The following is a 56555-nucleotide window of genomic DNA, read 5'->3' on the forward strand; positions in this document are numbered from 1 at the left end:
GCGGATACTTGAGATCACGCAAGCGTCGGTGCTTGCGAAGGGCTTTGCCGCCACCTCGATCGAGGAGGTCATCGCCGAGGCGGGGATCACCAAGAGTGGCTTCTTCTACCACTTTCGCGACAAGAACGAATTAGCGCGCGAGATGCTGCGCCGCTATGTGGCGGAGAACGACGGCGTCTTCGATGAGATCTTCGGTCGCGCTGCCGAACTGACGGATGATCCCCTGCAGCGATTCCTGCTCGGGTTGAAGCTTCTGGCGGAGCTCAGCCGCGACCTGCCGGGCGGCCATCCCGGCTGCCTCGTCGCGTCCATCTGCTACCGGGAGCGCTTGTTCGATCCGCAGGTCCTTGAGCTCAACACCAGTTCCGTCCTCAGGTGGAATGCTCGGTTTCTTGGCTACATCGAGGACATTGCTGCCGTCTATCCCCCGCGGGAGCCGATCGCACTAGAGGACCTCGCCAGAGCGCTCACCTGCATCTTCGACGGTGCCATCATCATGGCGAAGGCACTGAAGGATCCGGGACAATTGGAGCGGCAGGTCCTGGCTTACAGGACCCTCGTGAAGACCCTGTTCAGCCGCTGATAATGCCGCTCCGTTGTCGCTAGTGGTTGTGCCTTGGCGGCGACTTCGCGGCTATCTGACGGAAGTCCGCTGCCCCTTCCAGCACTGCACCATCCGACAGCTGCGTCACAGACTTGCGGTAGATCCGCTGCCAAGGCGTCGCATCCGGCGGGACGGCTGGGATGCCGTCCGCGCGGCGTCGTTCGACTTCCTCAGGCTCGACCAGCATGTCGCAGCGGCCTTCGTTAAGGTCGATGCGGATGGTGTCGCCACTGCGAAGCCATGCGAGACCGCCACCGGCTGCACTTTCGGGCGAGGCGTTGAGGATGGAAGGGCTGTCGGCCGTTCCGGACTGGCGACCGTCACCGATGGTGGGCAGGCTCGTAATGCCGCGCTTCAAGAGGTGATCCGGCGGCTGCATGTTCACGACTTCGGCGGAGCCTGGCCAGCCGAGCGGTCCAGCGCCGCGGATGACGAGGATCGTGTTCTCGTCGATCCCCAACTCGGGATCGTTGATCCGGTGGTGGTAATCTTCCGATCCGTCAAAGACGACAGCTTTTCCTTCGAAAATCCGTTCGCGGCCTGGCTCCTGGAGGTAGCGCTCCCGGAAGCCTTCGGAGATGACACTCGTTTTCATGATGGCGAAGTCGAAGAGGTTGCCCTTCAGCACGAGGAAGCCGGCTTTTTCCTTCAGCGGCTGGTCGAACGGGAAGATCACGTCCCGGTCCTTGGCCTCTCGCCCCTCAAGGTTCTCGGCCATCGACTTGCCGGTGACGGTGCGACAGTCGCCATCAAGCTTGCCCGCCTGTAGCAGTTCCCACATGATCGCTGGCGTGCCGCCGGCGCGGTGGTAGCGCTCGCCGAGATATTGCCCGGCAGGCTGCACATTGGCGAGCAGCGGAATGTCGAAACCATGAACCCGCCAGTCATCCGGAGAAAGCTCCACGCCTGCATGCTTGGCCATGGCCGCAAGGTGAGGCTGGGCATTGGTCGAGCCGCCGATCGCGGAGTTGACGCGGATGGCGTTGAGGAAGGACGCGCGCGTCAGGATGTCGGATGGTTTCAGATCCTCCCAGACGAGTTCTACCGCACGCTTGCCCGTGCGGTAGGCCATCTGGCCACGCTCGCGATAGGCCGCGGGGATTGCGCCGCAGCCGGTCAGCGACATCCCGAGAGCTTCAGCCAGCGCGTTCATGGTGGAGGCTGTGCCCATGGTGTTGCAGTGGCCGACCGACGGGGCGGAATCCAGCGCGGCCTGCATGAACTCTTCGCGGTCGATCTCACCGGCAGCAAACTTGCGGCGCATGCGCCAGATGACTGTGCCGGAGCCGACGAGGTCACCGTCATGCCAGCCGTCGAGCATGGGGCCGCCGGAAAGGACGATCGCCGGAATGTCGACCGTCGATGCCGCCATCAAGGCAGAAGGGGTGGTCTTGTCGCAGCCGGTCGTCAGCACCACGCCATCGAGAGGATAGCCGTAAAGGACTTCAACAAGGCTGAGATAGGCGAGATTGCGGTCGAGCGCTGCGGTCGGACGCTTGCAGTTCTCGAAGATCGGGTGGGTGGGGAATTCGATCGGAATGCCGCCGGCGTCCCGGATGCCATCGCGCACGCGCTTGACGAGCTCGACGTGGACCCGATTGCAAGGGGTCAGGTCGCTGCCGCTCTGGGCGATCCCGATGATCGGCTTTCCCGAACGCAGTTCCTCGGGCGTGACGCCGTAGTTCATGAAGCGCTCGAGGTAGAGCGCGGTCATGTCGATGTGGTCCGGGTTGTCGAACCAATCCTGCGACCGCAACCGGCGCTGCTTGCCCAAGTCCTTGCTCATGCTCATCCCTGATCCTTGTTGTTGAGCGCCTCCAGGTGCAGAAGGAGGCCGCTGTGGTCCTTCTCGGCCCCACCGCCTTGCACGAAGTCGCTAAATTCCTGGCGAACCTCTGCGGTGAGCGGCAGCGTCAGCGAAAGGTCTGCCGCCATGGCCATCACCGCATCGAGATCCTTCAGCTGGTTGGCGGAAGCACCGCCGGGCACGAAGTTGCGCTCGATCATCCTGGCGCCGTGAAGCTCAAGGATGCGGCTTTCGGCAAAGCCGCCACGGACGGCATCGCGGAAAGCGGCCCGCGATGCGCCACCCGCCTCGACCAGGATCATGGCTTCGGCGACGGCACCTATGGTCACGGCGACGATCTGCTGGTTGGCGAGCTTGCAGATCTGGCCGGCGCCGCTCGGGCCGACATGAGTTACGCGTCCTAGGGCAGCAAACACATCCTCAAGTGCTTCGACATCGGAAGCATCGCCGCCGGCCATGATCGCAAGCGTTCCAGCGGCAGCGCCTGCCGTTCCGCCGGAGACCGGCGCGTCCAGATTGCGGATGCCGTGATCGGCAAGCCTCTGTGCATTCTCACGAGCAATGGGTGGCGCGATCGAGCTGCAGTCGACCAGGATCGCTCCTTGTACCATGGCATCGGCGACGCCCTGCGCAAAGAGCATATCGGCGACTGCGGCGCCATTGGTGAGCATGGTGAAGACAACGTCGGCGCCGGATACGGCTTCTGCCGCAGTCGATGCCTGCCTCGCACCATCAGCGACAAGCGGCGCCGCCTTGGTCGAATTGCGGTTCCAGACCGTGACCGGGAAGCCGGCCTTCAGCAGGCAGCGCACCATCGGTGCGCCCATCAGGCCAGTTCCGAGAAAGGCGATCTGCTTCTTGCCGTCGGTGCTCATGCGATTTTTCCTCCAAGCTCGTCCTCGATATGGACGCGGATGATTTCATCGAACGATTTTTCGGCGGTAAATCCAAGCTCGGTGGCGCGCTTCGCCTCGAAGCCCGGAGCCCAGCCGGCAACCATCTTCATGATCATCTCGTCCGGCTCCCTGCGGATCAGCGCGACGGCCTTGTCGCCGGCCACGCGGCGCAGCGCTTCGATCTGCTCGCCGACGGTGGCGCTTAGACCGGGCATCGAGAGGTTGCGGCGCGGCCCGACCTTTTCCAGGTCCATCGTGGCACCGTGGATGAGGAAGCCAACTGCCGAACGTGGCGAGGCATGCCAGTGGCGGACATCTTCCGATACGGGCAGAACCGCTTCTTGCCCGACCAGCGGCTCGCGTAGGATGTTGGAGAAGAAGCCCGAAGCGGCCTTGTTGGGCTTGCCGGGTCGAATGCAGATCGTCGGCAGCCGAATACCAATGCCGTCGAAGAAGCCACGGCGGGTGTAGTCGGAGAGCAGAAGTTCGCAGATGGCTTTCTGCGTCCCGTAGCTCGTCAGCGGCGTCAGGTGGAAATCGTCGGGGATCGGGAAGGGTAGGGGTGCGCCCACCACGGCGATAGAGGATGTGAACACGACGCGTGGCTTGTAGCCGTCCTCGTTGTGGGCAAGGCGGATTGCGTCAAAGAGATAGCGCGTGCCGTCGAGATTGATCCGGTAGCCCTTGTCGAAGTCCAGTTCGGCCTCGCCGGAAACGATGGCGGCAAGATGGAAGATGACGTCCGGGCGCGACGCCACCAGCTTCTCGGCTTCGCCGGGCGCAGAAAGATCGCCTTCCCGCGCGTCAACAACTCCCGTAAACCCTGCGGGAGCATCCGGCTTGACGACATCGACGAGCGTCATCTTGTTGATGGCTTTTCCGCCGAGGCCTCCGTCTGCCACCAGCTTCTGAGTGAGCTTGCGGCCGACCATGCCGGCCGCGCCGATGACGAGAATATGCATGAGAAATCTTCCTCCACTCTCTGCGCAGCCTCGCGTGAAGAGGCGAAACCGCGACGAAAATCCATCTTGTAAGGTTGTCTGATAACTTTATATGGTCGGATTGGAAACAGTTATTTCAGTGCCACGAGAGAAAGCCTGCAGGGCTTTGCTCCTCAGGACTGGCACAGGGGGAAAGGCCTTCGTATGACAGCCGAAACTACCGCATCCGTTGCAGAATGGCGTGAGGCGCTCCGGGAGCATCTCGGCTCAGATCTGGTGCTTACAGAGCGCGACCAGATGGTTGCCTACTGCCGTGACTGGCACGGCGATGTGACAACGGATGCGGTTGCGGTCCTGCGGCCGCGTTCGACGGAGCAAGTTGCCGCAGCAGTGAAACTTTGTCGCAATCTGGGGCTTGCGATCGTGCCGCAGGGAGGGAACACCGGTCTTGTTCTAGGGGCCATTCCGGATGCTGGTCAGGGACAGGTGGTCCTCAGCCTGGAGCGAATGAACAGGATCAGGCAGATCGATGCGGATGATTTCTCCGCAGTGGTGGAAGCCGGCTGCATCCTCTCGGAATTGAAGGATGCGATCGCGGACAAAGGCATGTTCTTCCCTCTGGCGCTTGGAGCGCAGGGTACCTGCCGGATCGGCGGAAACGTCTCCACCAACGCCGGCGGCATCAACGTCCTGCGCTATGGTATGACCCGCGAGTTGATCTTTGGCCTGGAGGTCGTGCTGCCGGACGGGAGTATTTTCGACGGGCTGTCAACGCTGCGTAAGGACAATCGCGGCATCGACTTGAAGCAGCTCTTCATCGGCGCAGAGGGTACGCTCGGCATCATCACCGCGATCTCGGTCAAGCTGACGCCTTATCCCGATCAGGTGGCGACGGCGCTTCTTGGTCTTGCTTCCCTCGATGATGCAATCAAGCTTTTCCGTCGCGCGCGGCGTGACTGCTGCGACCTGATGTCGGCGTTCGAGTTCATGCCGCCGCTTGCCTTCACTCTGGCAAAAGAAGCGATGCCGGACCTGCCGATCCCGATTGCTGCAGACTATCCGGCTTATGTTCTGATGGAAATCTCCGGTTCGGGTCTCGTCGACATCGATGATCTGATGGGACGGTTCCTCGAAGCGGTCATGGAAGAGGGGATCGTGCTGGACGGCACGATTGCTGCGTCCCAAACCCAAGCCCGCAACCTGTGGCTCATTCGCGAAGGGATGAATGAAGGCCAGGCCAAGCGCGGGATGCACCTGCGGACGGATGTCTCCGTCAAGCTTTCGCAACTCGCGGCCTTTGTCGCTGATGCTGAAAAGGCGGTCGAGGATGCCGTCCCCGGCGTCGTCTGCGTCTCCTACGGACATGTCGGCGATGGAAACGTGCATCTCAACGTCTTGCCCGCCGCACATGCGACGCCTGACGAGCGGGTCGAGCAGATCTACAAGGCCAAAGGCGCCATTAATGCGGTGCTGGACGAGTATCAGGGTAGCATCAGCGCGGAACATGGCATTGGCCGGCTGAAGCGCGGCGACTTCGAGGTGCGGTTGTCGCCGGTGCGTCGCCAGCTGCTGACAGCGATCAAGCACGCGATCGATCCCGACCTGGTGATGAACCCCGGCTGCCAATTGAATTTTTCCGTGAACTCATAGACATGGTAGTTCAAGCCGAGGGAGGGCGGACGGATTGGTAGTTGCTGATTTCAATCAGATCAGGCGAAGCGAACACTTGCCGACGCGGATCGCTGGCCAGATCGGTCGTGAAATCCTCGAGGGGCGAATCGCGCCGGGGGAGAAGCTTCCAACGGAGCACTTGCTGGCAAAAACCTTCGGCGTCAGCCGGTCGGTGGTGCGGGAGGCCATCGCCCAGCTGCGCAACGAAGGCTTGGTAGAGACGCGGCAAGGCGTCGGTGCTTTTGCGACCGAGTTCGAGCGCCGACAGTCCCTGCGGATTGAGCAAGGTGATCCAGGCGATCGAATGGTCTTTCAAAACCTCTACCAACTTCGCATCCCGCTGGAGATCGAGGCTGCGGGGTTGGCGGCCGTTCACCATACCGACGAGGATCTTGCCCGGTTGGACGAGGCTCTCGAGCAGATGACGGGTGCGGAAAGATGGACCGAGCACGGTATCGTCGCCGATCTGGCCTTCCATCGCGCGGTCGCAACGGCCACTCAAAATGAGTACTTTCCCTTGTTCATTGGCTTCATCTCCGAACGCATCAGCCTGGCCATCCAGGCAGCGCGCGCGAAGGCCGTGCTCGAGGAAATCGTCGAGGTCACGATCGCAGAGCATGTCGGTATCAGGGATGCGATCCTCAGCCGCGAGTCGGGTGCGGCGCGGCAGGCAATGCGATACCATCTGACGCAAGCTGCCGCACGACTGGATCTGACGCTCGAAGCCGACTAGGCAAATTGCTGCCAGAAAGATTCACGGAGTTTTTCCCACAACGGGACGCGGTGGCTAGACACAAGGCGACCGTCATACTAGAAAAGCGCACTTTTGTTGTCAGACATCCTGACAATCAGGGCGATTTTCGCCCGCCAAGGAGGAAATTGGTGAATTTTGAGAAGGTGTTGAGCGCGCAGGCCATCCTGCCGCAAGACGGAGGTGACGCACTTCTCGTCGGTCGCGTCTGGTCAAAGGCTGCTGGAGGTCCCTGCCCGGTTCTTCTGAGTCAAGGCCAGTTGCTGGATTTGTCTTCGCTATCTCCGACACTTTCCGGACTTCTGGAGAAAGAGGATCTCGTCGCGGCGCTGCGTGCAGTGGACGGCTTCGCAGATCTCGGCTCTTTGGATGAATTCTTGAGCGGCGCAGCGGGTGAACTGCTGGCGCCTGCCGATCTCCAGGCGATCAAGGCCGCAGGCGTGACTTTCGCAGACAGCATGCTCGAACGGGTAATCGAGGAACAGGCCAAGGGCGATCCGCTGCGGGCGCAGGAAATTCGTGGCCGCCTCGCGCCGGTTCTCGGCGGCAACCTCAAGGGCCTGGTCGCGGGTTCGGAGAAGGCTGCGGAAGTCAAGAAGCTGCTGCAGGAGTTGGGGCTGTGGTCCCAGTATCTCGAAGTTGGCATCGGCCCCGATGCGGAGATCTTTACGAAGGCGCAGCCGATGTCGTCCGTCGGTTGTGGCGCGTCGATCGGTATCCATCCGAAGTCCGACTGGAATAATCCTGAGCCGGAAGTCGTTCTTGCTGTCACCTCGAAAGGCACGATCGTCGGCGCGACGCTCGGCAACGATGTTAACCTGCGTGATTTCGAGGGACGTTCGGCACTCTTGCTAAGCAAGGCGAAGGACAATAACGCATCCTGCTCTATCGGGCCGTTTATCCGCCTCTTCGATGGGGCCTTTACGCTGGACGACGTCAAGAAGGCCGAGATCGCTCTGGAGGTGGAAGGCGCCGACGGGTTCACCATGACGGGCGTCAGCCCGATGGCTGCCATCAGTCGCACGCCGGAAGATCTTGTTTCGCAGTTGCTGAACGACAACCACCAGTATCCGGACGGAGTGCTTTTCTTCCTCGGCACGATGTTTGCGCCGGTGAAGGATCGCCGCGGCACCGGACTGGGCTTCACTCATGAGATCGGAGATTGCGTCGAGATATCGACGCCCCGGCTCGGGCGGCTTATAAACCGGGTCGAGCACAGCGACCGTTGCCCGAAATGGACGTTCGGCATCGGCGCGCTGATGAATAACCTCGCGCAGCGCGGGCTGCTGTAGGCGAGCCGGGAGGAGCCAATGCAAAGAGCAATCGATCTCTTTTATAAATTCTTGGAGTTCCTGCTGATCCTGCTGCTTGCCGGCATGGCGATCATGGTCTTCCTCAATGTCGTCCTTCGATACGGCTTCAACTCGGGGATCAATGTATCGGACGAGCTGTCGCGATACTTCTTCGTGTGGTTGACCTTCATTGGTGCGGTCGTCACCTTCCGCGAGCATTCTCACGTGGGTGTGGAGACGCTGGTCATGCTGTTCGGCCGTAAGGGCCGGATCATTTGCATGATCATCTCGAACATCATCATCATCGGCGTCTCGGCGATCTTCTTCTGGGGGACCTGGAAGCAGGCGCCGATCAACGCGACGATGAATGCGCCCGTCACCCAGATGTCGATGATCTGGGTCTATGGCATCGGCTTCTTTACCGGTGCCGGCGTTGTGATCATCGCGCTCGAAAGGTTGTTCCGGCTTCTGACCGGCCGCATAACGGAAGAAGAGATCGCTGCATTCGCCGGCGAAAACATGTCGATTGATCACCTGGCGGAACGCACCTAATGACCCTTCTCGTCTTCATCGCTTCGCTCCTCGGCGCCATGGCGATCGGTGTCCCGGTTGCCTTCTCGCTGATGTTCTGTGGCGTCGTGCTCATGTGGTACATGGGCATGTTCAATACCCAGATCATCGCGCAGAACATGATCGCGGGTGCGGATACCTTTACCCTGCTGGCCATCCCGTTCTTCATCCTCGCGGGTGAGTTGATGAATGCTGGTGGTCTTTCCAAGCGCATCATCGACTTCGCGATCGCCTGCGTCGGACATATCCGCGGCGGTCTTGGCATCGTAGCCATCCTGGCGGCTGTCATCATGGCCAGCATCTCCGGTTCCGCAGCGGCCGATACGGCTGCTCTCGCTGCGATCCTCATCCCGATGATGGCGAAGGCAGGCTATAACGTCCCGCGTTCGGCGGGTCTGATCGCTGCCGGCGGTGTCATCGCACCCGTGATCCCGCCGTCGATGGCCTTCATCGTCTTCGGCGTTTCCGCAAACGTATCGATCACGCAATTGTTCATGGCCGGCATCGTCCCGGGACTGCTCATGGGCCTTGCCCTCGTCGGCACCTGGCTGATCGTCGTCCGCAAGGACGATGTCCAGGCGCTGCCGCGCGCGCCGATGAAAGAGCGCGTCCGGATGACCACTCGTGCGTTGTGGGCGCTCGGAATGCCAGTGATCATCCTGGGAGGCATCAAGGCGGGTGTCGTCACCCCGACTGAGGCTGCCGTGGTCGCTGCCGCATATGCGCTGTTCGTCGGCATGGTCATCTATCGCGAACTCAAGCCGCGCGACCTGCCGGGCGTCATCCTGCAGGCGGCGAAGACGACGGCTGTGATCATGTTCCTGGTCTGCGCGGCGCTGGTTTCTGCGTGGCTCATCACTGCGGCCAATATTCCGGCGGAAATCACAGGTTACATTTCTCCGCTGATCGATCGTCCGATGTTGCTGATGTTCGTCATCATGCTGGTGGTTCTCGTGGTCGGCACGGCGCTCGATCTGACGCCTACCATCCTGATCCTGACACCGGTTCTGATGCCGATCATCAAGCAAGCGGGGATCGACCCGGTCTATTTCGGTGTTCTGTTCATCATGAACACCTGCATTGGTCTCCTGACCCCACCGGTTGGCGTCGTGCTGAACGTCGTCAGCGGCGTCGGTCGGGTGCCTCTTGGGAAAGTCACCATTGGTGTGGCGCCGTTCCTGCTTACGCAGGTTCTCGTGCTCTTCCTTCTGGTGCTCTTCCCGGACATCGTCATCGTGCCTGCACGTTGGCTCTACTAATCCGCAACCCTCAGCCAACATCCAAGGGAGGATATTATGAGGAAATTGCTTCTTGCCACGACCGCCATCGCTTTCGGCCTCTCGGCCGCAGCTCCGGCATTCGCGCAATTCAACGAACGCAACATCCGCGTTTCGAACGGCATCAACGAAGACCACCCGGTCGGCAACGGCATTAAGGCCATGCAGGCCTGCCTCGACGAGAAGTCGGGCGGCAAGCTGAAGCTGACGGCATTCTGGGGTGGCGCACTCGGCGGTGACCTTCAGGCAACCCAGGCGCTCCGTTCGGGCGTCCAGGAAGCCGTCGTCACTTCGTCTTCGCCGCTCGTCGGCATCATCCCGGCACTCGGCGTGTTCGACCTGCCGTTCCTGTTCGCCAATGCTGAAGAGGCCTACAAGGTCCTCGACGGCGAGTTCGGCGACATGATGAACAAGAAGCTGGAAGAAGCCGGTCTGGTCAACCTGGCCTACTGGGAAAACGGCTTCCGTAACCTGTCGAACTCCGTTCGCCCGGTCACGAAGTGGGAAGACTTCGAAGGGATGAAGGTTCGCGTCATGCAGAACAACATCTTCCTCGACACCTTCCAGAACCTCGGCGCCAACGCTACTCCGATGGCTTTCGGCGAAGTGTTCTCGGCTCTTGAAACCAAGGCGATCGACGCGCAGGAAAACCCCTACGTCACGATCGACACGTCGAAGTTCTACGAAGTCCAGAACTACGTGACAGAGACGAACCACGCTTACACGCCGTTCCTCTTCCTCTTCTCCAAGCCGATCTTCGACAGCTACACGCCCGAAGAGCAGGCTGCACTGCGCGAATGTGCAGTCGTCGGTCGTGACGAAGAGCGCCGTGTGATCCAGGACCTCAACAAGAAGTCGCTGGAAAAGATCAAGGAAGCCGGCATCGAAGTGAACGTGCTTTCTCCGGAAGAGCAGAAGCGCATCCGCGAGAAGTCGATGGTGGTTTACGAAAAGCACAAGAATGAGATCGGCGCCGACGTTGTCGACGGCATTCTCGCTGAGCTCGAAGAGATCCGTAATTAATCGTCCGAACAGCGGCTGCAGTCTTGTTTCTGCAGCCTCTTCTCGAGAAGGCCCGTGGGTTCGCTCCACGGGCCTTCTCTTTTGGCCACGGCAGTGACGTCGTGTCAGGCGCCGTTCAGGGGGACGACGCTGCATGACGGGCGGAAGCTTCCCATGAGAAAAGCCGCCCCGGTCGGAGCGGCCTTCGCTAGAAAATGCACTTTGCGCTTGGAGTCTTGTCAGGGAACTTCGATGGGACGATCCTGCTGACGCTTCTTCAGCGTCTGCTCGCGAACAAAGATGAAGAGACCGGAAGCGACGATCAAGCCTGCGCCGATCATCATGCTCATCCGCGGCAGGTCGCCGAAGAACAGCCAGCCGAAGATAACTGCATACAGCAGCAATGTGTACTGAAGCGGGGCGACGGTCGCGGCATCCGACATCTTCAGCGCCCTGTTGACCAGCATGTGAGCGGCCATGGCAACCACGCCGAGTAAGGCGAGGAGAAACAAGTCGCGGCCTGATGCGATGGGCGACCAGTCGAAAGGTGCAAATACAAGGCCTGCCAGCGCGGCAGCCGTTGTCTGGAAAAACACCAGCGTGCTGTCCGGCGTTCCTCGCAGGAAACGCCCGGAGATCATCATGAAGGCGAAGGCGGCGCTGCCGATGATGGAGATGATCGCGGGTGCCGTGAACATGGCGCTTGACGGCTCCAGGGTGATGACGACGCCGACGAAGCCGATGGCGATCGCCGTCCACCGGCGCCAGCCGACGCTTTCGCCCAGCAGGAAAGGAGAAGCGGCCGCGACGTAAATAGGTGCGGCGAGCCAGAAGGTCATGACGTCTGCTAGCGGCAGGTACATGACCGCATAGTAGAAGCAGAACACCTCCGCGGTGGAGAAGATCACGCGGGCAAGCTGCATGCCCTTCCGCTCCGCTCCGAAGATCGGGGTTCTGCCCGCCTTGCAGAGGAGCGGTGACAGGATGATCAGTGCGGCGATGCTGCGCAGCAGGATCACCTGTCCCAGCCCGTAGGAGGACACCAGCCATTTTCCCATGGCATCGTTGAGCGCAAACATGAGCATGCCGAGCAGCATGACCAGCGGTCCAGCGGCAGACGAAGCACCGAAGCCGCCGGCGGCCATAGCAAACTTAGACATCATTCCTCCCAGGAAATAGACCTCCGTCAGATGCTCCTGGCGTCCGAGAATCGCCGGCTGACGGTGAAATTCTTCTCTAGCTCCGGATGCAGCTCCATGCCAAGGCCAGCGCCCGGCGGCACGGTGATCATCCCGTTCTTTACTTCCGGCAACGCCGTCACAAGATCACGGTACCAGGTGTTGTAGAAGGCCCGCACGCTTTCCTGTACCAAGGCGTTTGGTGCGTTGAGCGAGAGATGCGTCGAGGCGCAGAGGACGACTGGACCAGTGCAATCATGCGGCGCGACAGGCAGGTGCCACGTCTCCGCCATGGACGCGATCTTTCGTGCTTCAGAAAGCCCGCCGCACCAGGAGATGTCGAGCATGACGATGCCGGCCGCTCCCGTTTCCAGGTAGTCACGGAAGCCCCAACGGGTTGCAAGGGTCTCCGATGCGGAGATCGGGGCAGGGGAGACTTCGGCATAGCGCTTCAAGCTGGAAAGGCTGTCCATCTTGATCGGATCTTCGTGCCAGAAGGTGTTGTAGGGCTCGAGCGCCTTGGCGATCTGCATGGCGGGCAGCAACTGCCACATCGAGTGGAACTCGACCATGATGTCCATCTTGTCGCCGACCGCCTTGCGGATCTTCTCAAAGGGATCGAGGGCAAGCTTCAGGTCCGGCATGGAGATGTACTGACCGCGGGTCTTTTCCGCCGCAGAATCAAACGGCCAGATCTTCATGGCGGTAATGCCATCTGCCAGCAGAGATTCCGCAAGCTCGTCCGCCCGATGGAGGAAGCCGTTTAGGTCGTCATAGGCGCTGCCTCCGGTCAGCCCATAGTTTGCGGTGGTCTGGCCGGTGTTCTTCTTGATGTATTCCGTGCCCGCGCAGGTGTTGTAGGTGCGGATTTCCTTGCGGCTGAAACCGCCAAGAAGCTGGGCGATCGGTTGGTTCGTCACCTTGCCGAAGATGTCCCACAACGCGATGTCGAAGGCGGAATTGCCTCTGACTTCGGCGCCTGACGAGCGAAAGCCGATATATCCGACGAGTTCGTTGGCCAGAAGATCGATCTGCAAAGGGTCGCGCCCAATTATGCGAGGAGCGACATACTCGTGAATATAGCTCTCGACCGTTTCGGCACCGAAGAAGGTCTCGCCGAGTCCGGTGATGCCCTCGTCGGTATGGACGAGAACCCACAGCAGATTACTACGCTCGGCAACCCGAACGGTTTCCAGTTTTGCGATCTTCATTGAATTCCTCATGGGTCAGATTATGCCTGCCGCGACGAGCGCTTTCAGGCTGCTGTCGAAGTGGCGCTCCATCATCGCCGCAGCAGATTGGGGGTTTCCGGCAGCAATCGCCTCCGCAAGTTCGAGATGCAGGGCGTTCATCGCCTGCCGCTCGGCGTCGCTCGACCGGCTTCTCCAGCCGATCGGCCAGGTCTCGCGGGTCACGTTCTGAAAGGCGCCGAGGATCAGGGCAAAGAGCGGATTGCGGGATGCCCGTGCGACGGCGAGATGAAAGGCGATGTCATGCTCCATCACCTTGTCGGGGACCAGGAGATCTTGGGCCATGGCGGTTGCGTGGGCAATAATCTGTATTGCTTCCGCATCCGTCCGCCGAAGCGCCGCCAGCGCCGCTGTGCGCACCTCAATGGTTCGGCGTGCATCGTAGATTTGCTGGATGTCGATCTGATCGATCATAACGCCGTGGTCGATCATCAGGCAAAGGGCCTCGTCGTCCAGCTTGGCTACCGTCGGACGCTTGCCTGCACCGAGCTCTAACAGACTGAGTGCCGCAAGTGAGCGCAGGGCTTCCCGCACCACCGTCCGCGACACCTGCAATTGGCTCGATAGAACCGTCTCCGCTGGCAGGCGGTCACCCGGCTTCAGATCCTGCTCTCGTATGAGGCGCGCGATGGCTGCGACAGCATGGCCGACGTAATCCGATGACTTAGCAAATGCTGCATTCATATCCTATCGCCTTCCGCAAACCTGTCCTACAGGTCTAGGAAAGGCGGCGCGCTGATACAAGTGGTTTTGCGGATTGGCTAACGGCCGACGGCCACGTCGTAGGCCGCCAATGTTGTCTTTGCCCGTTCAGCCACTTCGGCTGAATTCATGCCAGGCTTGTAGAGGCTGGATCCGAGGCCGAAGGCCGTGATGCCAGCGTTGACGTAGTCCGCGAAATTGGTTTCCGAAACGCCGCCGACCGCAGCGATTACCAGTTCCTTCGGCAGAACAGCGCGGATGGCATTGATGCCGGACGGGCCGAGCACGCTTGCCGGGAAGAACTTGAGCCCGGTCGCGCCAGCACGGGCGGCGGCCAGCGCTTCCGTTGGGGTAAAGACCCCCGGGAGCGTTACCATGCCCCGCGATACCGCTGCGGCAATCACGGCCGGTTCCACGTTGGGGCTCACCATGAGCCGGCCTCCGGCCGACGCCAAGCGATCCACGTCTTCAACTGTGAGCACCGTACCTGCGCCAAGCAGGCAGCCGTTGGGCGCCATCTTGGCGGCGATCTCGATCGAGCGGAAAGGGTCGGGCGAGTTCAGCGGGATTTCGATTGCGGTGAACCCGGCTTCAATAAGGCCGCCAACCACGCTCTCCGTTTCTTCCGGTCGAACGCCGCGCAAAATTGCCACAAGGGGGTAATGCATGTCGGGAAAGAGAATGCGGTTCATAAGTTACCTTTACGGCTGGATGGACAGAATGCGATGGGCGGCAGCGGCGAGCCCCTCACGCACAGCCTCATCGGCGTCGATTGTTTCATAGGGAAGCTGCAGGATCGAGAAGGCCGCTTCGTAAAGGCTGAGCAGCCGCCCAGCCGCAACGAGAGTTGTCTTCGGCCGGTCTGCCGATGAAGTCAGCGCCCCTGCCAGTTCGAGGCCGATCAGAGTGCCCGACAGGCGGGCGGCCGCTTCAGCGGGCGCCAGGTTCTGCAGAAGAGCAGCAGATCTCACCGTAAAAAGGAGAGTGGAGACCCGCTGCGGCGCGCCGAAAGCGGCCTTCAAGGCCTTGGCATATTCTGGCTGATCCGCATCAAATGATGGGGATCCGGCAAGGGAATGCGAAAGGACCGACTGTTTCGAAAGAAGGTCGAAAAGCTCACCCGTCATGAAGGTGCTGAATTCTGTGACGGTTCCGTCAGTGGCCGCCACCCATTTCGAGTGGGTTCCTGGCATGCAAACGACGTGCTTGCCGCTGGCATCGTACCGTAGAGCGCCGAGAAGCTGAGTTTCCTCGCCGCGCATCACGTCTGGTGCCTCTTGCCGGCGTTGCGCGAAGCCTGGGAGAATCCAGATCTCGCGCTCAACGGACGGAATGCGCGTGGCAGCGGAAAGGACGGCAGGTAAGGGGGCCGGGGCGTCAACATAGCCCGCTTCCACCCATCCTTGCCGAGCGCCTGCCATTCCGCAGATGATAACCGGGAGGCCAACCGGCGCTTCGAGTGCCTCCAGGTGCGATTCAAGAATCTGCGAAAAACCGACTTTTGCCGCCGTTGTCATGCCTTCGCCACTGCGCCGCTCGGCGATCACCCGATCGTCGGCGGTCATGAGCCAGATCCGGAAGCTGCTCGTCCCCCAGTCAACCGCGGCGTAGGCAGGTTTGTTCAAAGCAATCCTCCATCGATGATCATGGTTTGGGCGGTCATGCCGGCGGATGCCGCCGAGGCGAGGAACAGGCATGGCCCAACGAGGTCAGCAGGCACCAATGGTCGCTTCAGGCACTGACGAGCAACCGTGGATGCGATAGCCTCCTCCGTCAGCCAAAGGCGCTTTTGACGCTCCGTCACTATCATGCCAGGCAGAATGGCGTTGACGCGGATGCCTTCGCCTCCGAGGCGTCCAGCAAGGCTCTTGGTCAGCCCGACGATACCAGCCTTGGCTGCGGCATAGGAGGGGAGATCGCCCATGTTGAGCAGGTAGGCAATCGACGAGAAGTTGACGATGGCGCCACTGCCGGCTTGTTGCAAATGCGGCAATGCCGCCTGGCAGCAGAAGAAGACCTGCTTGAGGTTCACCGATTGAGCCTCGTCCCAGTAGGCTTCGCTGACGGTTGCGAGATCGTGGCGGTCGTCCCAGGCGGCGTTGTTCACCAGGACGGATAGCTCTCCAACCGCACGCCCTGCCTCATCGACCGCAGCCCTTGTTTCAGCGACCTGTCGCAAGTCGGCGCCTACATAGGTGACCGGATGGCGGGAGGTATTCGTGAGCTTGTCTGCCAGCAGTGGGCCGTTGTAGCGATCGATGTCGATGAAGGCCACGCGAGCACCCTGGGCTGCGAAGGCTGCCGTCAGTGCAGCGCCAATCCCGGTTGCGCCGCCGGTGATCAAGACGCCCTTGTCGGCCAGGTCTGGGTGATGGACGACGCGATGATCCAGGAGCTTCCCTTTCGGCGATCGGCTATGAACTTGCCCGACGTTCTAAGCAGGCGAGAGCACAAAGACAAGCGACCCGGCATGCGACGCAAGCCGGGTCTGAGGGGGCTGAAAGACTATACGCTAGGCAGCGTTTCGCCGGCGCATTGTCGGAGCCTGTTGCTCCGTGCCGCCGGTGCGGAAGCGGGCAATAAGAGACGCCAAGCGCCCGCTGATCTGCGAAAGGCTCTGGGCCGAGGCGTTGGTTTCCTCCATCAGTGCTGTATTCTGCTGCATGATCTGGTCCATGCTGCGGACCGCGGAGTTGATCTCGTCGATACCGGAAGCCTGCTCCTGCGCTGATTGCGTGATTGAAGTTGATGTTTTCGCTTATCGAACTAACGCGACGGCCGATTGTCGCCAGCGATTCACCGGTCCGGTTTACGAGATCGACGCCGCGGCGAACGTCGGCAGACGAGCGGTCGATGAGCCCCTTGATCTCCTTCGCAGCGGCGGCCGAGCGCTGCGCCAGTTCGCGCACCTCCTGGGCAACGACGGCGAAACCCTTGCCCTGTTCTCCAGCGCGGGCAGCCTCTACGCCCGCATTCAGTGCGAGGAGGTTTGTCTGGAACGCGATCTCATCAATGACCCCGATGATCTGCGTCATCTTCTGCGAGGAATTCTCAATGGCTCCCATGGCTGCGATCGCTTGCTCTACGACCTGGCCCGACTTCTCCGTTTCCTTGGCTGACTCCTGAACAACGTTCTGAACTTCCCGGGCGCGGTGCGCGGATTGGCTGGAGATCGTGGTGATCTGCTCGAGAGCGGCGGCGCTTTCCTCCAAGGCAGAAGCTTGATGCTCCGTCCGCTTTGCCATGTTGTCGGCTGCCGAGGCGATACCGTCTACCTCTGCACGAACCTGAGAGACCGACTGATGAATTTCGGCCATCGCAGCTTCAAGTGCCTGAACCGACGAGTTGAAGTTCTGCTTCAGCCCATCGAAGCTGGGCGCCAGCTTCTGGTGGAGTTCCGAGGTCAGGTCGCCACCGGCGAGATCGCTGAGGGCGTTTTCGAGAGCTGCAAGGGCAGCATTCTGCCCGGCCTGCTCGCTCTGCCGCTGTGCCTCGACGCGAGTGCGCTCTTCAGCCAGTGATTCAAGATAGACCGAAATGGCGTAATCCATGTCCACCAACGCGGCCTTGACTACAGCGGTCACATCCTGTGTCAGTTTCTCGGCTTTGCGACCGTGCAGGATGCCTTTCAGTTCTTCCTTGATGATGGCTCGGACAATGCCGTCTAGGATCATGGCATAGCCGCCAATATACCAGCGGGGCTCCAGACCAATTCGTGCGTGAACGCGGCCGACAGTCGTCACGCCATCGACGTAGTCGTCCTGATACTTGCCAGAGGCGATGATTTCCCAATGGGAGACCTGCCGGCCTTTTGCATGGGCTATGTGTGCCTGGTTGGAGAAGAACTTCGAGGTATGTGGTGACGGGAGGCCTTGTTGTAAAAAACATCCAGCGCGGCGTCGATCGATTCAGCAATAACGGGTTGAAGAGCGGCAAGGCGTCTCCTTTGTTCCGCATCCAGACCTACGAAATCCAGTCGGTCGCGCAGGTCGGATCTTTTCATCTGGTCGTTCATGGGAGCTCCTGGAGGCGCCGGTCGAGGCGGCGAATGCATGTTTTGCCCAAGAACTAGCGGTCGGTGATTAGTCACGCATTAGCACTGACTTTAGTTTAAGCCGTGCATAAACTAGCCGCCGCCGTTAGCCTCTGCGCAAGCATTTTCCAGCACGCGAGCAGTTCAGATGGTTTCCAGCGATGCCAGCCAAGCCGATCTCTCCGGCTTAGCACTTTGTGAAGGTCATGGCGGGAGACTGAGCACACCAGTTTGATTCGTCCGACCAGTGAGTTCTTATGACGCTCGTTCAGTTTCCCCATCACCGCCGCATCGCCGACATCAGACGCTGTGCACTCGCATTGCGTGACCTAAACGGCAAAGAAGCCAATCAATTCTGGCGCCATGAAATGGCAAGCTTCGCTGCCGCTCTTCAGCGGATCGGAGCAGATGAACAGGAGATCGGGCGACAGGCTCGGCTGTTCATGGACTCGGTTCAGATCGAGTTGCAGTCCTTTTACGCCAGCGAGTCGACAGGCTAACGGGTTGCAGTTCGCGCGTACAATTGGCTGACGCTGCAAGTTCAACCGGGTAGTTGTCGCTGGTATCTCTGGTGTGCAACCTCCAGCCTAACAGGCTGATCGTTCTTTTCGATATATGTCGTGCAACCACGTTCAAAGCCTTGGGAGCTCAATAGAGGCATCCAGAAGGCTGCCGCTTCGGCAGTTGGCGATCGCATGCTCAGCAATGTTACCTGTCAATCGGGACTGCCCATAGGCGGGGTTCCTAGCGTTACGGTCTCGTCGAGCGGGCGCTTCTCCTCATCACTGTTGAAGCGTTCCGAGGCCTGCTCGTTCACCTCCTCGACCGATCCACCGTCGAGTTCCTGGCGCGCCCGGTGCCAATGCGCCATGTGGTCGCCTTCCCGCCTGCCTTCGCTCTCCCAGATCTCATAGGCACGCTTGCGGATACGCTCATCTCGTTCATCCATCTTCTGCATCTCCGTTTAGGGCAAGCGCCTTAGGGGCGCCGCGGAAGGGTCTCAGTCACGGTCAAGGGTAACGTTGGGCGGTATCCGGCCTGAATGATGCGTTGGATTACTGTCATCCCCTGCCGCAGCCGGTTCTTCCGGAGCCTGTGCCGCGGGCCCCGTCCTCGCAGGTGGCTTTGTGTTGATGTTCGACGCCGTCTCGGGTGCCCGATCAGGCATGAGCTGCCGCTCGACGTCGACTGCCGGCGGTTCCGTCGGGTTGGAATTGCCAAACCCGGCACGGCTGCTGAGTTCGGAGTTTTTTGCGTCTGCCATGTCCGTTCCTCGTCTGGTCTGTTTTTTTGACCGAACCGAGAGCGGCGAAGAACGTTCCGGCAGGCAATGGACCGCAAGGAGATCCTGGCTTTGACCGTTGGCGGCTACGCGATGCCGCGGCGGCCCCCAGTCCCATGGCCGCAACCGCAGCAAGGGCAAGAAGCACGGGTTTGCCGTAGTGGCCCCCGTGGCCAAAGCCTCCATCGATGCCGCCCGGTGGATCTGCGGGATGAAAGACGTTTCCATCGCTTCTCGGCACCCGCGAGGCACGCCTGAAGTACGAGTTCATCAGAAGAGCCAGCATCCTCGCTGACAGATTGGGAGCTAGTAGGTGTGCCAACCTGGTGGCTGGGGTGACGACGCCAACCATGGTTGACGGCTTGGGTTCCTTGGCCACTCGCACGATCGCATCAGCGACCGTCCGTGGATCAAGGAGGGGTGGCGGCGCTGAAATCTCACGGCCGACATAGTTTGCACCATGGCGAAGTCCGGGCGTATCCACGAAGGCTGGATAGATATCGCAGACATGAATCCCAGGCGCATCGGCAAGCTCGGCACGAAGCGCTTCCGAGAAACCCCGCAGGCCGAACTTGCTCGCGCTGTAGGCGGCGGCAAAAGGCGCGGCGGCAAAACCGCCGAGCGATATCATGTTGATAAAGACGCCGTCCCCCTGCTGGAGGAAGACAGGTACAACCGCATGAGCTTCATTCACGTGGCCAATCAGATTGGCGCGAATGATCTTTTCATGAAGGTCCATCGGTGTTTCGTGGAACCTACCAACGGCACCTACGCCGACATTGCTCACCCACACGTCGATATGACCGAGGTTTTTCGCTTCACCAACAAGCCTCGTCACGGCCTCGTAATCGGTCACGTCGGTCGGGACGATAAAGACCTTCGTGCGCAAGGCCCTGCAGGCTTTCGCAACCGACTGCAGAGCCTCGGCATCCCGCGCGGCCAGCACAAGCCGCGCCCCTTGGCGGGCGAAGGCGTGGGCGGCAGCCTCGCCGATGCCGCTCGACGCTCCAGCAATAACAACGAGTGCATTCTTGAGATTGCTGGGCATGTCTGGCTCCAACTAGATGGGGCTGATGCTGGGAAGAAAGAGGATCACCTGAGCGCGCTCCTCGTCGCCGAGCCGTTCGATATGATCCTGCCAGAAACGTTCGGCCTCATCAGGCTCATCGTCCCACTGGCGGACGTTGACAATGTTGTCGTCGACCTTGGACTTTCGGGTTCCGCCCAGCCGGAGATATTCCTCCGCGAGTCTTCGAGGTTCGGTCATCTCGTCCTCCTGGCGGAGCCGATAGTGCTTCGACCACGCCGCTTGCATCAGCTCTTGTTGCCTGGTTCGTGATATCGGGTATCGAACGTGTCGTTGCCGCAGTTGGGGCAGAGGGGAATCTTGTCGCCCTTGGTCACGTGCGTCTGCTGGTGACAGTTCTCGTAGCGGAAGTCGCCGGTCTCACGCGCGGTCTCGCCTGCTTTGGCAGCCATGAGAAAGCCTCCTGTTCATGCTTTTCCAGCTGCCGAACCACGACCGTTCACCAAGGTTGCAGGCGCCGGTAACTTTATCAGCAGCCGGCACCTCGCGGCAAAGTCACGCCACCTCGTAGGTTCCGGTCAGCGAGGCTTCTGCAAGGCAATGCTTGCGAGCCTCGTTCCACATCGGCTCGATGCCGGCGACGTCAGGAATGGCCAGGCTCGGGACGTCCAGTGCCGCAAGGCGGAAGTGGTAGTGGTGGACCCCATGACCCTGCGGTGGCTGGGGACCATCATACCTGCCGTTGCCGAAGTCGTTTCTGGAAAAACGAGGAGCGCCCCCTGGAGCGGTGTCGGCGCTTTCCGGCAGTCCCTCCCAACTGGCGGCGATATTGAATGCTCCGCAGTGCCGGAATGTGCCGCTTGGCGCGTCCGGGTCTTCGACGATCAGAACGAAGCTTCTCGTGCCCGCCGGTGCGCCGGCCCATTTCAGGGGAGGCATCAGGTTTTCTCCCAGCCGCGTGTGCTTGTCGGGCAACCGTTCGCCTTCTGCGAAAGCCGGGCTTATCAGCGTCATCGCCATTTCAACCTCCTCTTCGGTGATCCGTGCTTGCCCGCACCGAACACTATCTGGATGGCTCGGTTCCCAAGAACTATGGTTGCTTGGAGGCGCGGGCGGGGGCGCCCTGCCTCTCTTCGGTGAAGATGCCCCAGGCGGAGATGAACAGGGCGGCGACCAGGGGCCCCAGAACGAACCCGTTGATGCCGATAAGCGATATGCCGCCGATCGTCGAAATCAGGACGATGTAATCGGGGAGTTTCACTTCCTTGCCAACCAAAGGCGGGCGCAGGAGGTTGTCGACCAGGCCGATTCCGAACGCCCCGATCATCACGAGGATCACCGCCTTGATCCAGTAACCGGCCAGGGCGAGATAGATGGCGGTCGGCACCCATACCAGGGCGGCTCCAACGGCGGGCAGAAGCGAAAGGAAGCTCATCACCACACCCCATAGAAGGGCGGGCTGGACACCGAGCGCCCAGAAGGTGACGCCGCCGATCGCACCCTGGATGATGGCGATGATGACGTTGCCGCGGACGGTCGCACGGACAACGGAGGTGAACTTGGCGGTGAACTTGCTCGTATGTCCGTCGCTCAACGGCATCGAGCGCCTGATGGTGCGCGCGAGCGCGCGACCGTCACGAAACAGGAAGAACAGCAGGTAGAGCATGATCCCGAAGGCAATGATGAACTGGACCGTGTTCTGACCGACGGTGAGGGCGCGACCAGCGAAGAAGCTGCCACCGCGCATCAGCACGCTTGAGATGCGTTCCTGCATCTCCGCAAAACCATCGAGCTCCAGTGTCTCCAGACGCTCTTGAACAAAAAGCGGAAGCGACTGCTGGGCTTGGGTGAGCAATTGGCGCAGGTCGATCTCGCCGCTGTTGATCCGCTGGTAGAGCTCGTTTCCTTGTTGAACGAGTGAGGCCAGAATGATCAAGCCCGGCACGATGACCAGGCAGAGGCAGATCAGGACGGATAAGGCGGCGGCCGCATTGTACCGCCCACTCAGCGCGCGTTCAATCCGCATATGCAGCGGGTAGAAGATGATCGCGAAGACAAGTGCCCAGAAGATCGCGGAATAAAACGGCAAGATGACCGCTATGAAGGCGAGCGTGACAAGCACCAGGAGAACATAGAAGCCGACCCGCTCGGTACCCATTCCAACTCCATCCGCTCCAAAGCCGCCGGAACAAGCCCCGAAGATATCTGTTCGATCCCTGTCAGAAATCAAGCTTTCAAAGCGAAATTCAACCTCGGCCGGAAGGGGCACGGGCCGCGCTGGCCATAGGCTGTGCGCTCTGTCTTTACCGCAGGGCTGCTATCCATGTGGAGGATATCAACGGTGTCCATCGTCACCGGCGAGCGCCGCCATCAAACGAAAGAAGGGAAATGTGGGTGGAAGCTCTTTGCGAGCCTCCGGCGCAACAACTGGCAAAAAAATGTCAGGGTCGCCTTGCAATCCGCCGGTTCGCCGTTGTCGCCTATGTTTCGGCTCGGGCAGTGGGACTGCCGGAGGCATCCTGGGCGGTCTTTTCTGCCTTGTTCGTGGTCCACTCGAACATTGGCGGTACGGTGCATAACGCGACCAGCGCCTGCTGGGCGGGGCCATAGGCCTTGCTCTTGGTCTTGCGGCAGTCAGTCTGTTCGGTCGGGACCCATGGGCCACGGTTGTGGCGCTCGTTGCGGGAACAAGCTGTATGACGCTGATATCGAGCATGAGCGCCTGCCTGAGCTATGGTCTGCTGGCCGTGACAATGCTGATCCTGGCGCCGGGAAGTGAACCTTATGAAGGGGCGTTGCTGAAGGCCGTGGAGATCGGCGTTGGCTGCTTGAGTGGCGTCGCCGTCACAGCGCTCCTGTTCCCCAGGCGGGCGCATCGGGAGGCGGATCATCATCTGGCGAAAGTTGCCAGATCCTGTGCCCCAATCCTCGAGGAATCGCTGAAGTCGATCGAAACGCAGGAGCTGAAGGACTTGCAGAGTGCCCATGACCATGTGGAGCAGCAGTTGCAGCTTGCGCGCGCCTCCTCGCTTCAGTCTCGGCCTCACTTGCGCTCGCCGTCCAATGTCCATCGACTGCGCGACGAGCTTCGCAGGAAGCTCGAACGGCTTTGGTATACCTTGGCCCTCGTCGATCGGCTGAGGGATGCTTTTGCCTCGTCGCCCCCTCCACCGGAGGTGAAGCAGGCAAGCGAGGCAGCACGGCGAGCGATGACCGAAAGGCTGAATCGCATCGCAGATTTGCTTGAAGGCCAGCAGGTGAAGAAGAAGAATTTGGCGGAGCGAGATCGGGTAGAGCCGGGTGTGAGCGGCAGACGGAACGACTCGGGATCGTTCCTTTTCAGCTTCGCCTGCGGCGAGATCGAAGCAGCCATCGACGATGTGGTCGAGACGGGCCCAGGATCTTCCACGACCGATGATCGGTCAGTGAGTTTAGCCAAGATGACGAAGTCACCTCCGGCGAGGCAGTCGCTCAAGTGGAAGAGCCGCCTTGGCAAGGCGGCTCTTTAAATTGAGAGGAGGGTGGCGCTCAAGCTGCCTTCATCGCGCTTGGCAGGGGGATCTCGACTTCGATCTCGAGCACCGAAACATGCTCATCGCGATCCATGGTCACCTGAACGCGATCGGCATCGACCTGAACATGCTTGGCGATCACTGCGAGGATCTCCTCACGCAAGACGGCGACCAGGTCCGAGCCCGCGGATGCGCGTTCGTGAGCGAGAAGGACCTGCAGCCGCTCACGCGCCAGAGGTGCGGATGTTTTTTTACGAAAAAGGCTGAAGATGCTCATGCGGCCTTCCTTCCGAAGATTTTGCCCAGGAAGCCTCGCTTGTCACCAGGGATGGTGATCGGCAGCGTCTCCCCGGCCAAGCGGCGGGCTGCGTCAAAATAGGCCATGGCCGGAGCGCTGCGCGCATCCGCCAGGGTAACGGGGGCGCCCACGTTAGATGCCTTGAGAACATCCATGCTCTCGGGGATGATGCCGATAAGCGGAATGGACAGGATCTCGAGGACGTCGTCGACCTTCAGCATGTCGCCGCGTTCGGCGCGGTTCGCATCGTAACGGGTGAGGAGGAGGTGCTTTTCCATCCGCTCGCCACGCTCGGCCTTCAGCGTCTTTGCGTCGAGCAGGCCAATGATGCGATCGGAGTCGCGAACGGAAGAGACTTCCGGATTGGTGACGACAACCGCCATGTCGGCATGACGCATGGCAAGCGTGGCGCCCCGTTCGATGCCGGCCGGGCTGTCGCAGATGATCCAGTCGAAGTATTTCTTCAACTCGTTGATGATGCGCTCGACGCCCTCAGCCGTCAGGTGATCCTTGTCGCGGGTCTGCGACGCAGGCAGGAGGAAGAGCGTCTCCAGGCGCTTGTCGCGGATCAGGGCCTGGGGCAACTTGGCGTCGCCCTGGATGACGTTGACCATGTCGTAGACGACGCGTCGTTCTGCGCCCATCACGAGGTCGAGGTTGCGCAGCCCGACGTCGAAGTCGACGACGACGACCTTTTCATTCCTCTGCGCAAGCGCTGCACCCAATGCAGCCGTCGACGTGGTCTTGCCGACGCCGCCCTTGCCGGAGGTGACTACAATGACCTTCCCCATACTGCTCTCCTGTTTACGCTGGCCGCCCCGGCTCAGCTGAGTGTTTCTGCCATGATAACGTCGCCTTCGAGCCAAAGCTGGACAGGTTGTCCGCGAAGGCTGGGCGCCATGTCCTCGGCCATCTGGTAGATGCCGTCGATTGCCAGCAGCTCCGCCTCAAGTTTGCGGCAGAAGATGCGGGCCGATGAATTGCCAACGGAACCCGCCATCACTCGTCCGCGGAGCGCGCCGTAGATGTGCACGGAACCGCCTGCAATGATCTCCGCGCCGGATGCGACCGAACCCACCACCGTCACGTCACCTTCCGGGAAGATGACGGACTGCCCCGATCTCACCGGCTCATGGATAACGATCGACTGCGTTTGTCCCCGTGGTTCCTTGGTCGCTGGCTTCGCGGGTTGGACCGGCTCCGCCGCCGCCGATTCAGCCGAAGGTTGCTCGAAGTCGGCAACTGGGCGCCCGCCTTTCAGGAGCGGCGGCATACCGGGGCCGAGCATCGATGGGCGCGCGCCCTCAATACCCATGATGCTGACATTGCGCTGCCCAAGCCCAGAGATCAGCTCCGTCAGCTGTGTGCGGTCGATTGCCAGATCGGTGACATCGAGCACGACAGGACGACCCAGGAAGAACCCTGCCGAGCGAGCGGCAAGATCGTCCAGTCGAAGCAGCCACTCGTCGAGGGGCAGATCAGGGGAAAGGACGACTGCCAGGAAGGAGCGGCCTTTGATGCGGATCGAGCGGGAATCGGTTAGCACTTTGGTCATCTTGGTGAATAATGTGTGACCAATGTGTACCGGCGATATGGTTAACAAATAGTTAACGCGACTGCCGGAGATTAAGAATCACCAGCCTCACCCCGCCGTTTCAGCCTGTGCCCCAGGTGAGCGCGACCCGCTGCGGTTACGTTCGCTTATCCTGGACGACAGGCGATCTCCAGAGCCGGATCAGCTGGATGCAGATCCGCCCACTGTGCACCCGTGATCGCGCCGTCTTCCGCCACCGAAATGTCGTTGCCGAGGAGGTCGGCGCGTCGGGCGTTGTTGCAGTCGAAGACGACCTTCACCCGAGCCGAAGGCTGCCACCGGGCCGCAAGAAGCAGGTCGACCATCACCTGCCCGGGCTGACCTGGATGGCGCTGCGCCGTCCTCAGATCGACTGCGGTGAAGCGGTTGACCACAGGGGCGTAATAGGTCCACGGACGCCACGCTGCGCGGTCTTCATTCGTCCAGGCGACCTCGACACCATCAGGCATTGCGAACTCGGCCCGCGAAAACCAGCTGTATTCGCTCCAGAGCGCATATGAGAGCATGCCGAGGCCCGCCGCAGCAGGAATGATCCACTTCGGCAAGCTGCCGCGGCTTAACCAGCGAACCGCCATCGCCACCCCGGCGATCGCAAGACCGGCTACGACAGCAGCGATCAGTTCGAACAGCATCTAGGGGGTCCTCTCAAGATCTGGCCGCGCGACCGTTGGCCAACGCAGATTGCATGGTTCGCACGACGACGAAAGCGTCACGAAGGTGAGACCGCTCGAAATCACCAAGGTCATACGGGCCGAGATAATTATCTGGACGATTAGCCGCCTTCACCTGCGCCGCTTGGTTTCGCAGCCGCAGCTCGGCGATCAGGTCATAGGCTGCGATCAAGTCCCGAGCGCCGCTTTCGGAGATGACCGCCGCTTCCTCCGCCGTCAGAAGCCGAGCACGGGTGTTAACCGCCGTCAGGCGCCCCATCAAGGCGTAGACGCGGCCGACGTCCACCACGGGAACGACCCCGTTGTGCTTCATATCGATCTGGTTGCGACGATCGCCCGCGCGCATCGTGGCGAAGCCGCGGAGCAACCCAAGTGGCGGGGCATGCTTCAGGGAGTTGCCGATCATATGCGCGACGAAGATGGAGTTCTGGCTTGCGTGCTCCAGTGTCTCCGCCTGAAGTTCTTCGAACAGCCTGGCCTCGCCGGCGATGGGGCGCAAGTCGAACATCACGCTCGCCAGCATCTGCGCCATCGGCTCGGGGGTTTCGATCCATTGCCGGAAATACTCGCGCCAAACCCTCACCGGCTGGCACCAGCGCCGGTTGGTGGCCATCATGTCGCCCGGGCAGTAAACGTAGCCGCAGGTGTCGAGGCCATCACTGACGAAGCGGGCGAGATGTTCAAACCAGCCGCGGTGACTTTCGTTGAAGCTGTCGTCGATGAAGATGCAGTTGTCCTGATCGCTCACGCTCGTCTGTTCCTGTCGTCCCTGGCTGCCGCAGGCGAGCCAGAGGTAGGGGAGAGGCGGAGGGCCGAATTCCTCCTCAGCGAGAGAAATTAGACGCCGGGTCGCCGCATCCGCTATGTCGGTTATGAGACGCGTCACCACCTCATGTGCATGGTTGCCCCCCACCAGTTGTACCAGCAGTTGCGGGATGCGAGCGGTTATCTTCGAGAGCTCCGTGGCGCTTGTGGCGCGGGCCACTTCGCCCACCATGGAGGCCGATGAGATGGCCTGGTAGCGGGTGAGGTCGGTTTGCGTGACCATGCCGATGACGCGCTCACCGTCCATGATCGGCATATGCGCGATCCGGCGCTCAAGCATGATGTTGAGAACATCGGACACCAACGCCCCTTCTTCGAGGCCCACGGGCGCAGATGTCATGACTGCTAAGACGGGCGTCGCTGCAGGCTCAAGGCCCTCCGCCAGAACGCGCGCGGTAAGATCCCCGGTCGTGATGATGCCGACAAGACGTTTGTCATCGACGACACAGAGGCTGGAGACGCGCCGATCGCGCATCAGCGCCGCTGCAGCCTGTACCGTATCGGTCGGCATACAGGCGATTGGTGGCGAGGACATGAGGTCTGCGACCTTGCGGAAGGCTAGGTCGCTGCGCCGGTTGTCGCTCGCTTTGCCGCGGGTGAAGAAGCGGCTGTAGACGGGATGCTCGTTCGTCAGCCGCCGGAACTCGGCAGCAGGCAACACGAGCAGTAACGCGTCGGTCAGGGCGCTGGCATTGGTCGCCGCTCGGCCATCGGCGAGAAGTCCTCGCTCCCCGAGCGTGTTGCGTGGGAATAGTTGTGAAATGAGGCTGCCGGACGAGTCCCTGACCTCAACGCTTCCGTCCATGATGAGGAAGAGCCCAGGGAGCTGCTCGTTGAGGGCATAGATCTTGCTGCCGGCTTTGAGGTGGAGAGGCTGAAAGCGGCGGATTACGCGCTGCAGTTCATCCCGCGGCAGACTGTCATACGGATGGACCGTCTCAACGAAGGTGGCGATGTCCGAGGCGGCATCTGCCATTACAAGCCTCTCTCATTTGGCCAACATCGGGCGAGCGGCCTGCAGGAAAAGAACGGGCGGCTTTCGCCGCCCGTTCTTCGCTCTCGTGGTGATCAGTGTCCGGTCGCCGCACCTGCGCCACGTGGGACGCGGATCGACTCTACCAAATCCTGAACATGACGTGGCGGCTCCTGGGTCATTGCCGACAGGCCGAAGGCAACGGCGAAGTTGAGCAGCGCGCCGATCGGGCCGAATGCTGTCGGCGGGATGCCGAACAGGTAGTTCGCAGGAACGTTCTCCAGCATGTTCGTTCCAGGGATGAAGAACCAGCCCAGGTAGGTGAAAAGGTAGAGGCAGGTGACGATCAAGCCCACCAGCATGCCTGCCGTCGCGCCGATCGAATTCACGCGCTTGGAGAAGATGCCCATCATCAGGACAGGGAAGATACTTGCTGCGGCCAGGCCGAATGCAAGTGCGACCGTCTGTGCCGCAAAGCCCGGAGGGTTGAGACCCAAGAGCGTTGCAACGAAGATTGCGCCCGCCATCGCGATACGAGCGACCATCAGTTCGCCCTTTTCGGAGATGTTGGGAACAAGCCAGTCCTTCACCAGGTCATGGCTGATTGCCGACGAAATAGCGAGCAGAAGGCCGGCAGCTGTGGACAACGCGGCGGCAAGACCGCCGGCGGCGATGAGGCCGATGACCCAGCCCGGAAGCTGCGCGATTTCTGGGTTTGCAAGAACCAGGATATCGTTGTTGATCGTCAGCTCATTGCCGGACCAGCCACGCTGCGTTGCCGTTTCGTTGAAGCCGGCTGCTGCGTCGTTGTAGTACTGGATGCGGCCGTCGTTGTTCTTGTCCTCGAACTTCAACAGGCCGGTAACTTCCCAGTTGCGCATCCAGTCGGGGCGCTGTTCATATTCGACAGCCGGCTGTTCGACGCCATTCGGGAAGATCGTGTCGATGATGTTGAGGCGAGCCATCGCACCAACAGCCGGAGCCGTAAGATAGAGAAGCGCGATGAAGACGAGTGCCCAACCAGCCGACCAGCGTGCATCAGCCACCCGCGGAACCGTGAAGAAGCGGATGATGACGTGCGGCAGACCGGCCGTACCGATCATCAGCGACAACGTGAACAGCGTCATGTTCAAGAGCGAGCCCTGGCCGGTATAGGCGTTGAAGCCCAGATCCGTCACCACCTGGTCCAGCTTCTGCAGCAACGGAACGCCTGCTTCCGTATGGGTGGAGAAGAGGCCGAGCGGCGGAATCGGATTACCGGTGAGCTGGATCGAGATGAAGATCGCCGGAATCGTGTAGGCGATAATCAGAACGACATACTGGGCCACCTGCGTATAGGTGATGCCCTTCATGCCGCCTAGAACCGCATAGACGAACACGACGGCCGAAGCGATCCACAGACCGGTCGAGACTTCCACTTCGAGGAAGCGGGAGAAGGCAACGCCAGCGCCGGTCATCTGGCCGATGACGTAGGTCACCGAGATGATGATCAGGCAGATCACGGCAACAAGGCGTGCACCCTGGCTGTAGAAGCGGTCCCCGATGAACTGCGGAACGGTGTACTTGCCGAACTTGCGCAGGTAGGGAGCCAGAAGCAGGGCGAGCAGCACGTAGCCGCCGGTCCAGCCCATGAGATAGGTGGAGTTGATATAGCCAACGCCGGCGATGAGGCCGGCCATGGAGATGAAGGAGGCGGCCGACATCCAGTCTGCAGCCGTCGCCATGCCGTTCATGACGGGGTGAACGCCGCGGTTAGCGGCGTAGAATTCTGCCGTGGAGCCGGCACGGCTCCAGATGGCGATGCCGATGTAGAGAGCGAAGGACGCCCCTACGATCAGCAGATTGAGCGTATATTGATCCATAATGAGCTCCGCCTTACTGTTCGTCGACGCCGTATTCGCGATCGATCCGGTTCATGTACCAAGCGTAATAGAAAATCAGCGCGATGAAGACGAGGATCGACCCTTGCTGGGCGAACCAGAAGCCGAGGTCAGTCCCGCCAACGGGGATGACCGACAGCAACGGCCGCAGCAGAATGCCGAACCCGTAAGAAACGACCGCCCAGATGACCAGGCAGATGGTGATGATGCGAATGTTTGCGGCCCAATAGGCATTGGACGAAGAATTGTCCGCCACGTTTGCTCCTCCCTTTCCTCAGATAGCGCCTTAGCGCTGACCCCTCCTTGCCCACGCCGCTCCCGAATCCCAAAGCGGATAGACAAGTATCAAGGACTAACCAAACCCGGTCTTTCCGTACATCCTCCGTTAGTCGTACTTCCACAGAAGTTCCTTCCGCAGGTGCTATCTAAGTTCTGATTTTTTGCTGCAATGCGGTATGAAATACTTGCCTAGCTCGCGAATCTGCTCCCGCAAAACAACTGACCTGTGCAGGTGGCATAGGAGTAAGAGATGGTTTGGATGCCTCATGAGACATCTCGACGACCGTCCGCCCGCAGCGCCGTCCGCTGCTGAGCCTTTTCGAGCTAGGTCTCGGGCAACTTTTCCAAATGGCTGGAACTCGTGGGAGCGAGGTCGGTTAGCCCTGTGTGTCTTTGAGCGCGGCGCAAGTGCGGCGTTTTGAGCCGCAAATGCGGCAGGCACGATGGCAGACACAGACAGGAGAGGCGGATGAGACGACTAGTCGAAGCCGCAGTCTTATCGGCTGCGATGATTTCCCCGGCCTTGGCGCAAGACGCCACGACGAGCCCGGAGGTTGGGAGGGCAACCTTCATTGACCCCGAGGGCAATTCGATCGGGACTGCCACCGTGAAGGCAACGCCCAACGGCCTGTTGATCAAGGCGAAGGTTGCCAACCTGCCGGCCGGGCCGCATGGATTCCACATCCACGAGACCGGTGAATGCAATGCCGAGGGCGGTTTCCAGTCTGCGGGCGGCCATTTTGCCCCAGCCGGCAACGAGCACGGCTTCATGGTCGACGGTGGACCGCACGCCGGTGACTTCCCGAACCAGACTGTAATGGAAGACGGGACGATGGTGGTCGAAGTCTTCAACAAAGACCTTACCTTGTCCGAAGGCGAGAATGCCGTGCTGGACGACGACGGCGCAGCGATAGTCATCCACTCGACGGCCGATGACTATCGAACGCAGCCGTCCGGGGCATCGGGCGACAGGATCGCCTGCGCGGTCATCGAGCAGCGATAGGTTCTGCGGCTGTCGCGCCGCACTGGATTCGACCAAGATCTGAAGCGGACTTTGGCGAGCGAGAGTTCGCTGCGCGATGGCGCATGCCCGCTTCCCAACAAGAAGGAGAACGACCATGAGGGAAGTGGATACAGCACTTGCCGTCATTCTGGCCGCATCGGCCTAGCCGGCGGTGGCCGCCGCACAAGCTGCCGACAACGCCGGCGTCACTGGTGGCGCCGATCAGGTGCAGCAAGCGAGCGACAATGCATTCTCCCACTGGGACATCAACAGCAACAACGCCTTTAAGGCGACGAATTCACGAACGGGCTGCACAGCCCCTGGAGCGGCTCCGATGGCCAGCTCGACGACCAGGCCTTCAACGTCGAATTTGCCCAGCCTCGGTGAAGCTTCCTCTGGCTTAGAGCGTGGCCGTTGGAGTCAACTCATGACGATCGTCGGCGCATGCGGTGGTTGCGGGAAAGAGCCCACACGGGGCGATATCCGGGCCTTCATTGCAGATTGGGAGAAGCAGAATACATATCGGAGACAACTGCTGGACGCTGCCGTCTCGCATATTGGATTCGTCATTCGAGCCGATGGAGATGGAAAGAAGGTCGCCGCGGCCATATTGGGACAGGCACGCTGACCAACCGTGGTGGTGGGCATGGCCGGAACAGTGGCGGCGTTCAGCGGTTAACTCCGAAAATGGAGATCATCATGAGAGAGTTGTTTGCCCTTCCCCTGGTGGCTTCGGTCGCCCTTCTTCCGGGATTTGCCACCGCAGAACGCACCTGTGGAGCAGTGGCGTCCGATGCCGGTTCACCTGGTTCCTCTTCCACAACCTGCAAGATGCCGCTCGGAGTACTTCTCGCGCAAACCGACACTCTCGCTACCGAAAGCGAAACAGTTGATCCGGTGGAGCCCTCCGACGTCGACGCGGGCGGATGGCTCGACCGAGCGAAGCAGGCCGTGCAGGACGCGGGGCGCGAGATCGGAGAGGCTGCGACGGCAACCGGCCGATCGGCTGCCGAATATCTTTCCGACAATCCCGACCTCAACCGGCAGGTGCTGGAGTTCGGGCAGGATCTTGGGGTTCCAGGTTTTGGAGCTGCGCCCGCCAGCGGCGCGCGACTTGATGCAACCTTGGGCTCTGATGGTCAGCTGCATATCGAGGCCGCGGGTCTTCCGGGAAACCAGGAGGTACACCTGGGCTGGCTGGACCAGGAGCGGTTCGTGGCACTTGAAACATTACGCACCGGCGACAACGGGCGGATCGACACAATGGTCGCAATGCCCGCAGACCTTACGGTCAATCAGCAGGTGACGCTCGCGGTGGAAACCGCGGATCGACGCCTCCGCCTCGCCTCAGATCCCATCACAGTAGAACGTTGATGGACGCGTTCGCTCGCCTTCCATTCGTTGCAGTGTGACTGAACAAAGATGCCTTCAACGCGTTGCGTCAGCGACGATTCATCATTGGAGGATGCTGTGGTCGCGGAAGTTCGCAAACCGACGGTTGTCATTACGGGTGCATCGGCGGGCGTAGGCCGAGCTGTCGCGTGCGCCTTCGCCAAAGAAGGTTGGCGCGTTGCTCTCGTGGCCCGAGGGGTTGCCCGTCTGGAAGCCACCGCCGAAGAGGTGCGCCGATTGGGCGGGGAACCGCTGGTCCTGCCAGCCGACGTCGCTGATGCGCAAGCTGTTGACACCGTTGCCGCAAGGGTTACGGCAGAATGGGGGGATATCGACGTCTGGATCAACAACGCGATGGTTACCGTGTTCGGACCCGTCTCCAAGATCACGGCGGATGAGTTCAGACGCGTGACGGAGGTGACATATCTCGGACAGGTTCATGGTACTCAAGCAGCGCTGCGCGAGATGAGCAAGGTCGGGCGCGGGACAATTGTGTGCATCGGTTCTGCACTCGCTTATCGTTCGATACCTCTTCAGTCAGCCTATTGTGGCGCCAAGGCAGCCATAAGAGGTTTCATCGATTCCCTGCGTAGCGAGCTGATACACGACGGCTCTCCGATCCGGTTGACCATGATCCATCTCCCTGCCGTGAACACGCCGCAGTTCGACTGGGCTCGTTGCAAGATGGACAGGCAGCCTCGTCCGGTGGCGCCGGTATTTCAGCCAGAAGCAGTCGCTGAACAGATCTATGACGGTGCCATGTCGGCGCCCCGTGAGCTCTGGATCGGAGGTACGACGGTCAAGACGATCATTGGAGGCTTGGCAGTCCCTGCGCTTGCTGACAGGCTTGCCGCCTCGCAGGCCTATGAGGGACAGATGGACGAGCTTCCGGTTGATCCTTCCCGCAGGGACAACCTCTTTGATCCAGTCGACATAGATGCGGCGGACAGAGGGAGGTTCGGCAAGGAATCTGCCACATCCGTGGGATCCATCTCCGGTTCGGCGGCGCGCGTTCTTTTGGCAGGTGCTGGGGTTGCAGCCTTCTCTTCCTTGGCTTTCGCGCTTCGGCGGGTCTCCAGGCATTAGTTGGGAAGCCGTTGACGCCTTGCGCCGCCCATCGCCGGCAGATAGTTGCGTTGCAGTCACCTGTTTGGTCTCAATTTGAGCAAGCGATTTTCTTCTTGTTCTTCGCGGAGAACGAATTTTCTATGGACATCGTAGTTCTCCTGCTTTAGGTAATGATCACTCACCTGAGCGACCACCGCGCCGAAGATTTTCGGCTGCGGTCAATATTCGTGTCGTTCAACAATTTGGTCTCCTGCGGGAATATCCCATGCGGGGTGATCCTGTTATCAGTCTCAGTGCGCCTAAGCGCGCGTCGTCGCCCGTTGTTCGATCTAATACTGAACCGGGCTTGATGTTAAACGGAGGTTTGCCTTGCCGCGGCGCGAGGCTTGGATTTTTATGGACGCTATTACTTCTGCTCCGGAGCCGGCTGTCGAGGCGCGGGTCAAGATCGGCTTGAAGAACGTCTTCAAGATATTCGGCGAACGCCCGGACAAGGCGCTCGCCATGGTGAAATCGGGCAAGAGCAAGTCAGAGATTCACGCTGCTACAGGCTGTGCCATCGGCGTCAACGACGCCAGCTTCGAGATCAAGGATGGCGAGATATTCGTCATCATGGGGCTGTCCGGCTCGGGCAAGTCGACACTCCTTCGCCTTCTCAATCGACTAATCGAGCCGACTTCCGGTTCCATCGAGGTGGATGGCCAGGACATCACCAAGATGTCGCGCAAGGAATTGATCGAGATTCGTCGCCGGGACATTAGCATGGTGTTCCAGTCCTTCGCGCTTCTTCCGAACCGGACGGTCCTGAACAATGCAGCCTTCGGGCTGGAGGTCGCGGGGGTCGGCGAGGCGGAGCGGAAAGCGAAGGCGATGCATGCGCTGAAAGCCGTCGGGCTGGAGGGCTATGCAGGCAGCCGACCGAACCAGCTCTCGGGCGGCATGAAACAGCGGGTTGGTCTTGCGCGTGCGCTTGCCAGCGAGCCGACCATCCTCCTGATGGACGAAGCCTTTTCTGCGCTCGACCCACTGATCCGCACGGAGATGCAGGATGAACTGGTCCGCCTGCAGGCGGAACACAGCCGCACGATCGTGTTTGTCAGCCACGACCTGGACGAGGCAATGCGTATCGGCGACAGGATCTGCATCATGCAGAACGGCAGCGTTATCCAGGTGGGGACACCGGACGAGATCGTCACTCAGCCCGCCAACGACTACGTCCGTTCCTTCTTCCGCAACGTCGATGTGACGCAGGTATTCAAGGCCGGCGATATCGCGCGCAAGACGCAAGTGACGATCATTGACCGGCAGGGCGTATCGGCGGCGGCTGCACTGGAGCGGATGCAGAACTTCGACCGCGAATACGCAATCATCGTCGGACGCGACAAGAGATACCAGGGCATCGTCAGCCAGACGTCGCTGGTGGAAAAGGTCAAGTCCAAGGCGGCGGATCCTTATCGAAGCGCGTTTCTGGCCGACATTGAACCGATCGCTGCAGCGGAGCCTTTGTCGAGCCTCCTTGGAAGAGTGGCAGGCAGCCCCTGGCCGCTCCCGGTGGTCGATGAGTACGGCCGCTACCTTGGCTCCATCAGCAAGTCCATGCTTCTCGAAACGCTTGATCGCGCCAGCTGAGCAACTCAGGGATAGGATGCAATCATGAACTTCGACATTGGTGACGGCGTCGATACGATCGTCAACTATATCCTCGACAACTTCTCTCCTGCCCTCGATGCGATCGCAGCCGCAATCGGGCTGGTAACTGGCGGCATTCAGGATACGCTGACGGCTCTTCCCATGGTCGTCGGTCTTGCAATTTTCGTCGCCCTTTCCTTGTGGCGGGTCGGTCTAGGCTTTGCCATCTTCACAGCCATTGCTCTCTGGCTTGTGGACCAGATGGGCCTTTGGCCGGCCATGATGGAGACGCTGTCGCTTGTCATCGCCTCGACCATCATCGCCATGCTCTTCGGATTGCCGCTCGGGATTGCCATGGCCGCCAAGGATTCGGTGGCATCCGCGGTGCGACCCGTGCTGGACCTGATGCAGACCATGCCGGCCTTCGTCTACCTGATACCTGCCGCCATGTTCTTCGGGCTCGGTGCGGTACCAGGAACGATTGCCACCGTCATCTTTTCGATGCCGCCGGTCGTGCGCCTAGCGAACCTCGGCATCCGGCAGGTGGACGTGGAGTTCGTCGAAGCCGGCCAGGCCTTCGGGTGCACCGGCTCACAGCTGCTCTTCAAGGTGCAGCTGCCGAATGCTCTTCCGTCCATTATGGCCGGCATCAACCAGACGATCATGCTGTCGCTATCGATGGTGGTGATCGCCTCCATGATTGGCGCCGGCGGCATTGGCAATACCGTGTTGACAGGGATCCAGCGTCTCGACGTCGGCACGGGCTTCGAAGGCGGCCTCGCCGTCGTCATCCTCGCCGTGGTGCTCGACCGCATCACGCAGAGCTTCGGGAAGGAGCGGCCAGCCTTCTGGCACACCCTCTTCCCCGTCGGGGCGCGACAAGAGACCAAGCAGGCGAACGCCTGAACGTCGCGCAGACCAAAATCGGGCAAACGCCCTTATGCGAACCTTCAAAAAAGGAGCAGACATGATCAAGAAAATCGTTTCGCTAAGCCTTGCAGCCGCAATGGCCAGCAGCGTCGCCACCACCGCTCTTGCGCAGGATGCCGAGCCGGTGAAGATCGGTTGGGCCGCCTGGTCCGACGCGGAATTCGTCACCAAGCTTGCCGCCAAGCTGATCGAAGACGAACTGGGTCAGGAAGTAGAGCTCGTACAGACCGACGTTGCCCCACTCTACCAGGGTGTGAGCCGCGGCGATCTGGACGCGATGATGATGGCATGGCTGCCGCAGACGCATGCGGACTACTACGCCAAGATCAAGGACGATGTTGAGACGCTCGGCACAGTCTACGAGGGTGCGAAGCTCGGTTGGGTCGTCCCGAACTACATCCCGGAAGATGCGATCAGCTCGATCGAAGACCTTTCCAAAGACGAGGTCAAGGAAAAGCTTGACAACACAGTTCAGGGCATTGATCCGGGCGCCGGCCTGACACGGCTGTCGAAGCAGGCTCTGGAGGACTATGGCCTGGAAGACTACAAGCTGCAGATCTCCAGCGAAGCGGGCATGCTGACGACCGTCGACCGCGCCATCCGCTCTGAAGACTGGTTCGTCGCCACGTCCTGGAGCCCGCACTGGATGTTCGGCAAGTACGACATCCGCTACATCGACGATCCGAAGAACTCGCTGGGCGAGGCGGAGCACGTCGACGTTCTTGCGCGCAAGGGCTTCAAGGACGACAAGCCGGAAGTCGCAGCCTTCCTGTCGCGCATGCAGCTGCCGATCTCCGACCTTGAGGCCGGGATGTTCGATGCACAGGAAACCTCCTATGACGAGGCCATCGCAAAGTACATCAAGGATCATCCGGACCAGGTGAAGGCCTGGATCGGCGAAGAGTAATCCAAAGGTGCCGGCCGGCTTTCGGCCGGCACTTTTCTCATCAGGAGGGAGGCAGTCATGTCAGGTAACGTTGAGATGACCTCGGTCGAGGACGATACGCTCGGCGGCCGTATCTCGCTGGCACGCGATGCGGCGGCTCTGTCGGTCGAAGAGATGGCATCGATCCTCGGCGTGGAAGAAAGAACCTGGAGCAGCTGGGAGAACGACCGTGCGGCACCGCGCGCCAATCGCCTTGGTATGCTTGCAGGTGTGCTTCAGGTGAGCATCGGCTGGCTTCTCAGCGGACGAGGAACGGGGCCCGGCTACAGCGTATAGGCTTTGACGTGAATGATGCCTTGCCATCCAAGATGACAGGGCTACCTTATTTTCGAAACGTGCCAAATCGAAAGGATCTTCCCCATGAAGAGGCTGTTTCAAGGCGCGGCCGTTGCTGCCGCCATCGCACTCGCCAGCTTTTCGGCGCAGGCGCAGACGCCGCCCAATGTGCTGATCGTCGGGCAGATTGCGGAGCCCAAATCTCTTGATCCACATGCGGTCACCGCAACCAATGATTTCCGCATCCTAGTCAACCTGTACGACGGTCTCGTCCGGTACAAGGATGGAACGCTCGAGGTCGAACCGTCGCTTGCAGAGACTTGGACGATCTCCGACGATGGCAAGACTTACACCTTCAAGCTCCGCGAGGGCGTGAAGTTCCACGACGGGTCCGACTTCAATGCCGAGGCGGTGAAATTCAACTTCGACCGCATGCTGAAGGAAGATCATCCCTTCCACGACACCGGGCCGTTCCCGCTCGCCTTCAATTTTTCGGCGGTGGAGGCAGTTAACGTCATCGATGAGAACACGGTCGAGTTTAAGCTCAAGGAGCCGTTTGCTCCCTTTCTTTCCAATCTGGCCTATCCGACAGGATTGATCATTTCTCCCGCCGCAGTGGAGGAGTACGGCAAGGACTTCGGACGCCATCCATCTGGAACTGGTGCCTTCAAGTTTACCGAGTGGCAGTCCAACCAGTTGGTCGCAGCCGAGCGGAACGAGAACTATTGGGACGGGGCGCCGAGCCTGGAGGCAGTTGTCTTTCGGCCGATCACCGATTCCAACACCCGCGTTGCGGAGATGCTTGCCGGCGGCATCGACATCATGGTGGAGGTCCCGCCCGACAATCTGGCTTCGTTCAAATCCGACTCCAACTTCAAGGTAGCGGAACAGGCCGGTCCGCATGTCTGGTTCGGTATTCTCAACACCAAGGAAGGCCCGTTCGCCGACAAGCGGGTGCGCCAGGCTGCGAATTTTGCGGTCAACAAGGAAACGCTGGTCAACGATGTGCTGCAAGGGACGGCGACCGTTGCCGCTGGGCCCATTCCACCAGCCTTCAACTGGGTGAACAGCTCAGTGGAGCCCTATCCCTATGATCCGGAGCGAGCAAAGCAGCTTCTGGCGGAGGCCGGAGTGGAGGATCCTAAGCTCACGTTCTACGTGACCGAAGGTGGCTCCGGCATGCTGAACCCGGTCACAATGGGCGCTGCCATCCAGGCGGATCTGGAGGCTGCCGGGTTCGCCGTCACGATCGAAAGCTATGAGTGGAACACGTTTCTCGGACGCGTCAACGAAGGGCTCGAAAGCAAGGCAGACATGGCCGAAATGGCTTGGATGACGAACGATCCCGACACCCTGCCGTATCTGACGCTCAGGACCGAAGCTCTTCCGGCGAACGGCGGCTTCAACTCCGGCTACTACTCGAACCCAGAACTGGACCAGCTCCTGGAGCGCGCGCGCAGGTCGACGGATCAGTCTGAAAGGGCGGAGCTCTACGCACAGGTTCAAGAGATCGTGCATGACGACGCGCCTTGGCTGTTCGTTGCGAACTGGAAGCAGAATGCAGTGACCACCGCCGCCGTCGAGGGCTTCGAACTGGAGCCGTCCTTCTTGCTGAATCTGAAAGACGTGAGCAAGTAATCAGTCTCGGCCTGCCCGGCTTTGTCGGGCGGGTCCTTTACGGAGGCTGGCCATGTCCGCCTACATCCTAAAGCGGCTGCTTTCTATCATTCCCGTCCTGTTCGGCCTGTCGATCATCGTCTTCCTGGTGATGTCGATGATCCCGGGCGATCCGGCGATCGCAATCCTTGGCTCCTATGCAACGCCCGAGAATGTCGAGCGCATCAACAGGGATCTCGGCTTGGACAAGCCGCTCGTGCAGCAATATTTCATCTGGATTGGCAATGTCGTCCAAGGAGACTTCGGCCGATCCTTCGCCCTCAACCGTCCGGTGCTCGACGAGGTGCTGGAGCGCTTCCGGGCGACGCTGATCCTGGCCGGCGTTGCTCTCGTTCTGTGCTCGGTGATGGGCCTTATTGCAGGCGTCATCTCAGCGGTGCGCCAGTTCGGATGGGCGGACAAGGCCATAACCTTCGTCGTACTCGCCGGCATCTCCATGCCATCCTTCTGGCTGGGCCTGATCCTGATCCTGCTCTTTGCGGTGCGGTGGCGGCTGCTGCCGGCCAGCGGCATGTATGCGATCTATGGTGGCGGCGACCTGAAGGACCTGCTGCTCCATCTGATCCTTCCGGCATCGACGCTCGCGGTTGTTGCCGCAGGCGTGATCGCAAGGCTGACCCGGGCGGCGATGCTCGAGGTCTTGCGGCAGGATTTCGTGCGCACGGCGCGAGCGAAGGGGCTTCCAGAACGGCAGGTTATCTACCGGCACGCCTTTCGCGCGGCTCTTGTTGGGGTCATCCCCGTGATCGGCATCCAGGCTGGCTTCGTCCTAGGAGGGGCCGTGTATATCGAGACGGTATTCCAGTGGCCGGGAATCGGCGCGATGCTGGTAAAGGCCATTTCGACGCGCGACATCCTGCTTGTCCAGGGGGGCGTCCTAATCGTCGCGTCAAGTCACGTGCTATTCAATCTCGCTGCAGACGTCGTTCAGACCATGCTTGATCCGAGAATTCGCGCATGACGGTTGCAACGAGTTCAGGGCCGACGCCAGCGGGATCGCGGAATCAGGTATCCGCATGGCGACTCCTTCTCAACAATCGATTGGCGGCGGTGGGGCTTGTCCTGCTGTCACTGCTCGTGTTGGTGGCGCTTTTGGCACCCCTCTTGCCGCTTCCGGATCCGGATGCGACTGCGCCGGCAGAACGACTGCAACCGGTGCTTTCGCAGGGGCACCTGCTTGGCACAGATCAGCTCGGGCGGGATATCCTCAGTCGCCTCACTTGGGGTAGCCGCGTTTCCATGGCCGTCGGTTTTGCGGCCACGCTGGTCGCTGCGGCGATCGGCTCAACAATCGGTCTAGTGTCCGGTTACGCCGGAGGGCGAACAGACAACCTGATGATGAGAGGCGTCGACATGCTGATGGCCTTTCCCTACATCCTGCTGGCGCTTGCCATCGTCGCAGCGCTCGGCCCAGGGCTGATGAATGCCCTCTACGCGATCGCCATAGTTAACATCCCGTTCTTCGCTCGTAACGTGCGCGGCGTGACCCTGGGGTTGTCGCATGCCGAGTTCGTGGATGCGGCACGTCTCTCCGGCAAAGGGCACCTCTCGATCATCACCACGGAGGTCTTGCCGAACGTCCTGCCGGTGATCGTAATCACAATGTCGACAACGGCCGGCTGGATGATCTTGGAAACGGCGGGCTTAAGCTTTCTCGGCCTGGGTGCGCAGCCACCTCAGGCGGATCTTGGGTCTATGCTGGGCGAGGGGCGTGCACAGCTCTTTACCGCGCCGCAGGTCTCCATTGTGCCTGGCGTCATGATCTTTCTCATCGTGATCAGTCTGAATGTCCTAGGCGACGGCATCCGCGACGTGCTCGACCCGCGTTTACGCTCCGGGGCGCTTCTTCGGCCCGGCCCACGGACTGAAGTTCACTCTGATCGAGCGCAGCCGGCGAATGGTTTCCCCAGTGCGGTGCTCAATGTCGAGGGGCTCGAAACGGGCTTTGTGCGCAACGGGCATTATTCCTCTGCCGTCAAAGCGGTGTCTCTTCACCTGCATCCCGGCGAGTGCCTTGGTTTGATCGGCGAAAGCGGCTCCGGCAAGAGTGTCACGGCTCTTTCGATCATGGGATTGGTTAACTCGCCGCCGGGGGTGATCCGCAACGGAGGCATTTATCTCCACGGCGATGATGTGCATTCAATGCCCGACACGCGGCTGATCTCCTGCCGCGGGAGCCGCGTCGCCTATATCTTTCAGGACCCGCTGACGACACTCCACCCGATGCACACGATCGGCCGTCAGGTGGAGGAGGCGATCTCCGCGCATCAGAGGCTGGATCGGCGTGCGCTTCAGGAGCGTTCGGTCGCACTGCTGGAGCGGGTCGGCATTCGCGACGCAAGGGAGCGGGCGAAGCACTACCCGCATCAGCTGTCAGGCGGTCAGCGCCAGCGTGTCGGCATTGCGATGGCACTTGCAAACGATCCGGACGTCATCGTCGCCGATGAGCCGACCACTGCATTGGATGTCACGGTGCAGGCTCAGATCCTTGGTCTGCTCAAGGAGTTACGAAGGGAGCGCGGGATGGCGCTTCTCTTCATTACGCACGACTTCGGCGTCGTCGCCGAGATCTGTGACCGCGTCGCCGTCATGAAGGATGGTGTGGTCGTGGAAACGGGGCCGACACAAGAACTGCTGGCTGATCCCCAGCACGACTACACGAAGCGCCTAATTGCGTGTGTTCCGGAAATCGGGCGTGGGAGCGACTTCCTGGCGCGGGTGCGGTCAGTCTTCGACGCGGGAAACAAGCCATGACCGACAATGCGATCCAGGTCAGGGAGCTGACCAAGACCTTTGGCGAGGGCCGTAGCTTTCTTGGCCGGGAACGGCATGTGGTGAGGGCGGTCGACGGCATTTCTCTTGCTCTTCGAAGTGGTGAGACATTGGCGGTGGTCGGGGAGAGCGGATCGGGAAAGAGCACGCTCGCGCGAATGCTAGTGGGGCTCGAGGAGCCGACATCGGGCGAGATGTTTATTGCTGGACGGGATGCGGCAGGACTGCGGCGGAGAGGACCACGCGCCTTCGGCAAGATCGTCCAGTACGTCTTCCAGGATCCCGTCGCTTCCCTCAACCCGAGGAGGACGATCCAAGATATCCTTGAGGTGCCGCTGAAGCTGTTGAATGGATACGACGCAGGTCGAAGACGAGCGCGAATGACCGAGCTGCTCGATGCAGTGCATATGCCGGCTGACACGCTGAACCGTTATCCCCACGAGTTTTCCGGCGGGCAGGCTCAGCGCATCGCGATCGCCCGTGCACTCGCGGCGGAAGCACAGATCCTGATCCTCGACGAGCCGGTGAGCGCTCTCGATGTCTCCGTACAGGCACAAGTTCTGTTGCTGCTCCAGGATCTCAAGCGGAGGTTTGGGTTGTCCTACCTCCTTATCAGCCACGATCTGGCTGTTGTGGAGGCCATCTCGGATCGCGTTGCGGTAATGCTCCTGGGGAAGGTCGTCGAGGAAGCGCCGGTGCAGGAGGTATTCGCTCGGCCACAGAACGCCTACACGCGCCAGTTGATCGCCAGCGCGCCAAAGCTTAGGGCGAGCGAATAGTCACTGCCCTCCAAACTTGGCTGTTGGATGCGACAGGGTGACAAGCGGCAGTGTATGCTCGCAAACAAAATGCTTGCCACAGGCAGCCGAAGGCCCAATTCATTCGCGACAGCAGGAAGCAGAATGCCTTGGTGATTGCTTGCGCAGATGAGACGAGGAGAGTGAACGTCGTGAAAGACTTCTATTCGATGTACAGCCACGAGTTCCTTCGGGTCGCGACCTGCGTGCCGAGCACGGAGGTGGCTGATCCCGATTTTGCGGTGGAAGAGACGCTCCGCCTGGCAAAGCTCGGAAGCGACGACGGATGCGCCGTGATGCTGTTTCCCGAACTGGGTCTCTCGTCCTATGCCATCGACGATCTTTTGCTGCAGGATGCGCTTCTCGATGCAGTCGAGGCAGCGATCGGTAAGATGATTGAGGCGAGCAAGGATCTCTATCCCGTGTTGGCGATCGGGGCGCCGCTTCGGTGCGAAGGACGGCTCTATAACTCCGCCGTCATCATTCACGGCGGCTCTATCCTTGGCGTTGTCCCGAAGTCCTACCTGCCGAATTACCGAGAATTCTATGAACGCCGCTATTTCTCCCCAGGCGCGGGAGTGTCCGGCGCTTCCATTTCCGTAGCAGGGCAGCGGGCTCCGTACGGGACTGATCTGCTTTTCAGATCGGAAGGCGGCGTCCCCTTCACCTTCCATGTGGAAATCTGCGAAGATTTTTGGGTCCCGTTGCCGCCCTCGACACGTGCAGCCATGGCGGGGGCTGAAGTGCTCCTCAATCTTTCGGCGAGCAATATTACGATCGGCAAGGCAGAGACGCGCCGCATGTTGTGCGCAAGTCAGTCCGCGCGGACCGTCTCGGCCTATGCCTATTCAGCGGCGGGTCCAGGCGAGTCCACCACCGATCTGGCTTGGGACGGCCATGCCGCCGTCTTTGAATATGGCGATCTGCTGGCAGAGACGGAGCGGTTCCCGACGAGCGGTACCTTTGCCGCGGCCGATGTCGATCTTGGTCGTCTGCGGCAGGAGCGTATGCGTCTCAACAGTTTCGGCGACAACAGCCGCGCGGAGCTTGACCATGCTGATCCGTTCCGGATCTTGACCTTCAAGCTGGATCAGCCTTCCAGTTCTGTTCCTCTACGCCGCAGGATCGAGCGCTTCCCCTATGTCCCGTCTAATCCGGGCCGGCTCCGCGAAGATTGTTACGAGGCCTATAACATCCAGGTCCAGGGTCTTGCGAAACGTCTCCTTGCAACGGGAGTCAGGCATCCGGTCATTGGCGTCTCGGGCGGCCTGGACTCGACGCAGGCGCTCATCGTTGCCGCCCGAGCGATGGACATGATCGGCCGCGACCGGAAGGACATTCGCGCCTACACCCTGCCTGGCTTTGCCACCTCCGACACGACCAAGGGGAATGCCTGGACCCTGATCAGGAGCCTCGGCGTAACAGGCGAGGAAATCGACATTCGGCCCGCCGCGCGCCAGATGCTGGCGGATCTCGGCCATCCCTTCGGTGCCGGAGAGCCCGTTTACGATGTGACCTTCGAAAACGTGCAGGCGGGACTGCGGACAGACTACCTCTTCCGCATCGCAAACCAAGTGGGAGGGCTGGTGGTCGGAACCGGCGATCTGTCGGAACTCGGGCTTGGCTGGTGCACCTATGGCGTTGGCGATCACATGTCGCACTACAACGTCAACGCCTCGGTGCCGAAGACCCTGATCCAGCATCTGATCCGCTTCGTGGCGCATTCCGGTGACGTTACCCGCGAGACCGCGGAGGTTCTGGAGGCAATCCTCGCGACGGAAATCTCGCCCGAACTCGTGCCGCCGGACGAGGAGGGCACCCTGCAGTCAACGCAGGATATCGTAGGCCCCTACGCGTTGCAGGACTTCAATCTCTTTTACCTCACCCGCTACGGCTATCGCCCGTCGAAGATTGCGTTCCTGTCCTACAGCGCCTGGAGAGACGCAGCAACGGGCGCGTGGCCCGCAGACATTCCCGAAGATGAGAAACGCGCGTACTCGCTGGCGGAAATCCGGCACTGGCTGGAGATCTTCCTTCGGCGTTTCTTTGCCAGCCAGTTCAAGCGATCGACGTTGCCGAACGGACCGAAGATTTCTTCCGGCGGTTCGCTGTCGCCGCGGGGGGACTGGCGAGCGCCGTCAGACAGCAGCGCCAAGGTCTGGCTGGCGGAACTGCAGGAGAATGTGCCGCTCGAATAGGAGCGGCAGGTCACCCAAGGAAGCTCAAGCGCCAGGCGAGGCGCCGGTCGACCGCCTCGGTGCTACCGATTGTCGCTCAACGATGTAACAGGCAAGCTCGATTCGTCGCGGCAAGGCCGGCAGTCCGGAACATATGTCACGCAGCAGGTCCACGCTCGTGGTGCCGATTTCGCGTGCAGGAATGTGGACCGTCGTCAGCGGCGGATTGAGAAACGCTGCCTGTGGAAGGTCATCCATCCCCATGACGGAGACATCGCCCGGAACCGAGTAACCGGCTTGTTGCAGAGCCGCCATGGTGCCGACTGCGAGGCTCTCGCCTGCCGCGAGAACGGCCGTGAAGTCGAGGCCGCGTTGGCGTATTCGGTGGCCGATCGCCTGCTCGGCAAGCTCTGGAAGCCAGTCATCCACGGCCATGACGAGATCGTCGGAAGACGCGAGACCCCTTTGTGCAAGTGCATCCTGCCACCCCTCGCGCCGCCTCACGATGGTCCTGCGTCCAGGCCGCATCAGGAAGAGGATGCGCTCATGGCCCTGGTCTATCAGATAATCGGTTGCGACCTGCGCCGCTGACCTGTTGCAGGGGGTCACGCTCGAAAGGCGCATGAATGGGTCGTCGCCGTTGACGAGAACCACCGGCTTGCCGATCCCGCGGGTTGCGGCCAGGGTCCGTTCGTCATCCACGGTCAGGAAGAGCAGACCTGCGACCTCCGGGTCTTCCCGAGCCTCGTCGAGGACTTCGCGCTCCTCGAGTTCATCGCCGATAGGCCGAGCAATCAGTTCGATGCCGAGCGCCTGTGCCCGCTCCCGGATACCCTCCAGTACGTATAGTGTGAACTGGTTTCGCACGTAGTCGATCATGGCGGCACCGGAAGCCGCGAGGATGACCTTGGTGCCTGGCGCGGGATTGGGGAGTGCGTAATTGGAAGCCTTGGCTGCGTCCAGGATACGCAGACGGATATCGTCTCTGACGCCCTTCTCTCCCGACAGTGCTCTGGAGACGGTGCTGAGGGAAACGCCCACGCGCGCTGCGATGTCCTCAAGCCTCACGCGTCGAGGCTTCTTTCCCCGCTTACCGTGTCCAGTGTCCATGACGCCCCTCCAGACTTGATGATTGCAAAAAATTTTCAGATTGCGCAAGAAATTTCAAGATGATTACATCCTGCTGCTGCCAGGAGGAGGGGCGCCGATATTCAGCGCCCTAGTCAGCTAGGAGGAAGTTGCGAATGCAGGATGCGGCGGCCGATCTGCGCCGAAAGCTCGATCTGCTCGTGTCCGGGATGACCGGGCTGCGACACGATGGCCGCTTCGATGAGCCGAATCTCGACGGTACGGCTGGCGACTATATCTCCTTCGAAAGCTGGGAGTGGCCGCAGGGTGTCGGGCTTTACGGGCTTATCCGGCTTTGGCAGTTCACCGGCCGGGAGGACCTGAGGCACTTGATTGAAGACTGGTACTCTGCCCATCTTGTTGCCGGCCTTCCTTCTTTGAACGTCAACACGACCGCGCCCATGTTGGGACTGTCTGTCTTGTGGCAGGAAACGAAGGATCCGCGATGGCAGGGGCCGCTTGACGATTGGGCCAACCGGGTCATGCGGGAGTTGGGACGGACGGAAGAGGGGGCCTTTGAGCACCATGTCTCGGACAAGATCAACCACCACGAACTGTGGGACGACACGCTTTACATGGTGGCGCTGTTCCTCGCCTCATACGGACAGGCAAGCGGGAGGCAGGAACTGGTCGACGAAGCGGCTCGGCAGTTTCTGGTTCACACCCGCTACCTAGCGGACAGAAAGACCGGATTGTGGTTTCATGGATGGACCTTCGACGGAAGGCACAATTTTGCCGAGGCCAGGTGGGCACGCGGAAATGCCTGGATCACAGCAGGCATGCTTGACCTTTTCGATCTGGCCGAGATGCCCGAACCGGTAAAGGCGTTTCTACTCGGCGTGCTTGCTGCACAGGTAGATGCTCTCCTTCCGCTTCAGGCGCCGTCCGGCGCATGGCGAACTCTGCTCGACGACCCAAGCTCCTATGAGGAGATCTCGGCCACTGCCGGGATAGGGTACGGGCTTCTCAAAGGTTACAGGCTCGGCCTTGGAACGCCAGCGTGGCGGACAGCGGGCATGAAGGCAGTCGAGGCCGTGTTGAAGAACATCGACGACACCGGAACCGTGCTCAACGTCTCCTACGGGACGCGCATGGGCCATGACCTGCAATTCTACAAGGACATCCCGATCCAGCCGACGGGCTACGGGCAGGCACTTTCGATCCTGTGCCTGTCCGAGGCGCTTCGGCATGTCGATGCGGAAGAACAGGCGGCATGACCATGAAGATCTTGTACGGGGCGGGCCCTCAGGACATCAAGGAATACGACACCGAGCGGCTGCGCGCGGAATTCCTGATCGAAGATCTCTTTCGGCAGAATGAAGTCCGGTTCACCTATACGCATGTCGATCGGCTGATGCTTGGCGGTGCAGTTCCCTCTTCAGAGGGGCTGACCTTCGGAAGCGGCGAAGAGATTGGCACGCCGTATCTGCTGTCAGCACGTGAGATGGGAGTCGCCAACCTGGGCGGTGCCGGCACGATCATCGTCGACGGGCAAAGCTTCGTGCTCGAGAACCGCGACGTGCTCTATATCGGCCGCGGCGCCCGGAAGATCACGATCTCGAGCGAGACGGCGGAGATGCCGGCACGCTTCTACATGAACTCTGTGCCAGCCGGTTCCGATTTCCCGCATCGATTGATCAAACAGGCCGAGTCGAAGCCGCTCGATCTTGGTGAGGAAAAACGCTCAAACAAGCGCAGGCTGCGGATGTACATCCACCCGGAGGTCTCGCCGTCCTGCTTGCTGCTGATGGGCATTACCGATCTTGCCGAAGGCAGCATCTGGAACACCATGCCGCCGCATCTGCATGAGCGACGGATGGAGGCTTATTGCTACTTCGACCTCGCGCCGGAAGAGCGGGTCATCCACCTGATGGGCCGTCCGGAGGAAACCCGGCACCTCATCGTGGCGGATGGCAATTCGGTTCTGTCGCCGGCATGGTCCATCCACATGGGCGCGGGCACCGGCCCTTACGCCTTCGTCTGGGGCATGACCGGCGAGAACCAGGAATATAACGATGTCGCCCCCGTGGCCCTTTCCGATTTGAAATGAGCGCACTTTGATGAACGCTGAAACACACTGGCTGCAGAAGGCGCTGAACCCTGGAGAAGCCGTCCGGTATTGGCAGGTTGGTGCTATTGCCGAGGAACGCTTCGATGTGCCCGATGCACCGATGAAGGGTGAAATGGATCCCTTCTTCTTCCTGACCAAGGTGAAGAACTTCATCCCCCACGAATACCCCTGCCGCACGATCTTCGCGGAGACTTATCGCGGCAAGCGTCCCGATGTGCGTGGGGTGTTCGAGCCCAAGCGATGGTGGCTGCCCTTCGGTTCGCCGCGGCTCGACCTTTCCGGCTTCTGGTTCCGTCCGACGCGGCTGGCGACCTGGGCTCGTACCTTTATCGACGCCGAGACGGCAGGCAGTGCCATTATCCGCTTGGGCACCTGCGGCGGCGCAGTCGTCTGGCTGAACGGCCAGGAAGTCGGCTGGATGGCACCCTATAGCCGAAATCTGGAGGCCAAGCAGGAATTCGAGCTGCCGCTGACGCAGGGGATCAACGAACTCACGATCTTCTTCGAAGATCTTGCCGAACGCGACGCGCGGTATTTCTTCCAGCTTGACTATCTTTCGGGACCGAAGGCCCACCTTTCGCTGCCCGTTCCCGTGCCGGGCTCTGTTGCGGAAAGCCTAGAGGCGGCACTCGATTGCATGCATTTCGACCGGCCGCATTATTTCGCCGGCGATATCACGTTGCGCCTGGCACAGCCGCTGCCGCTCGACGTGCAGGTGAACGTCGCGATCGAAGGCGACTTCATGTCGAGGGAGCGCTTCGACTACGACTTTGAGCTTCCTGCAGGGGCGCAGAGTCTTGTTGTCGGCCCTGCCGAGCAGGCGCCGGCGGACTTCCGGCATTTTCGGATCACGCTGAAGGCGGGGGGCTTCGTGGCGGCACGGTCGCTCGGTGTCGAGATCTGCCATGCGGAACGACAAGGCCCGGCGCCGACGTCCCTGCAGCAGCGGATAACGGAGACGCTGGACGAGGTTTCGGAGAACTCGGAGCGGGACACCGTCCGGGCCTTTGCTCGTCTTGCGAGCGGACGTGCCGGAGCGGAAACCGACGCGATGATCGAGGAGATCCTGCCATCGATCGAGGACTGCCATGACTGCGCCGATTTCTCGCTGGTGCCGCTGATCTGGTCGCGTACGATGTGGGGCGACGACATCAACGTAAAGACCCGGACTCGTATCGACGCCGCCATTCTCCAATACCGTTATTGGATGGACGAACCCGGCAATGACGTGCAGTGGTACTTCTCTGAGAACCACGCGCTGCTGTTCCACACCTCCGCCTATCTCGCCGGTCACCTGCTGCCGCAAGAAACTTTCGTGCGCTCTGGCCGCAAGGGCAGCGAGCAAAGCAAGGTGGGCGCCGAGCGCGTCCGCACCTGGCTCGACCACTTCGAGAAATGGGAAATGGCGGAGTTCAATTCGGCACCGTACTTTCCGATCGATCTGAAGGGGCTGACGGCGCTTGCGGCGCTTGCGCCGGACACAGATATTGCCGAACGAGCTAAGGCCGGCATCGTCCGCCTCTGCGAGATCATCGCCCGTTCCGCCCATCACGGCATGGTAACGGCGGCCCAGGGGCGTTCCTACGAGCACACCCTGTGTGCGGGCCGGTCGCTGGAGCTTTCCGGCGTCGCACGCCTCCTCTGGGGCAAGGGCTGGTATGGCCGGCGTGTCCACGCACTGCCGCAGTTGGCAGTCTGCCTGCGCGATCACGGGCTGGAGATCCCTGCTGCGCTGGCACCGATCGCCGATCATCGCGACAGGCGGCACCAGGAGTGGCGCTTCGCCCAGGGTGAGAACCGTATTGCAGCGCTCTACCACTACAAGGGCGAGCAGTTTGCCATAGGCTCCACCGTTCATTACCGCTGGGACGAATGGGGCTATCAGGAGACCGTTCTGCATCTGCGGATTGGCGAGAAGCCGGAGGCGGCCATCTGGATCAATCATCCCGGCGAGACCATCCAGTTCGGCTATGGCCGCCCGTCCTACTGGGGAGGATGCGGAACCGTTCCGCGGGTCCAGCAGTATCGGGGCCTGGCGATCCTCGAGTTCGTGCTGAAGCCGGAGCAGCCCGATTTCTCTCATGTGTGGTTTCCGCAGGAAGAGTTCGATGAGGTTCGCCTGTCCGGTAACATGGCCTACGCCAGAAGCGGAGGTGGGGCAGTCTTTCTAAAGGGAAGCAATGCGCTGACCGCGGTAACCGAGGGACCCTCTGCCGGAAACGAACTGCGCCAATACGGAATGACCAGCCGCTGGATCGTGCGTGTCTGTGAGGCAGGCGACCTGACTTTGGTCGAGACGCGATTCTCTGAACTGGCCGTGGTCGAGGACGCTGACGGCACTCTGGTGGTCAGCGATCCTGAATATGGAGACGTTCGCTTTCATGCCGATGGATCGGTGGATGGCGAGGGTCGCCGGCTTCAGCGAAGTGATTATACGGTCGCGGGCGATGCAATTATGCTCTAGCTCGTAGCAATCGGACGGGAGGAGGCCCCGTTCATCAAAGGGAGGAAGTAGCATGAACAAGAAATCGATCCTGGCGGGTCTCGCGCTCGCACTGCTCACCGGCACCGCTGCCAATGCCGGCGATGTTCGCGTGATGTGGTATTCCGACGGCGTGGAGGGCGAGGTGATGAAGGACCTCGTCAACCGCTTCATGGAGGAAAACCCGGGCATCAACGTTATCCTCGACAACGTCGCCTATAGCGTCATCAAGGAGCAACTGCCGGTCCAGCTGGAAGCAGGCAACGGTCCCGATGTCGCCCGCGTCACTGCCATCAAGGACCTGGCGAAGCACTGGCTCGACCTTCGTCCGCTCGTCAAGGATCCGGCCTACTGGGACGAGAACTTCGGCGACAAGGCGGACTGGATGCGGCCGGATGGCTCCGACCAGATTTCCGGCTTCATGACGCAGCTGACGCTGACTGGCGGTTTCGCCAATAAGACGCTGTTCGATCAGGCTGGCGTCGAGATGCCGGGGCCGAAGGCGACCTGGGAAGAGTGGGCTGCTGCCGCCAAGAAAGTCGCAGACAGTCAGCAGGTGCCGTATCCGATGGCGATCGACCGCTCGGGGCATCGCATCACCGCACCGATGCTGTCCTATGGCGCCAATTATATCGGTGAAGACGGCAAGCCGGCACCACTGGATCAGGGCGCGAAGGACTTCCTGACGAAGTTCGTCAACTGGACGGAAGAGGGCGTGTTCGCCAAGGACGTCTGGGTGTCTGCCGCAGGCAACACCTATCGGGCTGCTGCGGATGATTTCATCAATGGGCAGCTCGCCTTCTATTATTCCGGCTCCTGGCAGGTCGCAAACCTTGCGACCAAGATCGGCAACAACTTCGACTGGGTGGCGACCGGCAGCCCCTGCGGCCCGGCTGCCTGCACCGGCATGCCTGGCGGCGCAGCCCTCGTCGCTGTCAAGTACACGAAGAACCCGAAGGACGTTGCGACCTTCATGGACTGGATGGCGCAGGAGGATATCGTTCGCGAATTCTCAGAACGCACTCTCTTCCTGCCGGCGCACAAGGGTGTTGTCGAGAAGGGCGGGCTGAACTTCGAGACCGAGAACGAACAGGCCAAGGCGGCGCTCGGCACCTTCGTCGAGGCGTCGAAGTCCACCTCCGAGACGGCGCTGAAGCTTCCGGCGTGGCGCTGGGCGGATACGGTCTATGCGGCGATCGTGACGCGCATCGGCCAGACTCTTGCGGGCGAGCTCCCGCTGGAGGACGCATTCGCACGCATCGACGCGGATATCGCACAGAAGGTCAAGGATACCGGCCTTTGATCAAGCCGCATCCTGAACTTGCACAGGAGGCTTCCCCATCCGGGGGAGCCTCTCGATATGCCCTTTGCTGTTTCGCCTGGAGGAGTTGATGACACCGATTGCGTCGTCAAGCCCCGCGTCCAACCGACGCCTCGGCTCCATTCTGTTTGTGCCCGTTCAGTTCGTGATGACGCTGATCGACGCGCCCTTGCGGGCTTTGCAGAAGCTCACCGGCATCTCGGGCATGGCGATGTTCTTCCTGGCACCGAACATGCTGATCTTCGGCATTTTCGTGCTGCTGCCGCTCGCCATCAACTTCGTTTATTCGATGACAGGCGGAACCGCATTTTTTCTCGCGGATCGCACCTTCATCGGCTTTGACCAGTATTCGCGCCTCTTCGAGTGCGGCAATTACCTGGACCCGCTGTCGTGCCAGGAGGATGCTTTCTGGACCGCGGTTGGCAACACCGCCTGGTTCGTCGTGCTGCAGGTCACGCTGATGATCCTGATGGCGCTTGGCACGGCCCTCATTCTCAATCGCGATCTCCGCGCCCGCTCCTTCTGGCGCGCCGTCTTCTTCTTTCCGGTCCTCCTGTCACCAGTCGTCGTCGGCCTGATCTGGAAATGGATCCTGCAGCGCCAGGGCCTGTTGAACTTCGCGTTGTTCGAGATGGGGCTGGAGCCGCACAACTGGCTGACCGATCGGACCTGGGCGTTCGCTGCGGCAGTCGCAGTCTCGATCTGGGCGCATATGGGCTTCTATGCCCTGATCCTGCTTGCGGGGCTGCAGGCGATTCCGAAGGATCTTTACGAAGCGGCGGAGATGGACGGCACCAAGGCGGCACGGGTCTTCTGGCGGATCACCCTGCCTCTGCTCGCGCCGAACCTGTTGGTAGTTGTCGTTCTTGCCTTGATTAAAGCGGTGCAAGTGTTCGATGAAGTCTACGTCCTCACCGGCGGTGGTCCCGGCACGAGCACGATGTTCCTCACCCAATATATCTACGAGACCGGCTTTGCCTCCCAGCTGCGCAATCCTGGCCTTGCGGCCGCAGCCTCCATTCTCATGGGGCTCGTTCTTGTCGTCCTCACACTGTTCCAGCTTGGCATTGGGCGGCGAACCGAAGGCAAGAGGAAGCGCTGATGGGAGCGGCTGCACGTTTCATCTTCCGCCGTCGTGGCAGCAATGGCCGAGGAAAGGGCTGGCACTGGACCGATATCGTTACCTGGGTGTGGCTGGTTTGCGGATTGCTGATCATGTTCGGCCCTGCCGTCTGGCTTGGGTTCTCCTCGTTCAAGACCCCGGCCGCGCTTGCCGAGTTTCCACCAACGATCCTTCCCTACGTGACGCAGGAGGTAAGGGTCGAAGGCTATGACAAGCCGCTCGCCCTTTATGAAGCAACGCTAGAGGGCGGAGGCACGCGGGTGCTGGCGGAGGTACGCCGTATTGGCATCGTCAGCCAGATGGTCGATCCCAATGCGCCTGGCGAAATCATCAAGGTCAACATTGCCGATCGTGCGCCCGTTCGCACGATGTCGTTTGCGACCGAGAATTACACGCAGCCATTCGTCCAGTTCGACTTCGTCCAGTACCTGTGGAATTCCGTCTTCGTGACCGTCATGGCGACGCTCATTACGCTGGTGGTGAATTCGATGGCAGCGTTCGCACTGTCGAAATACGAGTTTCGCGGTCGGTCAGTGGCAATGCTCATCATCCTGGCGACGCTGATGGTGCCGCTATCGGTGATCATGGTGCCGCTCTATTCGATCATCTCGACGATCGGCCTGTTCAACAACCTCTGGGGCGTCATCCTGCCGACAGTTGCGACGCCGACGGGGGTCTTCATCCTGCGCCAGTATATGCTGACCATCCCGGATGAACTGATCGATGCGGCACGCATGGACAAGGCGTCGGAATGGCAGATCTACTGGCGCATCGTGCTGCCACTTGCTGCCCCAGCGCTTGCGGTACTGGCAATCTTTTCCGTCGTCTGGCGCTGGAACGACTTCCTCTGGCCGCTCATCGTGCTGTCGCGCAGAGAGCTCTACACGCTGCAGGTGGGCCTCAGCATCTATGCCGGGGAGCTGAACGTGCAGTGGCACTTCATCCTCGCGATGACGGTGGTTACGATGATCCCGGTCGTGCTGGTGTTCATCTTCCTGCAGCGCTTCATCACCACCGGCATTGCCGGTGCAGGACTCAAGTAAGGATCCGCAAATGGGCCAGATCAAGCTCACCAACGTCAAGAAGTCCTTTGGCGCCGTCGACGTTCTGCACGACATCAATCTGCACATCGATGATGGAGAACTGGTGGTGTTCGTCGGGCCTTCCGGATGCGGAAAGTCGACTCTGTTGCGCGTCATCGCCGGTCTTGAGAAGGTGACCGGAGGTAGCCTTGAGATCGATGGCCGTCGCGTCAACGATGTGACGGCGGCGGAGAGAGGCCTTGCCATGGTGTTCCAGTCCTACGCGCTCTATCCCCACATGACGGTGCGGCAGAACCTGGCTTTTGGCCTCGAGAATTCGAAGATGCCGAAGGCGGAAATCGCCGAGCGCGTTGGCGAGGCAGCTCGGATGCTGGAGATCGAGCCTTACATGGACCGGCGGCCCGGCCAGTTGTCCGGCGGCCAGCGCCAGCGTGTCGCAATTGGCCGTGCTATCGTCCGCCGCCCGGTCGCCTTCCTGCTCGACGAGCCCCTGTCCAACCTCGATGCGGAGTTGCGCGTCTCCACGCGCGCAGAATTGGCGGCTCTCCACGCCCGTCTTTCCTCAACGATGATCTATGTGACCCACGACCAGGTGGAGGCGATGACGCTTGCCGACCGCATTGTCGTAATGCGTGCAGGACGCATAGAGCAGGTCGGGACACCGCTCGAACTCTACAACATGCCCGCCAACCGCTTTGTCGCTGGCTTCATCGGGGCGCCGCACATGAATTTCCTGCGCGGCGATATCGTTGAGCATACCCCTGGCACAGCCATTCTGTCGCTTGCAGGCGGCTACCGTATTGCGGTGGACCCCGGCACGGCACCGGTCACGGACGGTCAGAAGGTCACTGTCGGGGTGCGGCCGCAGCATCTCACTGTCAGTCGGGATACGGCAAGCCCGAAAGTCAGGCTCGGGCTGGTCGAGGCATTAGGCGCCGAGACGGTGGTTCACGGGGAGATCTACGGCGAGCGGCTGATGGCGGTACTGCCAGGCCAGCAGGGATATCGGCCCGGCGATGAGATACATCTCGATCTCCAGGCTGCCCCGCTGCATGTTTTCGACGAGCAGGATCTGCGGCTGTTCTCAACAGCGGGTGCGAAGGCGAAGGCGCCCGTCTGAGGGAGAGACGGACAGGATATGCGCCCTGCTTGTGACGCGGGTGTCGCAGCAGGCTGCTGCGAAAATATTCAGGGTGCTCGGGAGACCAGGTTTCGCGCGCTCAGTTATTGCCTGCGAAACGCCCAAGCGCTCCGCGCGAGAAGCAGAGGGGGTCGCCATCCCGCAGGGCGACCCTCAAGACCCTGCCAAGCAGGATCGTATGGTCTCCGGCATCATGTGCCGAGGCGCGCTGGCATTCGAACCGTGTCAGAGTATCCGGCAGTGTCGGAACCCCTTCTTCGTTCAGCGACCACGGCAGCCCTGCGAAGGCAGAGCCACCTTTTGAGAAGGCTCGGCACAAGTGGTCTTGCTCGGCGCCAAGAACGTGGATGGCGAAATGTTCTGCTTGCGTGAAGAGACCGTGCTTCGAGGACGTCTTGGAGGGAGACCACAGGACAAGCGGCGGCTCGAGTGAAACCGACGCGAAGCTGTTGACGGTCATCCCGATCGGGCCATGTTCTGCCATGGCCGTCACCACGGTCACGCCGGTCGTGAAACTTCCCAGCGCGTTTCGATAATCCCGCTGGTTCTGCCGCTCGGGGACGAAGATGAGTTCGCGTGAGGTGGGTGCGGTGGTGACATCCATCAGGGAACCTCTCTTGCCATGGCCAAGGTGTAAAGCTCGAACCATGTTTGGCGGTCAAGCGTCACCTTGGTGGCTTCAGCAAGCTGCGAGATCCGCTGCAGGTTGTTGGTCCCAAGCACCGGCAGAATATTGGCCGGGTGGCGGAGAAGCCAAGCGACCGCGACAGCGCTTGGCTCCACCTCTTGCTGAGAGGCTATCCGTTCGAGTGCCGCGAGCAAGCCGGCTGGGCCTCCAGTGAAGAGTGCCCCGCCGCCGAGGGGCGACCATGCCATCGGCGCGATCATCCGCTCTTGCAGGTAGGCGAGGTCACCATTGGTGAAGGCCTCCGTTGCCATCAGGCTCATCTCGACCTGGTTCGTGACCAACGTCGTTTCCATCGATGACTGAAGCAGCGAGAAGTCCCACGGGCGGAAGTTGGAAACGCCGACTGCGCGCACCTTACCGGACTCAACGAGAGCATCCAGCGCCGCACCTGTTTCGTCAGGGTCGATCAGCGGATCGGGACGGTGGATCAGCAAGAGATCAAGGTAATCCGTGGCCATGTCGCGGAGAGATGCTTCGACAGAGGTGGTAAGGTGTTCCGCGCTAGTGTCGTAGTGCTTCAACCGGGCCGAGGAATGACGACCGGCGGGGGCAACGATCCCGCACTTCGTGATGATC

Annotated in this window: 54 protein-coding genes and 2 pseudogenes (2 of these 56 running past the window's edge); 29 read left to right on the forward strand and 27 right to left on the reverse strand. The window is 60.8% G+C overall.

The window, feature by feature from the left end:
* On the forward strand, positions 1-583 hold the 3' portion of the coding sequence (locus tag MUU54_RS07550; RefSeq protein ID WP_247243421.1) for a TetR/AcrR family transcriptional regulator. Its footprint begins 113 nt before the window's first position; 583 of the gene's 696 nt are visible here — the last part of the coding sequence; the start codon falls outside the window, past its left edge; it ends in the stop codon at positions 581-583.
* Positions 584-602: 19 nt separating this feature from the next.
* Here MUU54_RS07550 and MUU54_RS07555 read toward each other — a convergent pair whose 3' ends face one another.
* Genes MUU54_RS07555 through denD form a run of 3 tightly spaced genes read right to left on the reverse strand, consistent with a single transcriptional unit; the run spans position 603 to position 4269 of the window.
* On the reverse strand, positions 603-2390 hold the full coding sequence (locus MUU54_RS07555; RefSeq protein ID WP_247243422.1) for an IlvD/Edd family dehydratase: 1788 nt from the start codon (positions 2388-2390) through the stop codon (positions 603-605).
* A 2-nt stretch (positions 2391-2392) separates the two neighbouring features.
* Positions 2393-3286, reverse strand: coding sequence for an NAD(P)-dependent oxidoreductase (locus tag MUU54_RS07560; protein WP_247243423.1), 894 nt, complete (start codon positions 3284-3286; stop codon positions 2393-2395).
* Entirely contained in the window at positions 3283-4269 is a 987-nt protein-coding gene (gene denD / locus MUU54_RS07565) for a D-erythronate dehydrogenase (RefSeq protein ID WP_247243424.1), read from the reverse strand. Before denD ends, MUU54_RS07560 begins: the two co-directional genes overlap by 4 nt.
* A gap of 183 nt (positions 4270-4452) precedes the next feature.
* Here denD and MUU54_RS07570 point away from each other — a divergent pair, with 183 nt between their 5' ends.
* The 6 genes from MUU54_RS07570 to MUU54_RS07595 all read left to right on the forward strand — a co-directional run bounded on the left by MUU54_RS07570 (position 4453) and on the right by MUU54_RS07595 (position 10832).
* Positions 4453-5898 carry an FAD-binding oxidoreductase gene (locus tag MUU54_RS07570; protein ID WP_247243425.1) on the forward strand — a complete coding sequence of 482 codons (1446 nt, stop codon included), beginning with the start codon at positions 4453-4455 and terminating at the stop codon, positions 5896-5898.
* Between the two features lie 34 nt (positions 5899-5932).
* Positions 5933-6652 (forward strand): FadR/GntR family transcriptional regulator, encoded by a 720-nt coding sequence (locus tag MUU54_RS07575; protein WP_247243426.1) that lies wholly within the window; start codon positions 5933-5935, stop codon positions 6650-6652.
* A gap of 146 nt (positions 6653-6798) precedes the next feature.
* Positions 6799-7962, forward strand: coding sequence for a fumarylacetoacetate hydrolase family protein (locus MUU54_RS07580; protein ID WP_281433248.1), 1164 nt, complete (start codon positions 6799-6801; stop codon positions 7960-7962).
* An 18-nt stretch (positions 7963-7980) separates the two neighbouring features.
* On the forward strand, positions 7981-8514 hold the full coding sequence (locus MUU54_RS07585) for a TRAP transporter small permease (protein ID WP_247243428.1): 534 nt from the start codon (positions 7981-7983) through the stop codon (positions 8512-8514).
* A complete protein-coding gene (locus tag MUU54_RS07590) occupies positions 8514-9791 on the forward strand; it encodes a TRAP transporter large permease (protein ID WP_247243429.1) in 1278 nt (425 codons plus the stop codon). The genes MUU54_RS07585 and MUU54_RS07590 overlap by 1 nt, the downstream gene beginning before the upstream one ends.
* A 36-nt stretch (positions 9792-9827) precedes the next feature.
* Complete coding sequence (locus MUU54_RS07595; RefSeq protein WP_247243430.1) at positions 9828-10832, forward strand: TRAP transporter substrate-binding protein; 1005 nt, start codon at positions 9828-9830, stop codon at positions 10830-10832.
* 218 nt (positions 10833-11050) lie between these two features.
* Here the strand turns inward: MUU54_RS07595 and MUU54_RS07600 are convergent, their stop codons facing one another.
* From MUU54_RS07600 to MUU54_RS24760, 7 genes and pseudogenes are all read right to left on the reverse strand, one after another.
* On the reverse strand, positions 11051-11971 hold the full coding sequence (locus MUU54_RS07600; protein WP_247243431.1) for a DMT family transporter: 921 nt from the start codon (positions 11969-11971) through the stop codon (positions 11051-11053).
* A 26-nt stretch (positions 11972-11997) separates the two neighbouring features.
* The gene (locus MUU54_RS07605; protein ID WP_247243432.1) at positions 11998-13200 is read right to left on the reverse strand and encodes a mandelate racemase/muconate lactonizing enzyme family protein; all 1203 of its coding nucleotides are present in this window, start codon (positions 13198-13200) and stop codon (positions 11998-12000) included.
* A gap of 15 nt (positions 13201-13215) precedes the next feature.
* Positions 13216-13923: a FadR/GntR family transcriptional regulator gene (locus MUU54_RS07610; RefSeq protein ID WP_247243433.1), complete on the reverse strand. Its 708-nt coding sequence runs from the start codon at positions 13921-13923 to the stop codon at positions 13216-13218.
* Between the two features lie 77 nt (positions 13924-14000).
* Positions 14001-14633, reverse strand: coding sequence for a 2-dehydro-3-deoxy-6-phosphogalactonate aldolase (locus MUU54_RS07615; RefSeq protein WP_247243434.1), 633 nt, complete (start codon positions 14631-14633; stop codon positions 14001-14003).
* A 9-nt stretch (positions 14634-14642) separates the two neighbouring features.
* A complete protein-coding gene (locus MUU54_RS07620) occupies positions 14643-15566 on the reverse strand; it encodes a 2-dehydro-3-deoxygalactonokinase (RefSeq protein ID WP_247243435.1) in 924 nt (307 codons plus the stop codon).
* On the reverse strand, positions 15563-16333 hold the full coding sequence (locus MUU54_RS07625; RefSeq protein ID WP_247243520.1) for an SDR family NAD(P)-dependent oxidoreductase: 771 nt from the start codon (positions 16331-16333) through the stop codon (positions 15563-15565). The genes MUU54_RS07620 and MUU54_RS07625 overlap by 4 nt, the downstream gene beginning before the upstream one ends.
* Before the next feature lie 120 nt (positions 16334-16453).
* A pseudogene (locus MUU54_RS24760) lies at positions 16454-17956 on the reverse strand (methyl-accepting chemotaxis protein).
* A gap of 275 nt (positions 17957-18231) precedes the next feature.
* Here MUU54_RS24760 and MUU54_RS07640 point away from each other — a divergent pair.
* Positions 18232-18474 (forward strand): DUF6074 family protein, encoded by a 243-nt coding sequence (locus tag MUU54_RS07640; RefSeq protein WP_247243437.1) that lies wholly within the window; start codon positions 18232-18234, stop codon positions 18472-18474.
* 215 nt (positions 18475-18689) lie between these two features.
* On the opposite strand, the gene MUU54_RS07645 is transcribed toward MUU54_RS07640, so the two are convergent.
* The 7 genes and pseudogenes from MUU54_RS07645 to MUU54_RS07675 form a co-directional block, all read right to left on the reverse strand.
* On the reverse strand, positions 18690-18923 hold the full coding sequence (locus MUU54_RS07645; protein ID WP_247243438.1) for a DUF2934 domain-containing protein: 234 nt from the start codon (positions 18921-18923) through the stop codon (positions 18690-18692).
* Positions 18924-18974: 51 nt separating this feature from the next.
* Entirely contained in the window at positions 18975-19238 is a 264-nt protein-coding gene (locus tag MUU54_RS07650) for a hypothetical protein (protein ID WP_247243530.1), read from the reverse strand.
* Between the two features lie 82 nt (positions 19239-19320).
* Positions 19321-20304: pseudogene (locus MUU54_RS07655) on the reverse strand (SDR family oxidoreductase); the annotation flags it as partial.
* A gap of 12 nt (positions 20305-20316) precedes the next feature.
* A complete protein-coding gene (locus tag MUU54_RS07660; protein ID WP_247243439.1) occupies positions 20317-20523 on the reverse strand; it encodes a hypothetical protein in 207 nt (68 codons plus the stop codon).
* 47 nt (positions 20524-20570) lie between these two features.
* Positions 20571-20735: a zinc ribbon-containing protein gene (locus MUU54_RS07665; RefSeq protein WP_247243440.1), complete on the reverse strand. Its 165-nt coding sequence runs from the start codon at positions 20733-20735 to the stop codon at positions 20571-20573.
* A 103-nt stretch (positions 20736-20838) separates the two neighbouring features.
* Entirely contained in the window at positions 20839-21303 is a 465-nt protein-coding gene (locus tag MUU54_RS07670) for a YbhB/YbcL family Raf kinase inhibitor-like protein (protein WP_247243441.1), read from the reverse strand.
* A gap of 70 nt (positions 21304-21373) precedes the next feature.
* The gene (locus MUU54_RS07675) at positions 21374-22441 is read right to left on the reverse strand and encodes an AI-2E family transporter (protein ID WP_247243442.1); all 1068 of its coding nucleotides are present in this window, start codon (positions 22439-22441) and stop codon (positions 21374-21376) included.
* Between the two features lie 436 nt (positions 22442-22877).
* Here MUU54_RS07675 and MUU54_RS07680 point away from each other — a divergent pair, with 436 nt between their 5' ends.
* A complete protein-coding gene (locus MUU54_RS07680; protein WP_281433261.1) occupies positions 22878-23792 on the forward strand; it encodes an aromatic acid exporter family protein in 915 nt (304 codons plus the stop codon).
* 19 nt (positions 23793-23811) lie between these two features.
* On the opposite strand, the gene minE is transcribed toward MUU54_RS07680, so the two are convergent.
* The 7 genes from minE to MUU54_RS07715 form a co-directional block, all read right to left on the reverse strand.
* Positions 23812-24072, reverse strand: a complete 261-nt coding sequence (gene minE, locus MUU54_RS07685) for a cell division topological specificity factor MinE (protein ID WP_247243443.1) — start codon at positions 24070-24072, stop codon at positions 23812-23814.
* Positions 24069-24884 carry a septum site-determining protein MinD gene (minD, locus tag MUU54_RS07690; protein ID WP_247243444.1) on the reverse strand — a complete coding sequence of 272 codons (816 nt, stop codon included), beginning with the start codon at positions 24882-24884 and terminating at the stop codon, positions 24069-24071. The genes minE and minD overlap by 4 nt, the downstream gene beginning before the upstream one ends.
* A 32-nt stretch (positions 24885-24916) precedes the next feature.
* A complete protein-coding gene (gene minC, locus MUU54_RS07695; RefSeq protein WP_247243445.1) occupies positions 24917-25648 on the reverse strand; it encodes a septum site-determining protein MinC in 732 nt (243 codons plus the stop codon).
* A gap of 146 nt (positions 25649-25794) precedes the next feature.
* Entirely contained in the window at positions 25795-26319 is a 525-nt protein-coding gene (locus MUU54_RS07700) for a hypothetical protein (RefSeq protein WP_247243446.1), read from the reverse strand.
* 13 nt (positions 26320-26332) lie between these two features.
* A complete protein-coding gene (locus MUU54_RS07705) occupies positions 26333-28159 on the reverse strand; it encodes a DUF294 nucleotidyltransferase-like domain-containing protein (protein WP_247243447.1) in 1827 nt (608 codons plus the stop codon).
* 92 nt (positions 28160-28251) lie between these two features.
* Positions 28252-30018 (reverse strand): sodium:solute symporter family protein, encoded by a 1767-nt coding sequence (locus tag MUU54_RS07710; RefSeq protein ID WP_247243448.1) that lies wholly within the window; start codon positions 30016-30018, stop codon positions 28252-28254.
* 13 nt (positions 30019-30031) lie between these two features.
* The gene (locus MUU54_RS07715) at positions 30032-30292 is read right to left on the reverse strand and encodes a DUF4212 domain-containing protein (RefSeq protein WP_247243449.1); all 261 of its coding nucleotides are present in this window, start codon (positions 30290-30292) and stop codon (positions 30032-30034) included.
* Positions 30293-30784: 492 nt separating this feature from the next.
* Here MUU54_RS07715 and MUU54_RS07720 point away from each other — a divergent pair, with 492 nt between their 5' ends.
* The 13 genes from MUU54_RS07720 (at position 30785) to MUU54_RS07780 (ending at position 45003) form a co-directional block, all read left to right on the forward strand.
* Complete coding sequence (locus tag MUU54_RS07720) at positions 30785-31318, forward strand: superoxide dismutase family protein (RefSeq protein WP_247243450.1); 534 nt, start codon at positions 30785-30787, stop codon at positions 31316-31318.
* A 427-nt stretch (positions 31319-31745) separates the two neighbouring features.
* Positions 31746-31946: a hypothetical protein gene (locus MUU54_RS07725; RefSeq protein WP_247243451.1), complete on the forward strand. Its 201-nt coding sequence runs from the start codon at positions 31746-31748 to the stop codon at positions 31944-31946.
* A gap of 71 nt (positions 31947-32017) precedes the next feature.
* The gene (locus tag MUU54_RS07730; protein WP_247243452.1) at positions 32018-32692 is read left to right on the forward strand and encodes a hypothetical protein; all 675 of its coding nucleotides are present in this window, start codon (positions 32018-32020) and stop codon (positions 32690-32692) included.
* Between the two features lie 96 nt (positions 32693-32788).
* The gene (locus MUU54_RS07735; protein ID WP_247243453.1) at positions 32789-33796 is read left to right on the forward strand and encodes an SDR family oxidoreductase; all 1008 of its coding nucleotides are present in this window, start codon (positions 32789-32791) and stop codon (positions 33794-33796) included.
* Positions 33797-34174: 378 nt separating this feature from the next.
* Entirely contained in the window at positions 34175-35407 is a 1233-nt protein-coding gene (gene proV, locus MUU54_RS07740; RefSeq protein ID WP_247243454.1) for a glycine betaine/L-proline ABC transporter ATP-binding protein ProV, read from the forward strand.
* A gap of 24 nt (positions 35408-35431) precedes the next feature.
* Positions 35432-36313: an ABC transporter permease gene (locus tag MUU54_RS07745; protein ID WP_247243455.1), complete on the forward strand. Its 882-nt coding sequence runs from the start codon at positions 35432-35434 to the stop codon at positions 36311-36313.
* Between the two features lie 61 nt (positions 36314-36374).
* Positions 36375-37244 carry a glycine betaine ABC transporter substrate-binding protein gene (locus MUU54_RS07750; RefSeq protein ID WP_247243456.1) on the forward strand — a complete coding sequence of 290 codons (870 nt, stop codon included), beginning with the start codon at positions 36375-36377 and terminating at the stop codon, positions 37242-37244.
* Between the two features lie 57 nt (positions 37245-37301).
* A complete protein-coding gene (locus tag MUU54_RS07755) occupies positions 37302-37559 on the forward strand; it encodes a helix-turn-helix domain-containing protein (RefSeq protein WP_247243457.1) in 258 nt (85 codons plus the stop codon).
* Between the two features lie 84 nt (positions 37560-37643).
* The gene (locus MUU54_RS07760; protein WP_247243458.1) at positions 37644-39197 is read left to right on the forward strand and encodes an ABC transporter substrate-binding protein; all 1554 of its coding nucleotides are present in this window, start codon (positions 37644-37646) and stop codon (positions 39195-39197) included.
* A gap of 52 nt (positions 39198-39249) precedes the next feature.
* Complete coding sequence (locus MUU54_RS07765) at positions 39250-40197, forward strand: ABC transporter permease (RefSeq protein WP_247243459.1); 948 nt, start codon at positions 39250-39252, stop codon at positions 40195-40197.
* Entirely contained in the window at positions 40194-41990 is a 1797-nt protein-coding gene (locus MUU54_RS07770) for a dipeptide/oligopeptide/nickel ABC transporter permease/ATP-binding protein (RefSeq protein ID WP_247243460.1), read from the forward strand. Before MUU54_RS07765 ends, MUU54_RS07770 begins: the two co-directional genes overlap by 4 nt.
* Complete coding sequence (locus tag MUU54_RS07775) at positions 41987-42787, forward strand: ATP-binding cassette domain-containing protein (protein WP_247243461.1); 801 nt, start codon at positions 41987-41989, stop codon at positions 42785-42787. The genes MUU54_RS07770 and MUU54_RS07775 overlap by 4 nt, the downstream gene beginning before the upstream one ends.
* A 170-nt stretch (positions 42788-42957) precedes the next feature.
* A complete protein-coding gene (locus tag MUU54_RS07780; protein ID WP_312038810.1) occupies positions 42958-45003 on the forward strand; it encodes an NAD(+) synthase in 2046 nt (681 codons plus the stop codon).
* 24 nt (positions 45004-45027) lie between these two features.
* Here MUU54_RS07780 and MUU54_RS07785 read toward each other — a convergent pair whose 3' ends face one another.
* Positions 45028-46092: a LacI family DNA-binding transcriptional regulator gene (locus MUU54_RS07785; RefSeq protein ID WP_247243462.1), complete on the reverse strand. Its 1065-nt coding sequence runs from the start codon at positions 46090-46092 to the stop codon at positions 45028-45030.
* A gap of 134 nt (positions 46093-46226) precedes the next feature.
* Here MUU54_RS07785 and bglB point away from each other — a divergent pair, with 134 nt between their 5' ends.
* From bglB to MUU54_RS07820, 7 genes are all read left to right on the forward strand, one after another.
* Complete coding sequence (bglB, locus tag MUU54_RS07790; RefSeq protein WP_247243463.1) at positions 46227-47327, forward strand: beta-galactosidase BglB; 1101 nt, start codon at positions 46227-46229, stop codon at positions 47325-47327.
* Positions 47324-48160 (forward strand): 5-dehydro-4-deoxy-D-glucuronate isomerase, encoded by an 837-nt coding sequence (kduI, locus tag MUU54_RS07795; RefSeq protein ID WP_247243464.1) that lies wholly within the window; start codon positions 47324-47326, stop codon positions 48158-48160. The genes bglB and kduI overlap by 4 nt, the downstream gene beginning before the upstream one ends.
* A 10-nt stretch (positions 48161-48170) precedes the next feature.
* Positions 48171-50645, forward strand: coding sequence for a hypothetical protein (locus MUU54_RS07800; protein WP_247243465.1), 2475 nt, complete (start codon positions 48171-48173; stop codon positions 50643-50645).
* Between the two features lie 52 nt (positions 50646-50697).
* On the forward strand, positions 50698-51966 hold the full coding sequence (locus tag MUU54_RS07805) for an ABC transporter substrate-binding protein (protein WP_247243466.1): 1269 nt from the start codon (positions 50698-50700) through the stop codon (positions 51964-51966).
* 85 nt (positions 51967-52051) lie between these two features.
* A complete protein-coding gene (locus MUU54_RS07810) occupies positions 52052-53086 on the forward strand; it encodes a carbohydrate ABC transporter permease (RefSeq protein ID WP_376742067.1) in 1035 nt (344 codons plus the stop codon).
* Positions 53086-54150 carry a carbohydrate ABC transporter permease gene (locus MUU54_RS07815; RefSeq protein WP_247243467.1) on the forward strand — a complete coding sequence of 355 codons (1065 nt, stop codon included), beginning with the start codon at positions 53086-53088 and terminating at the stop codon, positions 54148-54150. Before MUU54_RS07810 ends, MUU54_RS07815 begins: the two co-directional genes overlap by 1 nt.
* 10 nt (positions 54151-54160) lie before the next feature.
* Entirely contained in the window at positions 54161-55270 is a 1110-nt protein-coding gene (locus tag MUU54_RS07820) for an ABC transporter ATP-binding protein (protein ID WP_247243468.1), read from the forward strand.
* Positions 55271-55370: 100 nt separating this feature from the next.
* Here the strand turns inward: MUU54_RS07820 and MUU54_RS07825 are convergent, their stop codons facing one another.
* Positions 55371-55895: a flavin reductase family protein gene (locus MUU54_RS07825; protein WP_247243469.1), complete on the reverse strand. Its 525-nt coding sequence runs from the start codon at positions 55893-55895 to the stop codon at positions 55371-55373.
* Positions 55895-56555: the 3' portion of an aldo/keto reductase gene (locus MUU54_RS07830; RefSeq protein WP_247243470.1), read on the reverse strand. The gene runs 233 nt beyond the window's last position; the window shows 661 of its 894 coding nt (coding positions 234-894); the start codon falls outside the window, past its right edge — the gene reads right to left on this strand; its stop codon occupies positions 55895-55897. The genes MUU54_RS07825 and MUU54_RS07830 overlap by 1 nt, the downstream gene beginning before the upstream one ends.

It is taken from the genome of Pseudorhizobium tarimense (assembly GCF_022968135.1).
GTDB lineage: Bacteria > Pseudomonadota > Alphaproteobacteria > Rhizobiales > Rhizobiaceae > Neorhizobium > Neorhizobium tarimense.

Coding starts and splice junctions, on each gene's coding strand:
- MUU54_RS07555 (WP_247243422.1), bottom strand. CDS start 2,390: ATGAGCAAGGACTTGGGCAAGCAGCGCCGGTTGCGGTCGCAGGATTGG.
- MUU54_RS07560 (WP_247243423.1), bottom strand. CDS start 3,286: ATGAGCACCGACGGCAAGAAGCAGATCGCCTTTCTCGGAACTGGCCTG.
- denD (WP_247243424.1), bottom strand. CDS start 4,269: ATGCATATTCTCGTCATCGGCGCGGCCGGCATGGTCGGCCGCAAGCTC.
- MUU54_RS07570 (WP_247243425.1), top strand. CDS start 4,453: ATGACAGCCGAAACTACCGCATCCGTTGCAGAATGGCGTGAGGCGCTC.
- MUU54_RS07585 (WP_247243428.1), top strand. CDS start 7,981: ATGCAAAGAGCAATCGATCTCTTTTATAAATTCTTGGAGTTCCTGCTG.
- MUU54_RS07590 (WP_247243429.1), top strand. CDS start 8,514: ATGACCCTTCTCGTCTTCATCGCTTCGCTCCTCGGCGCCATGGCGATC.
- MUU54_RS07595 (WP_247243430.1), top strand. CDS start 9,828: ATGAGGAAATTGCTTCTTGCCACGACCGCCATCGCTTTCGGCCTCTCG.
- MUU54_RS07600 (WP_247243431.1), bottom strand. CDS start 11,971: ATGTCTAAGTTTGCTATGGCCGCCGGCGGCTTCGGTGCTTCGTCTGCC.
- MUU54_RS07605 (WP_247243432.1), bottom strand. CDS start 13,200: ATGAAGATCGCAAAACTGGAAACCGTTCGGGTTGCCGAGCGTAGTAAT.
- MUU54_RS07610 (WP_247243433.1), bottom strand. CDS start 13,923: ATGAATGCAGCATTTGCTAAGTCATCGGATTACGTCGGCCATGCTGTC.
- MUU54_RS07615 (WP_247243434.1), bottom strand. CDS start 14,633: ATGAACCGCATTCTCTTTCCCGACATGCATTACCCCCTTGTGGCAATT.
- MUU54_RS07640 (WP_247243437.1), top strand. CDS start 18,232: ATGACGCTCGTTCAGTTTCCCCATCACCGCCGCATCGCCGACATCAGA.
- MUU54_RS07645 (WP_247243438.1), bottom strand. CDS start 18,923: ATGGATGAACGAGATGAGCGTATCCGCAAGCGTGCCTATGAGATCTGG.
- MUU54_RS07650 (WP_247243530.1), bottom strand. CDS start 19,238: ATGGCAGACGCAAAAAACTCCGAACTCAGCAGCCGTGCCGGGTTTGGC.
- MUU54_RS07660 (WP_247243439.1), bottom strand. CDS start 20,523: ATGACCGAACCTCGAAGACTCGCGGAGGAATATCTCCGGCTGGGCGGA.
- MUU54_RS07665 (WP_247243440.1), bottom strand. CDS start 20,735: ATGGCTGCCAAAGCAGGCGAGACCGCGCGTGAGACCGGCGACTTCCGC.
- MUU54_RS07670 (WP_247243441.1), bottom strand. CDS start 21,303: ATGGCGATGACGCTGATAAGCCCGGCTTTCGCAGAAGGCGAACGGTTG.
- MUU54_RS07675 (WP_247243442.1), bottom strand. CDS start 22,441: ATGGGTACCGAGCGGGTCGGCTTCTATGTTCTCCTGGTGCTTGTCACG.
- minE (WP_247243443.1), bottom strand. CDS start 24,072: ATGAGCATCTTCAGCCTTTTTCGTAAAAAAACATCCGCACCTCTGGCG.
- minD (WP_247243444.1), bottom strand. CDS start 24,884: ATGGGGAAGGTCATTGTAGTCACCTCCGGCAAGGGCGGCGTCGGCAAG.
- minC (WP_247243445.1), bottom strand. CDS start 25,648: ATGACCAAAGTGCTAACCGATTCCCGCTCGATCCGCATCAAAGGCCGC.
- MUU54_RS07700 (WP_247243446.1), bottom strand. CDS start 26,319: ATGCTGTTCGAACTGATCGCTGCTGTCGTAGCCGGTCTTGCGATCGCC.
- MUU54_RS07705 (WP_247243447.1), bottom strand. CDS start 28,159: ATGGCAGATGCCGCCTCGGACATCGCCACCTTCGTTGAGACGGTCCAT.
- MUU54_RS07710 (WP_247243448.1), bottom strand. CDS start 30,018: ATGGATCAATATACGCTCAATCTGCTGATCGTAGGGGCGTCCTTCGCT.
- MUU54_RS07720 (WP_247243450.1), top strand. CDS start 30,785: ATGAGACGACTAGTCGAAGCCGCAGTCTTATCGGCTGCGATGATTTCC.
- MUU54_RS07725 (WP_247243451.1), top strand. CDS start 31,746: ATGACGATCGTCGGCGCATGCGGTGGTTGCGGGAAAGAGCCCACACGG.
- MUU54_RS07730 (WP_247243452.1), top strand. CDS start 32,018: ATGAGAGAGTTGTTTGCCCTTCCCCTGGTGGCTTCGGTCGCCCTTCTT.
- proV (WP_247243454.1), top strand. CDS start 34,175: ATGGACGCTATTACTTCTGCTCCGGAGCCGGCTGTCGAGGCGCGGGTC.
- MUU54_RS07745 (WP_247243455.1), top strand. CDS start 35,432: ATGAACTTCGACATTGGTGACGGCGTCGATACGATCGTCAACTATATC.
- MUU54_RS07750 (WP_247243456.1), top strand. CDS start 36,375: ATGATCAAGAAAATCGTTTCGCTAAGCCTTGCAGCCGCAATGGCCAGC.
- MUU54_RS07755 (WP_247243457.1), top strand. CDS start 37,302: ATGTCAGGTAACGTTGAGATGACCTCGGTCGAGGACGATACGCTCGGC.
- MUU54_RS07760 (WP_247243458.1), top strand. CDS start 37,644: ATGAAGAGGCTGTTTCAAGGCGCGGCCGTTGCTGCCGCCATCGCACTC.
- MUU54_RS07765 (WP_247243459.1), top strand. CDS start 39,250: ATGTCCGCCTACATCCTAAAGCGGCTGCTTTCTATCATTCCCGTCCTG.
- MUU54_RS07770 (WP_247243460.1), top strand. CDS start 40,194: ATGACGGTTGCAACGAGTTCAGGGCCGACGCCAGCGGGATCGCGGAAT.
- MUU54_RS07775 (WP_247243461.1), top strand. CDS start 41,987: ATGACCGACAATGCGATCCAGGTCAGGGAGCTGACCAAGACCTTTGGC.
- MUU54_RS07785 (WP_247243462.1), bottom strand. CDS start 46,092: ATGGACACTGGACACGGTAAGCGGGGAAAGAAGCCTCGACGCGTGAGG.
- bglB (WP_247243463.1), top strand. CDS start 46,227: ATGCAGGATGCGGCGGCCGATCTGCGCCGAAAGCTCGATCTGCTCGTG.
- kduI (WP_247243464.1), top strand. CDS start 47,324: ATGACCATGAAGATCTTGTACGGGGCGGGCCCTCAGGACATCAAGGAA.
- MUU54_RS07800 (WP_247243465.1), top strand. CDS start 48,171: ATGAACGCTGAAACACACTGGCTGCAGAAGGCGCTGAACCCTGGAGAA.
- MUU54_RS07805 (WP_247243466.1), top strand. CDS start 50,698: ATGAACAAGAAATCGATCCTGGCGGGTCTCGCGCTCGCACTGCTCACC.
- MUU54_RS07815 (WP_247243467.1), top strand. CDS start 53,086: ATGGGAGCGGCTGCACGTTTCATCTTCCGCCGTCGTGGCAGCAATGGC.
- MUU54_RS07820 (WP_247243468.1), top strand. CDS start 54,161: ATGGGCCAGATCAAGCTCACCAACGTCAAGAAGTCCTTTGGCGCCGTC.
- MUU54_RS07825 (WP_247243469.1), bottom strand. CDS start 55,895: ATGGATGTCACCACCGCACCCACCTCACGCGAACTCATCTTCGTCCCC.